This is a genomic window from Rhizorhabdus histidinilytica (assembly GCF_900167915.1).
Classification (GTDB): Bacteria; Pseudomonadota; Alphaproteobacteria; order Sphingomonadales; family Sphingomonadaceae; genus Rhizorhabdus; species Rhizorhabdus histidinilytica.
Map to the genome: position 1 here is coordinate 339,029 of NZ_FUYM01000002.1, position 55,187 is coordinate 394,215.

Consider the following 55,187-nt stretch of genomic DNA (forward strand, 5'->3'; position numbering starts at 1 on the left):
GCACGTCGATCAGGCTTTCCTCGCGGCGCCGGGCGGTGACGACGATCTCGCCCATGTCGCCGGCATCGGATACGTCGGCGGCGGGGGTGTCCGCGGCTTGGGCGAAGCCGGCCTGCGGCAGCGCGACGGTGGTGAGGGCGGTTGCGGCGGCGAGGAGCCGCAGGGCCTTGGTCCTCTGGATCATGATGGTCTCCCTGTTCATTTGCTGTCGTTCAGAAAAGTGCGGACGTCGGCGATGCTGGCGGCGGTGGCCTCCTCCTGCGGGGCGTGGCCGACATCGTCGTAGATGATGAGCTTCGATCCCTTGATCGCGGCGGCGAGCTGGCCGGCCTGGGCGACCGGGATCACCTTGTCGGCGCGGCCCCAGAGGATCAGCGTCGGCGCCGTGATCCGGCCGAGCGGACCCTGCGGATCGGGCAGGGTGAACTGCTCGAGATGGGCGACCAGCGCCGAGCCGTTGCGGGCGATCATGGTCCGCATCAGCGCCAGCCGCTCGGGCGTCAGCCGCTCGGGATGGGCGAAGATCGTCCCGGCCGAGAAGGCGACCGCCGCCGGCTTGGGATCGAGCAGATAGCCGCGCATCACGTCGGGGACGGGCACCGGCTTCTCGGTGACGCCGTTGATCGAATAGGCGGCGCTGTCGACCAGGATCAGGCGATCGACCCGGCGCGGATGGGCGACCGCGAAGTTCCAGGCGACGAGCCCGCCGAAGCTGTTGCCGGCGATCGTCGCACGGGTGACGCCGAGCCGGTCGAGCAGCTTGCCGAGCTGCCGCACCCGCGCCGCCGTGCCGTAATGGCCACGCGGATCGGGGCCGCTCAGCCCGTGGCCGGCGAGGTCGAAGCGGATAACGCGATGGTCGCGGGCGAGGTCGGCGGCCCAGCCGTCCCAGCTCTCCAGGCTGAAGGTGAAGCCGTGGATCAGGACGATCGGCGGCGCGCGGCGCGGGCCTTCCTCGCGCACCCGGAAGCGGATGCCTTCGACCGTCACGAAATGGTCCGCCGCCGCGGGGGATCGGGACGCGGCGGCGGGGGCCTCGGCCGATGCCATCGCGGGGAAGGCGGGCATCGTCGCGGCAAGCAGCAGGGTCGATATCAGGCGATGGCGAACCATCAGGCGTTCCGCTCCCAATCGTGCCGCGCTGCGGCGGCTTCTGTCAGTCTCAAGGATAGGGAGGCCGCTTTCGCTGTCGATGACGGTTCGGATCAGATTCGATGGGACAAATTCGCTCAGTCGGCGCTGCGGCGATAATCCCCGGGCGCGACGCCGTTCCACTGGCGGAAGGCGCGCGCGAAGCTGCGTCCGTCCGAGAAACCGAGCGTTTCGGCGATGTCGGCGATACTGCCGCCGTCCTCCAGCGCCGCCCGCGCGATGCTGTTCAGGTAGCGTGCGCGCAGATCGCGGAAGGCGAGCCCAGCCTCGGCCAGGCGGCGGCGGAGCGAGGCGACGCTCATCCCCAGCGCCGATGCGACCTCGGCCTGGTCGAGCCGCCCGCGCGCGAGCTCGCGCTCCACCCGGCCGACGATGTCGGGTGTGTCCGCCGCGATCGGCCCGATCCGGTCGAGCATGTCGGCGACGCCGCCATAGATGGTGCGCGCCGACAGCACCGGGCTCTGCGCCGGGGTGACGCCGACGCCCTCGAGCGCCGCATCATAGTCGAGCCCGAACAGCCCGGCCGAGGCCTTCACCGGCACGCCGAGGAAGGCGAGGTGGCTGCGGCCGGCGGCGGGACCGCGGGTACGGACCGAACGGAGCGGGATCGGCCCGGCGTCGGGCGCGAGCGACAGCAGCAGGACATGGACGTAGACGAGCAGGCATTCGAGCGAGAGGATGACGAAGGCGTCGTCCGGGTCGAACGCATAGGGAAAGTCGGCGTCGTCGATCGCGTAGCTGATCAGCGGTCCGCGCCGCTGGACCTGGTTGTAGCGATGGCCATGGATGATGTTGTAGCTGTTGGCCAGCACCTCCATCACCTCCGCCATCGTCGCGCAGCCGCGCAGCCGGGCCTGGACCAGCTCCGACGTGCCGACCATCAGCGGGCGCAGCGAGACATGACAGCTCTCGTCGCCGCCGAGCAGCGCCATCTGCTCGCAGATGCGGAAATAGTCCGACAGCCGCAGCGCACCATGCCCCGGTACCGCGAACAGGTCGGTCGGCAGGCCGGCGCGACGCAGGACGTGCGCCGGGGCGAGGCCGGCAGCCTCCATGACGCCGAGCAGCGGGCGGACCGCGTCGACGGTCAGCGACGGCACCGGTTCGTTCGGTGGCGGCGGAGAGATGGCGGGGAGACTCACGCCGGGGAGTCTGTCGCCGCCACGTCAGGCAATCAAGGTCGCGTATCTACGGGGGAGGGTCCCTATGGTCAGGCGACCATCGCCGACTGGAGCGCCTGGACCAGCGTGTTGGGCGAGAAGGGCTTGCGCAGCACGATCGCGCGGTCGCCGAGCACCGCGTCGATCGCGTCGGACTGGGCGAAGCCGGTGGCGAAGACGATCTTGAGATCGGGCCATCGTTCGAGAGCGGCGCGCGCCACTTCTGCCCCGTTCATGCCGGGCATGGCGAAGTCGAGCAGTATCGCCGATGGCATTTCCCGTTCGATCATCGCCAGGGCGCGTTCGCCATTCTCCGCCGTCCGCACAGTGCAGCCGAGTTCGACGAGCATCTCGGCGACCACCTGGCGTACGATCGGCTCGTCGTCGACGACGAGGATGTTCAGGCCCGCGATCGTCGCGGCGTCGGCGGGGGCCGCCTTGCGCGGCGCGGCCTCTTCCTCATCCGCCTCCTCGGCGGCGCGCAGGAAGATCGTCACCGTGCTGCCCCGGCCCGGCTGCGAATCGATCGTGACGGTGCCGCCGCTCTGGCGTGCCATGCCGAACACCATGCTCAGCCCCAGTCCCGATCCGCGGCCGACCGGCTTGGTGGTGAAGAAGGGCTCGAACACGCGCGAGAGCACCTCAGGCGTCATGCCGGTTCCGGTGTCCGCGACGGTGATCCCGACATAGTCGCCGTCGAGCACGTCGTCGCGGCCCTCCAGCCGCTGCCGGCCGAGCGCGATCGTCAACCGTCCGCCGTCGGGCATCGCGTCGCGCGCATTGATCGCGAGGTTGAGCAGCGCGAGTTCGAGCTGGACCGGATCGGCCATCACCGCCTCGGGAACCTCGTCGACATCGAAGTCGAGCGTGATCGCCGGTTCGATCGTCCGCGACAGCAATTCGCGCAATCCGGCGAGGATGTCGGCGATCCGGGTCGGCCGTAGCTCGATCCGCTGGATGCGCGAGAAGGACAGGAGCTGGCTGGTGAGGCGGCGGCCCCGCTCGATCGCCGAGATCGCCGCGCCGCAGAGATGCTGGATGCGCTCGTCGCCGCCGGCCCGGTTGTTGATCAGGTCGAGGCTGCCCGACACGACCTGCAGCAGGTTGTTGAAGTCGTGGGCGATGCCGCCGGTCAGCTGGCCCATCGCCTCCATCTTGCGGGCTTGGACGAGCGCGGCTTCGGTCTTCTCGCGTTCGGCGATCTGGGCGCGCAGCGCCTTGTTGGCCTCGCGCAGGCGGGCGGGCGAGGGCAGCGCGATCGCCTTGGGCAACAGCGGCCACAGCACGATCGCGGTCACCACCGAAGCGGCGGCAGTAATCAGCTTGATCACCGCCTCCAGCGCATAGGCGCCGTTCCACAGGTTCCACAGCCCCACCAGATGGGTCAGGCCGCAGGCGGTGATGAACAGCGCGAATAGCCAGAAAACCCCGCCGAACGCGACGTCGCGCCGCTTGCGGACGAAGGTGATGAGCACCATCGGGATCGACAGATAGGCGAGCGCGATCAAGGCGTCGGCGATCGCCATCGTCCAGACCAGCCAGGGATCCCACAGCAGGCAATAGCCATGCGGGGCATAGCTGCCGCTGATGAATTCCCGGACGGTTTCGAACATCGGCGGCGGCCCCCCTTCGTCGAGTGCTGTCCGCTAGTAGACGATGCGCGGATCGGCCGGAAGCGGGAACGGGTTCGTTCTGAATTCAGGTGGATTTCAACGCTGACATATGCCGTCAGAAATACCGGCTATGAGCCGATCCGTCATGATTCGATCAGGGGAAATGTCGGTGCGTTCGAAGGGGCTGTCCGAAACCGGACTGGTTGCGATTCTGCTTGCCCTGTGCCTGGGGGCGCCGGTTGCCGCGCAGAGCCGGACGGGCGACGAGCAGCTTCAGGACGAAGCCGATTACGAGGATCCCAATTCGATCCTGGTGACCGGGCAGAGTCAGCGGCAGCGCGGCGCCGCGGTCGGCGACATCCCGCCGATCCAGCAATATAACAGCGGCGACATCCGCGCCCTCGGCGTCAACTCGGTCGCCGAGCTGCTCGAGGAACTGGCGCCGCAGACGCGCAGCGGCCAGGGCCGCGGCGGCGAGCAGCCGGTCACCCTGCTCAACGGCCGCCGCATCTCGGGCTTCCGCGAGATCCGCGACATTCCCGCCGAGGCGATCGAACGCGTCGACATCCTGCCCGAGGAGGTCGCGCTCAAATATGGCTACAGCGCCGACCAGCGGGTCGTGAACATCGTCCTGCGCCGCCGCTTCCACGCGATCACCGGCGAGCTCGAAGGCGGCATGGCGACGCGCGGCGGCGGCGAGAGCGGCGAGGCGGAGCTCAACTTCCTGCGCATCCGGCGCGACCAGCGGATCAACCTCAACATCGAATATCAGGGCGCCGCCGCCATCACCGAGGCCGAGCGCAACCTGATCTCACGCGGCGGCGGGCGGGCGTTCGACACCGCCGGCAACATCGCGGGCATCCCGATCGGCGCCGAGATCGACCCGGCGCTGAGCGCGCTGGCGGGCGCCCCGGTGACAATCGCCGGCGTCCCCGCATCGGCCGCGAGCGGCACACCCACACTCGCCGATTTCCTCGACACGGCGAACCGCGCCAACAGCTCCGATGTCGGCCGTTACCGGACGATCCAGCCGAGGAGCCGGACGCTCGACGTCAACGGCGTCTATGCGCGCAACATCCTGGGCAACGTCGCGGCGACGCTCAATGCGACCCTCAACGCCACCGACAGCGATTCGCTGCGCGGCCTGCCGGGGGCCAGCCTGCGCCTCCCCGCCGGCAATCCCTATTCGCCCTTCGGGGAGGATACAACGTTGCTGCGCTATCTGGGCACCAGCCCGCTGACGCAGGGGACCGACGGCGTGACCGGCCATCTCGGCTTCACCCTCGACAAGGACCTGGCGAAGTGGCGGCTGTCGCTGACCGGCAATTACGACCATTCAGTCACGAAGACGCGGACGGTGCGCGGCTATGACGTCGGCGATCTCCAGGCAGCGCTCGACGCCGGGGACCTGTCGGTCAATCCGTTCGGGACGATCCCGCCGACGCTGCTCGACCAGCGGCTGGTCGATCGCGCACGGGCCAGGTCCGACAGCGGCGACGTCCAGCTCGTCGCCAACGGGCCGGTCGCCGAGCTGCCCGCCGGTCCGGTCAGCGCCAGCTTCAAGGCGGGGTTCGGCGCGCTCGGCCTCGACGCGACCTCGACCCGGTCGGGTGTCGCGACGTCGAGCGACCTGTCGCGCACCGACCTCAATGGCCGGGCCAGCCTCGACCTGCCCCTCACCAGCCGCAAGAACGATATCCTCGCCGCGATCGGCGACCTGTCACTCAACGTCAACGCGGCGGTCGACCGCTATTCGGACTTCGGCACGCTGGGCAGCTACGGCTATGGCGCCAATTGGAAGCCGCGCAACGGCATCGGCCTGATCGTCTCGATGACCCAGGATCGCAACCCGCCCTCGGTCCAGCAACTCGGCAATCCCGTGGTGCTGACGCCCGACGTCCGCACCTTCGACTATGTGCGCGGTGTCACCGTCGACATCCCCCAGCTCGGCGGCGGCAATCCGGACCTCGCCGCGGATCGGCGCCGGGTGTTGAAGATCGGCCTCACCCTGAAGCCCTTCAAGGAGGACATCACCCTCACCGCCAACTATGTGAACAGCCGCATCCGCAACGCGATCGCGACCTTCCCCGAGGCGACGGCCGCGATCGAGGCGGCCTTCCCCGACCGCTTCACCCGCGATGCCGACGGCAACCTGCTGCGGATCGACGCTCGACCGATAAACTTCGCGCGGCAGGACCGCAGCGAGCTTCGCTGGGGCTTCACCTTCACCAAGCGGCTCAAGACCTCCGAGCGGGTGATCGAGGCGATGCGCAACAGCGCCTTCGCCCGGCGCATGGCGGAGCAGCGTGCCGCCGCGATCGCGGCGCGCGAGGCGGCCGGGCAGGGTGGGGCACCGCAGGGACCGGGCGACGGCGCCCGCGAAGGCGCGCGCGGTCCGGGAGGGCCGGGCGGCCCCGGCGGACCGGGGGGCTTCCGCGGTGGGCCCGGCGGCCGTGGTCAGGGCGGGCGGCTCCAGCTTTCCGTCTTTCATACCTGGCATCTCAAGGACGAGGTGCTGATCCGCCGCGGCCTGCCGGTGCTCGACCTGCTCAACGGCGACGTGATCGGATCGGGCGGCGGCACCTCGCGCCATGAACTGGAGGCGCAGCTCACCTATGCGAACAACGGCCTCGGCGCGCGGATCACCGGTACCTGGCAGAGCGGGACGACCGTTGACGGCAGCGCCGGATCGCCGACCGGTGACCTGCGCTTCTCACCGGTCGCGAAGGCCAATGCGCGGCTGTTCGTCAACCTCGCGCAGATTCCGGCACTGGTCGACAGCGGCTGGGCGCGTGGCGCGCGCATCTCGCTGAGGATCGACAATATCTTCGATACACGGCCGCGTGTGCGCGACGCGACCGGGGCGACGCCGCTGCGCTACCAGGCCGGCTATCTCGATCCGCTCGGCCGGGTGATCAGGATCGAATTCCGTAAGCTGATCTTCTGAGCGGGGCGTTCGAATAATTAACCATTCAGCGGCATGGCTCGTGCACGAATTCTGCCGTCATGAGGTTGGACCGTGCACGAGCCTTCGCCTATCGCCCCGCGTGCCTTCGTCGACGAGGGCGATGCCGTTGTCGCCGCGCTGGACCTGATCGGGCGGGACGGGATCGAAGCGATCGGCGCGGCGTTCGCGGCGCTCGGCCGGGCGGGTCTCGACCCCGCCGGCGCGGAGGGGCAGCCCGTCCTGATCGAGGCGGTCTTCCATCTGCTCGAACGGCTCGAACGGGACCCGGCCACGCCGCTGGTTCCATCGATCGTCCTTCGGCTCGATCCGATGGTGGCCGCAGCGGCGGCCGAGCTGCTGCTGATCGCCAATTTCCCCCAAGGATCGGGCGATCTCGCCGATCTGGGCGATGGCACCGTGCTGCTGCTCGCGGCGCTGAGGGCGGCGGCCGGCGCGCGCGGAGTGGGGCGCGAGCTGTTGCGCGAGGCGCAGGCCGCTCGCCCGGCGGCGCGGTTCCAGGCGGCGGCGATCCGGCTCCGCTTCCTCCTGCAGGACGACGTCGACACGGTCGTCCAGCTGTTGTTCGAACATGTCCTCGACGGTCTCGACCATCCCGAGATCTGGTCGGCTCTGCCCGTGCTGATCGAGCGTTTCCCGGCGTTGACCGATCGGATCGTGGCGCTGACCGGGGACGAACTGGGCTTCTACACCGAACTGTGGGGCGTGCTCCACGCGCTCTGTGTCGCGGCGGGCGGCGACATCGGTGGCGGTCTCGCGTTGCTCGAGCCGCTCGCGACGGCGCACAGCCAGTCGACGATGGTCCAGGGCGCGATGTTCCATCTCCAGGGGCTGCTCGATCCGGACAATCCGGCCTATGACCTGAGCACCCGCTTCTGCGAGACGCCGTTCGACGTACTCGACGTCCTCGACGGCAAGAGCCATCTCTGTTGCGCGAGCTGGTTGCCCGAATCGGTCGGCGACCTCGCCGATCAGCCGTGGCAGAAGGTGTGGAACTCCGACAGCGCGCAGAGCATCCGCGCCAGCATCCTCGACGGCAGCTTCCGCTTCTGCAACAAGACGGCCTGCCCGAAGATCGTCGACGACCGCCTGCCGACCAAGGCGCGGCTCGCGTCCGAATCCGATCGCTGGCGCGACGTCATCGCCAATTTCCGCACTCGCCTCCCCGAAGGGCCGAAGCGGGTCAACCTGGCCTATGACCAGACCTGCAACCTGTCCTGCCCGAGCTGCCGCACCGGCAAGGTCGCGGCGGATTCGGCGACGCGCGCCCGGTTCGACCGGCTGCAGGAGGAGCAGATCCTCCCGCTGCTGCGGCAGGTGAAGCTGGTCCTGGTCACCGGCTCGGGCGATCCTTTCGCCAGCAAGAATTTCCGTGCCTTGCTCGAACGGCTGGGGCCGGACGACTATCCCGAGCTGCGCTTCCAGGTGATGACCAACGGCATGCTGCTCACCCCGCGCGAGTGGGAACGCTTCCCCGCGCTGCACGGCCGGACCACCTATCTGCGGATCAGCCTCGACGCCGCGACCGGGCCGACCCATGAGCTGCTGCGGCGCGGCGCGCGCTGGCCGGTGATGGAGCGCAACCTCGCCTTCGCCGGCGAGCTGCGGGCGCAGGGGCTGGTCGAACGTCTCGAACTCTCGTTCACGGTCCAGGTCGACAATTATCTGGAGATGGGCGACGCCGTCGACCTGGCGCACCGCTACGGCGCCGACAGCGTCGCCTTCACCCGCATGACCAACTGGGGCACGTTCAGCGCCGACGATTATGCGGCGAAGGCGGTGTTCATGCCGTCGCATCCGCAGCACGCCGACTTCGTGGAGCGGATGCAGGACCCGCGGCTGCGCGATCCAGTCGCGGCGCTCAACGACATGAGCCCGTTCGTCCGGATCGCCTAGCCTTGCTGTCCTAGCGCGCGGGCAGCACCACCGCGCGGCATTCGCCGAAGCCGATCGGTACATACCCCTCGGCGCGGGCGGTCGCGGAAAGCAGGATCTCGTCGCCATCCTGGAGGAAGCTGCGCTCCTCGCCGGTCGGCAGCGTCACCGGCCGGGTACCGCCGCGCGAGATCTCCATCAGGCTGCCGAAGCCGTCGTCGGTCGGGGCCGAGATGGTCCCGGTGCCCAGCAGATCGCCCGGCTGGAGGTTGCAGCCGTTCGAGGCGTGATGAGCGACGATCTGCGCCACCGTCCAGTACATGTTGGACGCCGGGCCCTTGCTCAGCCGGTGCGGCGGTAATCCCTGTTCCCGCATCTTCGCGGTCAACAGCTGGACCTCCAGCTCGACGCCCAGCGCGCCCGCGGCCTGGTCGTCCTCGTCCCAGAGATAGGGAAGGGGCTTCGGATCGCCCTCGGGCCGCGCCGGCTGGGCGATGCGGAACGGCGCGAGCGCTTCCGCCGTCACCACCCAGGGGGAAATGGTCGACTGGAAATTCTTGGCGAGGAACGGCCCGAGCGGCTGATATTCCCAGGCCTGGAAGTCGCGCGCCGACCAGTCGTTGAGCAGGCAGAAGCCAGCGATGTGATCGGCCGCCTCTGCGATCGGGATCGGCTCGCCCAGGTCGTTGCCGCGGCCGATCCAGACGCCCAGTTCCAGCTCATAGTCGAGCCGCGCCGACGGGCCGACCACGGGCGCATCGGCCTCCGGCGGCTTGCGCTGGCCCTTGGGGCGGACCAGCGGCACGCCTGAGGGACGGATCGACGAGGCGCGGCCATGATAGCCGATCGGCACATATTTATAATTGGGGAGCAGCGGATTGTCGGGCCGGAACTGACGGCCGATATTGTTGGCGTGATGGATGCCGACATAGAAGTCGGTATAGTCGCCGATCGCGGCCGGCAGGTGCATCGTCACCGCCGATCGATCGTGCAGATGCGGCTCCAGTGCGGGGCGGTGGTTTTCGTTCGATAGCAGCTCCGACAGCTTGCGGCGCAGCGCCAGCCGCCGTTCGGCGGGCAGCGCGAGCAGCGCGTTCAGCGTTGGCCCGCGCAGCTCGACCGGAAGCAGCCCGGAGATCGCCGACAGGTCGAGCAGCTTGTCGCCGATCGCGACCGCCGGCCGCTTCTCGCCGTCCGCGCCGAGCGAGAAGATGCCGTAGGGCAGGTTCTGGATGGGGAAGTCGGGATGGCCGTCGGCCCCCGGCACCCAGCTTTTGAGGGCCGGGTCATGCGTTGCGTCGATCGTGATCATCTGGGGAGCTTTGCCTTGGTGAAGCCCGACCAGCAATCGTCATAATCGAGCTGGGCGAGGGGGCTTTCGAGCGCGAAGCGGGTCGGGCGGAGCACCGACCGGCTTTCGAACATGAACGCCATGGTGGCGTCGATCTTGTGCGGCTTCAGCTCGGCGGCGATCGCCGTCTCGTAGCTTGACCGATCGGGGCCGTGGCCCGACATGCGGTTGTGGAGCGATCCGCCGCCGGGCGTGAAGCCGCCCGCCTTGGCGTCGTAGGCACCGGTGATCAGGCCCATATATTCGCTCATCACGTTGCGGTGGAACCAGGGGGGCCGGAACGTGTCCTCGGCGACCATCCAGCGCGGCGGGAAGATCACGAAGTCGCAATTGGCGGTACCCGCGACTTCCGACGGCGAGGTCAGCACCGTGAAGATCGACGGATCGGGATGGTCGTAGCTCACCGTGCCGATCGTGTTGAAGCGGCGCAGGTCGTAGCGATAGGGCGCGAGGTTGCCGTGCCAGGCGACGACGTCGAGCGGTGAGTGGTCGATCGTCGTCGACCATAGTGCGCCTTCGAATTTCTGCACCAGCTCGGTGGGTTCGTCGATATCCTCGAACCAGGCGCCCGGCGTCTCGAAATCGCGCGGATTGGCGAGGCCGTTCGATCCGATTGGGCCGAGGTCGGGCAGGCGGAAGGGCGCGCCGTAATTCTCGCAGACATAGCCGCGCGCCGCGTCGCCGGTCAGCTCGACCCGGAAGCGGACGCCGCGCGGGATCACGGCGATGTGGAGCGGCTCGACCTCGACCAGACCCAGCTCGGTGGCGATACGGAGGCCCCCCTGCTCGGGGACGATCAGAAGCTCGCCGTCGGCGTTGAAGAAGACGCGGCGCTCCATCGAGCGGTTGGCTGCGTAGAGATGGACACCCACCCCGCCATTGCCGGCGATGCTGACCAGCCCATCGATGAAGTCGGTCGGCTCGGTCGGCAGTGGCAGCGGGTCCCAGCGCAGCCGGTTGGGATCGGCCGGCGCCTCGTCGAACGGACGATGGCGCAGGCCGGTCGGCCGCGTATAGGCCTTGAACGGTGGATGGTTGGCGGCCGGACGCATCCGGTACAGCCAGCTCCGCTTGTTCTCGGCGCGGGGCGCGGTGAAGGCGCTGCCCGAGAGCTGCTCGGCATAGAGGCCGAAGGGCACGCGCTGTGGCGAGTTGCGCCCCACCGGCAGCGCACCGGGAACCGCCTCGGTGGCGACATGGTTGCCGAAGCCGGGAATGTAGGAACCGGTCATCATGTCCTCCGGCCTTGCGACGGTGGAGCCGCGAGCGGGGTCGACGTCAGCCATCGACCTTCACCACGCCGCGGCGGATCTGGTCGCGCTCGATCGACTCGAACAGCGCCTTGAAATTGCCCTCGCCGAACCCGTCATTGCCCTTGCGCTGGATGATCTCGAAGAAGATCGGGCCGACCATGTTCTCGGTGAAGATCTGCAACAGGATGCCGCCCCCGGTCTCGGGCGCGCCGTCGATCAGGATGCCGCGCTTGCGCATCTCGTCGATGTCGTGGCCATGACCGGGCAGGCGGGCGTCGATTCCTTCATAATAGGTATCGGGGGTCGACTGGAAGCGAATGCCGTTGGCACGGAGCCGGTCGACCGTCTCGAAGATGTTGTCGGTCGCGAGCGCGAGGTGCTGGATGCCCTCGCCCTTATATTCGCGCAGGAACTCCTCGATCTGGCTGTTCTCGTCCTGGCTCTCGTTGAGCGGGATGCGGATCTTGTCGTCGGGCGCGGTCATCGCACGGCTGAGCAGCGCGGTCGCCTGGCCCTCGATGTCGAAATAACGGATCTCGCGGAAGTTGAAGACCTTCTCGTAGAAGCCGGCCCAGTGGTTCATGCGGCCACGCATCACATTGTGGGTCAGATGGTCGAGCGTGTGCAGGCCGACCGAGCGCTGGTCACGCGCCGTGCCGGGTACCGGGCGGAAATCGACGTCGTAGATCTCCTGCGCGCCGTAGCGGTCGACCAGGTAGAGGTTGGAGCCGCCGATCCCCTCGATCGCGGGAATGTTCAGCTCCATCGGGCCGACCGGTCCCTCGACCTGGGTCGCGCCGCGCGCCACCGCCTTTTCCAGCGCCTTGGCGGCGTCATGGACGCGGAACGCCATGGCGTTGGCCGAAGGGCCGTGCGCGGCGCGGAAGTCGGCGGCCTGGCCGCCCTTGTCCATGTTGAGGATGAAGTTGACGTCGCCCTGCTGGTAGCGGCGGACGTTCTTCGACCGGTGGTCGCCGAGATGGGTGAAGCCCATCGCCTCGAACAGCGCCGCGAGCGCCAGCGGATCGGGGCCGGTGAATTCGACGAACTCGAAACCGTCGAGGCCCAGCGGGTTGTGATGCGGTTCGATGGCGGTGTCGGTCATGGCAGCCTCTTGAGATAGTATCATTAGATACCAATACGGGTTTGAACCGATTCGTGTCAAATGATACCAACGCGCCATGTCGCAAAAGGGCCTCATCCTCGACCGCTTCATTCCCTATCGCCTGTCGGTGACGTCGAACGTCGTCAGCGACGTGATCTCGACCGCTTATGAGGCGTTGTTCGGCCTATCGATCCCCGAATGGCGGATCGTCGCGGTGGTGGCGGAGCAGGACGGCATCACCCAGCAGGGCGTCTGCATCGCGACCCGGATGGACAAGGTGACGGTGAGCCGCGCGACGATCGCGCTGGTCGATCGCGGGCTGATCACCCGCGCCCCAAACCGGGCCGACCGGCGCTCGCGGCTGCTGGCGCTGTCGGAGGCGGGGCGGCGGCTTTACGCCGACGTCGCCCCCAAGGCGATCGAGTTCGAGGAGCGCATCTTCTCGATCTTCCCGGCCGACGAGCTCGACCGCTTCATGACGATGCTGCGCGCGATCGAGGAACGGGCGCTGGAGGTCGGTACGCTCTGAGAGCGTTGCGCCTTAGATATGACCCGCTCAGCCCTCCTCAGGGTGAGTGGATAAGGTGATCCCGATTTAAGGCGCGATGCTCTAGATACGAGTAGGGCCCGATGGCGGTGCCACCGGGCCCTTTTCGGCCACTCTCCTGCCGAACCTTCTGTCAGAAGAAGAAGGAGTAGATGATGTCGATGATCTCGCCGGTCTCGATATCGACCAGCACCGCATCGTCATAGTAGCGGACCCAGCGATAGTCGCCATAAGCCGGCGGCAGGCGATAATACCAGGGGTCCGAGATCCAGTAGCTCGATCCGTAGAACCAGGGATCCCAGCGATAGCCCGGATACCAGCGCTGATAGCTGTAGCCCCAGCGCGGCGCCACATAGCGCGGCAGGCGATAGATGGTGCGGTTCCGGTTGCGATAGTCGCGCCAGTCATAGCGGCGATCGGTGCGCCAGTTGCGATCCCAGCGGTCGTTGCCGCGCCGGTCGCGATCGGCCCAGTCGCGACGATCGCGGTCGTTGCGGTTCCAGTTGCGGTCGCGATCGTTGCGGTCCCAGTTCCGGCCGTCCCGGTTCCAGCCCTCGCGGTTCCAGTCGCGGCGGTCGCTGCTCCAGCGCTGGTCGCGAGTGGTGTCGCGATCGCGGTCGCGCGTCCAGTTGCGGTCGCCCCGGTCCGGCCGGTTGGTCTGGTCGGCCCGGTCGTTGCGGCCGTCGCGGTTCCACACGCGCCGGCGATCTTCGATCGTGGCGCCGCCGGTGGCGGTGTCGCGATTGTCGCGGCCCCAGTTGCGCTGCCGGTCGACGGACGGGGGTGCGCCGGGATTCGCGTCGCGCTGGCGGATCGCATCGCCGCCACGGTTGTCGCCGCCGCGATTCCATCCACGGTCGCCGCCAAAGCCGCGCGGTGGCGTCTGGGGCGTCTGGGGCGGCGCGACGCGCTGGGGCGCGACCGGGGCGGGGCGCTCGACCGCGCGATTCGCCTCGCGCGCCTGGCGGAAGGCTTCGCGCCGGGCATCGCCGTTCATCATCGCGCCGCGGTCGCGGCCGCGCTCCTGGGCCTGGGCGACGGTCGGGAGGATGATCGCCGCCCCCAACGCCAGTCCGATCATGGTCCTCGAAAGGTTACGCATCGGAAATACTCTCCACACGGGCGGCATGATGCCACCCTTGTCTCCCTTGTGCGCCCTGTCGACTGAGCGAGGGCTGAACCCCGCTGTCAGCAAGCAGAAAGATTCGGACCTTCAGCCGCCCGGCTTCGTCGCGAGCGCGGGCACGGCGCGAGCAGCGTCGGCCGGGTCGATCCCGGGCGGCGGGGCGGCGGCGATCGTCTCGCTGCCGGCGAGCACCCGGCCAGCGCGCCGAATCGCGCGGCGGACGCGCGGATAGGTGCCGCACCGGCAGATGTTGGTCATCGCCGCGTCGATCTCCTCGTCGCTAGGATCGCGATTCTTGTCGAGCAGCGCCGCTGCCGCCATGATCATGCCCGACTGGCAATAGCCGCATTGGGGCAGGTTCTCAGCGACCCAGGCCTGTTGGACGGGATGGCTGCGGTCGCGCGACAGCGCCTCGATCGTGGTGACGAAGCTGCCCTCGATCGATCCGATCGGGACTTGGCAGGATCGCACCGGCTGGCCGTCGATATGGACCGTGCAGGCGCCGCACAGTCCCGCGCCGCAGCCATATTTGGTGCCGGTGAGGTTGGAGGCGTCGCGCAGCGCCCACAGCAGTGGGGTCGCGGGGTCCATCCGGTAATGCACCGGCTGGCCGTTGACGGTGAACCTTGTCATGCCCCGTCATACCGCGAAGGTGGAACGGGTGCAGCGGAAAAAATTCCTCTAATGCTTGAAGAATCGCGGCTGCATTGGTAGGGGCGGCTCTTCACGGCGCGGAAAGGGTTTTCGCGACGACACGCTTTTTTGCGTTGTAGCTGGAGACACCGTCGGATCGGCGGCGTGGATGGCTCGCTCCGCAAATGATTGGAGAATTGGTTTTTTATGCAGATCATCGTTCGCGACAACAATGTCGATCAGGCTCTCCGCGCGCTCAAGAAGAAGCTGCAGCGCGAGGGCGTCTATCGCGAGATGAAGCTGCGTCGCCACTATGAGAAGCCGTCGGAGAAGCGCGCCCGCGAGCGCGCCGCCGCGATCCGCCGCGCCCGCAAGCTGGAGCGCAAGCGGATGGAGCGTGACGGCGTCCGTTAAGGCGTTCCGGCGTATCCGTGGCCCGGTTTCGCCGGGCCGCCGCAGTTTCATCATGGCCTGAGAAAGCGACACGCCCATGTCCGAAGTAACCGCCGTCCCCCTTCGTCCGATCGCGAAGGGATCGCTGACCAAGCTCTGGCTGGGCATCGCGGCGGTGATCGTCATCGGCATCGGCGCCGCCTATGTCGGCACCTCGCGCCAGGTGGCGATGGCGATGACGCCCGAGGAGTTCCTCGCCGCGAACAAGGGCGGTGACGTCGTCGAGACGCCCTCGGGCCTGCAATATGAGGTGCTGCGCGAAGGCAGCGGCCCCAAGGCGACCGCGAGCGACATCGTCCTGGTCGAATATGAAGGTCGCCTCGCCAATGGCGAGGTGTTCGATTCGAGCGCGCGCCACGGCGGCCCGCAGCCGATGCCGCTCCAGGGCATGATCCCGGGTTGGACCGAAGGGCTCCAGCTGATGAACGCGGGCTCCAAATATCGTTTCTGGATGAAGCCGGACCTCGGCTTCGGCCCGGTCGGCGTCCCCGGCAAGATTCCGGGGGACGCGCTGGTGATCTTCGACGTCACGGTCAAGGAAGTCCTGCCGCCGCAGGGCTTCGGCATGGGCGGCGGTGGCATGCCCCCCGGCCATGGCGGCATGTGACAGCCGAACCGGCATTACCGCATAGGAGAGGAAGGGGTCGCAGCGATGCGGCCCCTTTCTTGTTGGGGCGCCGCCCGCCACACACCACCACCAGCCGTCATGCTGAACTTGTTTCAGCATCCACCGGAAGGCTGGGCCTTTCGCCGCGGTTCCTGCATCGGCGGCCCGCGCCATCTCCCGGCCAACCTGAGCGGCCCGGTGGATGCTGAAACAAGTTCAGCATGACGGCTCTCGACTACAGATACGAAAAAACCGCGCGGCGATCGGCTCGCCGCGCGGTTCCTTCATCGTCCGCGGGGCGTGTGGCTCAGCGCGTTTCCTGCGGGTGGAGGCTGGTGCCGGCGCGGCCGCCGCGCAGCGCGGTGAACCAGGTCAGCGGGTTCAACAGCTTGGTGGTGCCGTCGAGCGAGAAGGTGATGAACTCGGCGCGGCCGCCGATATTCTCGAACGGCACCGGGCCGTCGAGGCCGTTGCGATAGGCGGGGACGCGGCTGTCGGCGGACTGGTCGCGGTTGTCGCCCATCACGAAGATGTGGTCGGCCGGGATGGTGATCGCCGGATAGTCGTCGATCTCGGGCATGTAGCCCAGGTCGATCGTGTCGTAGCTGCGGCCGTTGGGCAGCGTCTCGCGGAAGCGCGGCAGCGCGCAGTAGAGCTTACCGTCCGCGCCGGTCACCCTGAAGCGGGCGACGTCGGGCTGGTCGCACGGCACGTTGGCGTCGACCGCGATCATTGCCGGACTTTCGGGGGTGCGCTTCACCGGCACGCCGTTGATCACCACCACGCCGCCGCGCACCTCCAGCCGGTCGCCCGGCAGGCCGATGACGCGCTTGATGAAATCGGTGTCGGCCTGCGGCGGCTTGAGGATGACGATGTCACCGCGCTCGGGCAGGCGCCCGAACAGCCGGCCGTGGATGAACGGCAGGACGTGGAAGCTGGGCGACACATAGGACCAGCCATAGGGATATTTGGTCACCACCAGCCGATCGCCGGTGATCAGCGTCGGCATCATCGACTCGGAGGGGATGTAGAAGGGTTTGGCGATGAAGCTGTGGAAGCCGAGGACCGCCAGGATCAGCCAGAAGATACCGCGCGCCTCGGCCCACCAGTCGGTCGCCGGCTTCGGGGCCTTCGCCGTCGGGTCGGCCGGCGCGGCGGGCGCGTCACTCGCATTGTCCATATCGTCACTCGGCCGATCGCTCACGCGATCCCCTCCTCACAGCGGGCGCGCATACAGGATCACGAACGCCTGCGCCCAGGGATGATCGTCCGTCATCGTCAAATGTACCTCCACCGCGTGGCCCGGCGGGGTGAGCACGTCAAGCCTTGCCTTGGCTCCGCCGGACAAAACCAGCGTGGGGGCGCCGCTCGGCAGGTTGGCGACGCCGATGTCCTTCATGAACACGCCGGCCCTGAAGCCGGTGCCGACAGCCTTGGAGAAAGCCTCCTTCGCCGCGAATCGCTTCGCATAGGTGGCGGCGCGGGTGAGCACCCGGCGTTCCGCCTTGGCGCGCTCGGTGTCGGTGAACACCCGGTCGACGAAGCGCTCGCCGAACCGGTCGAGCGATTTCTGGATCCGCTCGATGTTGCAGAGGTCGGAGCCGATGCCGATGATCATGCCGGCTCCCCGTTCCTCACCGTGCTTCGTCCATCAGCTGGCGCATGCGGCGGACCACCGGGGCCAGCCCGTCGAAGATCGCCTCGCCGATCAGGAAATGGCCGATGTTGAGCTCGGCGATCTGCGGGATCGCCGCGACCGGGGTGACGTTGTCGAAGGTCAGGCCATGGCCGGCATGCGGCTCGATGCCGTTCTTCGCGGCGAGCGCGGCGGCGTCGGCGATGCGGCGCAGCTCGGTCGCGCGTTCCTCGCCCTCGGCATGGGCGTAGCGGCCGGTGTGGAACTCGACCACCGGCGCGCCCAGCGACATCGCCGCCTCGATCTGACGGGCGCTGGGCTCGATGAACAGGCTGACCCGGATGCCCGCGTCGCTCAGCTTGGCGATCAGCGGCTTGAGGTGATTGTGCTGGCCGGCGGCATCGAGGCCACCCTCGGTCGTCACCTCCTCGCGCCGTTCGGGGACGATGCAGGCGGCGTGGGGGCGGTGGCGGAGCGCGATCGCCAGCATCTCCTCGGTCGCGGCCATCTCCAGGTTGAGCGGCAGGGCGATGCCGCCGATCAGCCTGGCGATATCGTCATCCATGATATGGCGGCGATCTTCGCGCAGATGCGCGGTGATGCCGTCGGCACCGGCCTCGCTGGCTATCTCGGCGGCGCGGATCGGATCGGGATGAAGGCCGCCCCGGGCGTTCCGGATGGTGGCGACATGGTCGATGTTGACCCCGAGGCGCAGCCTGCTCACGCCGCGACGGCCGCGCGGCTGCCCGGCTTCACCGCGGGGATCGCCGCCAACTCGGGCGGCAGGGACTCGGGCTGGTAGGTCGGCACGTCGAGTCGGATCAGCGGATAGAAGGGAACGCCGAGATCGGCGGTGCCGTTCGACCGATCGACCAGCGCCGCAGCGGCGATCACCCGGCCGCCCGCTTCCTCCACCGCCTTGATCGCCTCGCGCGACGACAGGCCGGTGGTGACGACGTCCTCCATCAACAGCACCTTCTGTCCGGGCTCGAGCCGGAAGCCGCGGCGCAGGTGGAAGACGCCTTCAGGCCGCTCGACGAACATCGCGTCGAGGCCGAGCGCGCGGCCCATCTCGTGCCCCGCGATCACGCCGCCCATCGCCGGGGAGACGACCGCACCGAGCTGGATCTTCAGCTTGTCGGGGATCTTGAACGCCAGCGCCTCGGCCAACCGCGCCGCGCGCGCGGGATTCATCAGTACGCGGGCGCACTGGAGATAACGGGAACTGCGCAGCCCCGAGGAGAGGATGAAATGCCCCTCCAGCAGCGCTTCCGCTGCCCGAAATTCGGCGAGTACCTGTTCGTCCGTCATCATCTGGATCCCGATTCACGCTGCCGCTGCGCAGCATCCGCCCAGATAGAGAGAGTATATATTCGCTTCAACCGCTTGCATTCGGCGCCAAGCGGTGCTTGAGGCACAGGCGAGCCGCGCCTATAAGGCGCTCGAATTCGTAGGGCCCGATAACAGGCAGGCGTGGAATCACCGCGCTTCACGGGGGTAAGATGAAGACGTTGAAGACTATCATGATGGCGCTTTCGCTGGCGGCCATTCCGGTGGCGGTCCAGGCTCAGGAAGCTGCTCCGGCTCCTGCGGCGCCCGCCGTGGCGGCCCCGGCTGCCGAAGCCGCGCCGGCCGCGCCCGCGTTCCAGCATCGCGCTCCCGACGCCGATATCGGCCAGCCGATTCCCGGCGGCATCAAGCCCCAGCCGCAGGTGACCAAGGTCGGCCAGGACGCCCAGTGGCTGCACAACAGCCTGCTGATGCCGATCATCACGGTCATCTCGATCTTCGTCCTGATCCTCATCGGCTATGTGGTGATTCGGTTCCGCGCCAAGGCGAATCCGGTCCCGTCGAAGACCTCGCACAACACGCTGATCGAGATCGTCTGGACGCTCGTCCCGGTCCTGATCCTGCTCGTGATCGCGGTCCCGTCGATCCGGCTGCTCGCGCATCAATATGCGCAGCCCAAGCCCGACCTGACGATCAAGGTGATCGGCAACCAGTGGTACTGGACCTACCAATATCCCGACAACGGCGATTTCGAGCTGGTCTCGAACATGCTGCCCGACGCCGAGGCCAAGAAGCGCGGCGAGCCCCGCCTGCTGGCGGTCGACGAGCGGGTGGTCGTTCCGGTGGATGCGGTGGTCAAGGTCATCGTCACCTCGAACGACGTGATCCACAGCTGGGCGGTTCCCGCCTTCTGGACCAAGATGGACGCCGTCCCCGGCCGCCTGAACGAGACCTGGTTCAAGGCCGAGCGTGAAGGCCTCTATTACGGCCAGTGCTCGGAACTGTGCGGCGCGCGCCATGGCTTCATGCCGATCGCGGTCGAGGTCGTCTCGAAGGACAAGTTTGCCGAGTGGGTGCACTCGAAGGGCGGCAAGATGCCGGGCGAGGACGCCGCCGCCGCCGCACCGTCCGCCGCGCCCGAGGCTGCGACTCCCGCTCCGGCGGCCGACGCGGCCGTGCCCGGCACCGCCGCACCGGCCGCGCCCGCTACGTCCCAGCCTGCGACCGCGCAGAACTAAGGCCCGAGATCATGAGTGACATCACCGCAACCGCTTCGCACTTCCAGGCGCATGAGGACCATGGCCATCATGATGCCGACCACAAGCCGGCCTTCTTCCAGCGCTGGTTCATGTCGACGAACCACAAGGACATCGGCACCCTCTACCTGATCTTCGCGATCGTCGCCGGCATCATCGGCGGTGCTATCTCCGGCCTGATGCGCGCCGAGCTCGCGGAGCCCGGCATCCAGTATCTCCAGGTCTGGACGAAGCTGATGGGCGGCGCGCCCGATTTCGATACCGCGCTGCACATGTGGAACGTGCTCATCACCGCACACGGTCTGATCATGGTGTTCTTCATGGTCATGCCCGCGATCATCGGCGGTTTCGGCAACTGGTTCGTGCCGATCATGATCGGCGCGCCGGACATGGCCTTCCCTCGGATGAACAACATCAGCTTCTGGCTGCTCATCCCGGCCTTCTCGCTGCTGCTCGGCTCGGCCTTCTTCTCGGGCGGCACCGGCCATGGCGCCGGCACCGGCTGGACCGTCTATGCGCCGCTGTCGACCAGTGGCTCGGCGGGTGCCTCGGTCGACATGGCGATCCTGTCGCTCCACCTCGCGGGCGCCTCGTCGATCCTCGGCGCGGTCAACTTCATCACGACCATCTTCAACATGCGCGCGCCGGGCATGACCCTGCACAAGATGCCGCTGTTCGTCTGGTCGGTCCTCGTCACCGCCTTCCTGCTGCTGCTGTCGCTGCCGGTCCTCGCCGCCGCGATCACCATGCTGCTTACCGACCGCAACTTCGGCACGACCTTCTATGACGCGTCGGGCGGTGGCGATCCGGTGCTCTATCAGCACCTCTTCTGGTTCTTCGGCCACCCCGAAGTGTACATCATGATCCTGCCGGGCTTCGGCATCATCAGCCAGATCGTGTCGACCTTCTCGAAGAAGCCGGTGTTCGGCTATCTCGGCATGGCCTACGCCATGGTCGCGATCGGTGTCGTCGGCTTCGTCGTGTGGGCGCACCACATGTTCACCACCGGCATGTCGGTGGACACCAAGATGTACTTCACCGCCGCGACGATGGTGATCGCGGTCCCCACCGGCATCAAGATCTTCTCGTGGATCGCGACGATGTGGGGCGGCTCGATCACCTTCAAGACGCCGATGCTCTGGGCGATCGGCTTCATCTTCCTGTTCACGGTCGGTGGCGTCACCGGCGTCGTGCTCGCCAACGGCGGCGTCGACAACTACATGCACGACACCTACTATGTCGTCGCGCACTTCCACTATGTGCTCTCGCTGGGTGCGGTGTTCTCGCTGTTCGCTGCCTTCTACTACTGGTTCGGCAAGATGACCGGCCGGATGTACAACGAGTTCCTGGGCCAGGTGCACTTCTGGTTGTTCTTCGTCGGCGTGAACGTCCTGTTCTTCCCGATGCACTTCCTGGGCCTCGACGGCATGCCGCGGCGTATCCCGGACTATCCGGACGCCTTCCAGCACTGGAACTCGATCGCCACCCATGGCTACGAGATCATGGCCTTCTCGATGATCTTCTTCTTCATCAACGTCTTCTGGTCGATGTTCGCGGGCAAGAAGGCGGAAGGCAACTATTGGGGCGAAGGTGCCACCACGCTCGAATGGACCCTGTCGAGCCCGCCGCCGTACCACCAGTTCGAGCAGCTTCCGCATATCGGTGACGACCACAGTCACTGATCGACGGTAGTAGGATGGAAATGAGCCGCCGCTTCGACGACTCGTCCGAGCGGCGGTTTCATTAGGAACGTGAATCGATTGTCATGGCGAGCAAGGCTTATCCCGTTGCAACGGCCGCCGCGGCCGACTGGCGCGACTTCCTCGCGCTGACCAAGCCGCGCGTGCTGACCCTGGTGGTGTTCACCGGGCTGTGCGGACTGCTGGCGGCGCCCCAGTCGATCCACCCGGTGCTCGGTTTCACCGCCGTGTTGTGCATCGCGCTCGGCGCGGGCGCTGCCGGCGCTCTCAACCAGTGGTACGAAGCCGATCTCGATGCGATGATGGCGCGAACGGCGAACCGTCCACTGCCTGCCGGGCGGATGGAGCGGCAGTCGGCGCTCCACTTCGGCGTCGGCCTCGGCATCTTCTCGGTGTTGTTGATGGGCCTCGCCCTCAACCTGCTCGCGGCGGCGATCCTCGCCGTCTCGATCCTCTTCTACGTGGTCGTCTACACCGTCTGGCTGAAGCGCCGGACGCCGCAGAACATCGTCATCGGCGGCGCCGCCGGCGCCTTCCCGGCGCTGATCGGCTGGGCCGCTGCGACTGGCCGGGTCGAGACCCTGCCGGTGCTGCTGTTCGCGCTCGTCTTCCTGTGGACGCCGCCGCATTTCTGGGCGCTCGCCCTGTTCATCAATTCCGACTATGCCCGGGCCGGCGTGCCGATGTTGCCTGCCGTCGCCGGCCAGCGCGCCACCCGTATCCAGATCCTGCTCTACACCGTCCCGATGGTTGCTGCCGCGGTGGCGCCCTGGGCGATGGGCCTGACCGGCGCGATCTACGGTATCGGTGCAAGCCTGCTGTCGGCGGTGTTCCTGCTGCTGGCGGCGCAGGTCGGCTTCAGCCGCGAGACCGACCCGGCCAGAATGAAGGCCGAGCGCCGCCTGTTCGGTTTCTCGATCCTCTATCTGTTCCTCATTTTCGGCCTCGTCGTCGCCGACAAGGTGCTGGCATGAACTACACCCCTGACGAACAGGACGAGATTCGCCGCCGTCAGAAGTCGCGCGCACTCGTCACCGCGCTGATCCTCGGCGCCTTCGTCATCCTGTTCTACGCCATCTCGATCGCGAAGATGCTATGAGCCACGCGCTTCCTCCGCAGCAGGACCGCAACCTGCGGGTCGGGTTGATCGCGGCCGCGGTCGCGCTCGCGATGCTGGGCCTCGGTTATGCCGCAGTGCCGCTCTATCGGATGTTCTGCCAGGTGACCGGCTTCGGCGGCACGACGATGCGCAGCGAAACCGGCATCGCCCCGGGCGCGGTGGTCGGCAAGCTGATCAATGTGCGGTTCGACGCCAACGTCGCCCCGTCGCTGCCGTGGAGCTTCGCGCCCGAAAAGCGGGTGGCCCGTGTCGCGATCGGCGCGCGGAACATGGCCTTCTTCACCGCGACCAACCTGAGCGACCATCCGATCACCGGAACGGCGAGCTTCAACGTCACGCCCGAACTGGCCGGCGCCTATTTCACCAAGATCCAGTGCTTCTGCTTCACCAGCCAGACGCTGAAGCCCGGCGAGACGATTCGCATGCCGGTGATCTATTATGTCGACCCCGCGATCCTGAAGGATAAGGAAGCGGGCAAGTTCAACGAAATCACTCTGTCCTACACCTTCTTCCCCGACAAATCCGCTGTGGATTCCGAACGGGCGGGCGGTTAAGGGACTTCCCATCAGACCATCAGGGGCACGGAAAATGGCCGGAGCTAAGAGCCACGATTATCATATCCTACCGCCGAGCATCTGGCCGTTCATCGGTTCGATGTCGGCGCTGGTCATGGCGTCGGGCGGCATCATGTGGATGCACAAGGCCGCTTTTGGCGGCTATGTGTTCTTCGCCGGCCTGATCGGCGTCCTGTTCACCATGTTCTCCTGGTGGTCGGACGTGATCCGCGAGGCGCATGCCGGCGATCATACCCCGGTCGTGCAGCTCCACCTGCGCTACGGCATGATCCTGTTCATCGCCTCAGAAGTCATGTTCTTCGTGGGCTGGTTCTGGGCATGGTTCGACTTCTCGCTCTTCCCGGTCGCGCTCGAGCTCAAGGACGGCGCCACCTCGATCATCGAGGGCCCGAACAGCATCACCCACGCCGCGGGCATCTGGCCGCCCAAGGGCCTGGAGGTGATCGACGCTTTCCACCTGCCGCTGCTCAACACGCTGCTGCTGCTCTGCTCGGGCACCACGGTCACCTGGGCGCACCATGCGCTGCTGCACGGCGACCGCGACGGGCTGAAGAAGGGCCTGTGGCTGACGATCATCCTCGGCGCGGTGTTCACCAGCGTCCAGGCCTATGAATATATGCATGCGCCGTTCCCCTTTAAGGGCATCAACTATGGTGCCGCCTTCTTCATGGCGACCGGCTTCCACGGCTTCCACGTGCTGATCGGCACGATCTTCCTGATCGTCTGCCTTATCCGCGCCTATAAGGGCCACTTCACCCCGCAGCAGCATTTCGGCTTCGAGGCCGCCGCGTGGTACTGGCACTTCGTCGACGTCGTCTGGCTGTTCCTGTTCGTCGTCGTCTACGTCTGGGGTGGCTGGGGCGCTCCCGTCCACGGCTGACGCCGACGGCCATGACCGCATAGGGGCGCGGCGGCGGGGGAGACCTGCCGCCGCGCCTTTTTCATTTTCGACCGGGAAGGATTGCCGATGCCCGAACCGTCCGCGCCGCCCCCGCCGGCTCCCTTCGACGCCGCGCTGCGCGGTCTTTGCCCGCGATGCGGCGCGCCGGGCCTGTTCGCCGGCTTCCTGCGCTTCGCCGATCGCTGCGCCGGCTGCGGGCTCGATTACCGGGCCTTCAACGTCGGGGACGGTGCCGCGGCTTTCCTCATCCTGATCGTCGGCGGCCTGGTCAGCCTGCTCGCGATCTTGGTCGAGCTCAAATGGTCGCCGCCGCTGATCGTCCATCTGCTGCTCTGGCTGCCGCTCACCGTCGGGCTGACAGTGCTGCTGCTGCGCCTCGCCAAGGGATTGCTCCTCGCGCTCGAATATAAGAACGCCGCGCGCGAGGGCCGGATCGTAAAGCCCGACTGATGCGCCGCTTGCCCTTGCTGCCGACGCTGATCGTCGCGCTCGCCATCGCCGCGATGGTGGCGCTCGGCATCTGGCAGATTCGCCGCGCGCATTGGAAGGACGGGCTGCTCGCAAGCTATCGGGCGTCGCGCAACGCGCCCGATCTCTACGGAGTGCCGCCCGGCGCCGATCCCGACGCGATCGCCTTCCGCCATGCCCATGTCCTCTGCCGGGTGACGACGAAGGAGACGCTGCTCGGCGGAACCGACGCCTCGGGCCGCACGGGTTTCCGCACCATCGTCGGCTGCGCGCTGATCGACGGCCGGGTGATCATGGCCGATCTCGGCTGGAGGGCGATCGACGCCCGGCCGGTGCTGCCGGCGGTCGGCACGCGGATCGAGGGCAGGGGGCTGCTGATCCCCGACGAGGTGCTCGCCCGCCGGGTGCTGGGCAAGACGGCCGGTGCGGTGCCGCTGCTGCTGGTGCTCGATGGCGGCGTCCAGGGCCTGTCGCCGAGCGTCCCGCCGTCGATCGAGACAATCCCCAACAACCACATCAGCTATGCGGTGCAGTGGTTCCTGTTCGCGGGCGTCGCGCTCGTGATCTACGCGCTGGCGCTCTACCGCCGATCGATGCCGAACCGCAGGCGCTGACTTATCCGGCCGCGATCACCCGGTCGCGCTGATCGGCGCGGCCGCAGGACAGGACGAAGGGATGGTCGGCCTGCCCGGCCTGGAAGGCGGCCTTCGAATCCCAGCCGTGCCAGCCAATCGCGAGCAGCGACTGGATCACCGCGCCGCCCAGCGTCTCGCCAGGGCCGAGAACGATCAGGCAGTCGGGCGCGAACTCGCGCACCGCGACCCGGATCGCGCCGGTGAAGTCGTAGCTGCGCGTCACCTGATACCCGAATGTATAGTCCCACAGCGCGTCGAGGTCGCTGGCCTGCGGCCGCCAGACATGGCCGCGCCCGTCGATCAGAGGGACTGCGGGCGACCGGAACCAATCGACGGGCAGGCTGCGCCGCGCCTCCTGGGCGATCGGTTCCAGCAGCGGCGTATGGAAGGCGGCGTGGTTCTGCAGCCGCATTGGAAAGCTGCCTGGCCCGGCGGGGAGGCTTTCGCCCAGCGTGCGCAACGCGGCGTCGCTGCCGGCGAAGACGATCATCCCGCCCAGCTCGATCGAGACATGGAGGTCGGGGATCGCGTCGACCAGGTCGAGGAACTGCTCGCGCCGCCCCGGGATCGGCCGCCAGTCCTCGTCGAGCAGGGTGTGGACGACCTGCCCGCCAACGCCCTCCGCATGCATGCGGGTGCCCATCGCGTTGACGACCTCGAAGCCGTGCGTCGCGTCGAGCGCCCCGCCGCAGGCGAGCGTGGTGTACCAGCCCATCGAATTGCCGGTGACCGCGACGATGTCGAAGCGGTCGCGGTCGATCGCCAGACAGTCGGCATAGGAACAGGCGAAGATCAGGCCCGAGGCGTTGTCGCCATGGCCATGGACCGCCGATGCGTAGCTGGCCGCGCCGTCGAGTTCGGACAGGGTCGGCTGCCCCAGCTCGGTGCGGCGGCGGTCGAATCCCTCGATCAGCGCCCGTCGCCCCGCGTGGAAGCGGTGGAGATAGCCGAGCTCCGCCTTGTTGTAGGTGCCCCGGCCGGGGCAGACGACGACCGCTTTCCTTTTAGTCACGAACGGCCTCCAGCGCGGCGGCCAATATCGAATCGCGGCTCGGCAGGGTCAGGGTGGCGGCGCGGGCGAGTGGGATGAAGCTGTCCTCGGCGGCGATCCGGCTGACCGGCAGGCCGGGCGCCTTCTCCGCAAACATCGCCATCAGCGCCTCGCTCTGCGATCCGGTGATCCGGCATTCGTCGACGATCAGCACGCGGCGGGCGTCGCCGACCGCGCGGAGGATCGCGTCGGGATCGAGCGGGGCGAGCCAGCGCAGGTCGATCACCCGCGCATCGATGCCATATTCGTCGGCCAGCAGCTTCTGCGCCTGGCGCGACAGATAATAGCCATTGGCATAGCTGACGATCGCCAGGTCGGTGCCGTCGCCATGGCGGCCGACCTCGCCGATCCGGATCGGCGTGTCGCGGCCCGGCGCCTCGTAGACGCTGGTCCACAGGCCGTCGCCCTCGGCATGGAGATCGCGGGTCATGTAGAGCGCGATCGGCTCGACGAACACGACGACCCGTCGTTCCTCGATCGCCAGCCGCACGCATTCGCGCAGCATCGCTACCGCGTCGCGCCCATTGGAGGGGCAAGCGAGGACGATGCCGGGAATGTCGCGGAAGACCGCCAGGCTGTTGTCGTTGTGGAAATGGCCGCCGAAGCCCTTCTGATAGCCGAGTCCGGCGATCCGCACGATCATCGGGTTGGCATATTGGCCGTTCGAGAAGAAGGGCAGGGTCGCCGCCTCGCCGCGCAACTGGTCCTCGGCATTGTGGACATAGGCGAGGAACTGGATTTCGGTGATCGCTAGCAGGTCGTTGTGCGCGAAGCCGATACCGAGGCCGAGGATGCTCTGCTCGTCGAGGAGGGTGTTGATCACTCGCGCCGGGCCGAAGCGCTGGTGGAGCTTGGCGGTGACGTTGTAGACGCCGCCCTTCGGACCCACGTCCTCGCCCGCGACGACGATCTGCGGCCATTGCAGCATCGCGTCGGCGAGTGCCCAGCTCAGCAGCCGCGCCATATGCTGCGGCTTGTCCATCTGCGCCGCGTCGCCGCCGAAGGTCTCGGCCCGCTGCTCGGGCGAGGGCAGGTTGGTCACGGCGACGGCGCGGCGTGGCGGCAGCAGGCTTGCCATCACCTGCGCCGGTGTAGTCAGCTTGGGGCGGCGGATCGCCTCCTCGGCCGCGCGCGCGATCGTCTCCTCGGTCTCTTCGTAGATGTCGAGGATCTGGTCGGGCCGCAGGATGCCGAGGTCGGCGAGCAGCGCCGCGCCGTGGAGCAGCGGATCGCGCGCGTCGCTCTCGGCGATCTCGGTGCGCGACAGATAGGTCGATTGCACGTCCGATCCGGCATGGCCGTAGAGCCGGGTGCAGCCCATGTGGAGGAACACTGGCTTGCGCCGCTCGCGGGCGATCGCCGCCGCCGCGCGCGCGGTGCGCAGCGTGTCGAGCAGATCGAGCCCGTCGCACGCGAGATAGGCGAGTGCGGGGCGGCTGCGGAACGAAGCCGCGATCCAGCCTGACGGCGTGCGGGTGGAGATGCCGATGCCGTTGTCCTCGCAGGCGAAGATGATCGGCATCGGGATGCCCTGATAGGCGGCCCAGCCGGCGGTGTTGATCGCCCCTTGCGCGGTCGAATGGTTCGCCGACGCGTCGCCGAAGCTGCACAGCACGATCGAATCGGGGGCGAGCGGCCTGTCCTCCAGCCCGATCCGCGCGGCGATGCCGATGCTGAACGCGGCGCCCACCGCCTTGGGCAGGTGCGAGGCGATCGTGCTGGTCTGCGGCGGGATGGCGAGCGCCTTCGATCCGAGCACCTTGTGCCGCCCGCCCGAGATCGGGTCCTCCGCCGAGGCGGCGAAGCTCAGCAGCATGTCCCAGACCGGGGTCTGACCGGGGACCTGCTTCGATCGGTGGATCTGGAAGGCGGCGTCGCGATAGTGGAGGAAGGCCATGTCGCCGGGCCGCAACGCGGCGGCGAGCGCGGCATTGCCCTCATGGCCCGAGCTGCCGATTGTATAGAAGCCTTCGCCCCGCGCCTGCAGCTTGCGCGAGATGCGATCGAGCTGCCGACTCACCACCTGCGAGTGGAAAAGGTCCACCAACGCCGGTGCGGTGATGCCGGCATCGGCCAGCCCCAGCCGGGATCGCCGCGCGGGCAGGTCGCCCGATCGCAGCGCGGCGCGGAAATTCTCGTGGATCGTCTCAGCCGCGTCCATGGCGGCATCCCCATGCGGCCGACGCGACGTCGGCATCCTGCTGGCTCATCCGGGCCTTCGCTCTCTTCGTGGCCCGCAACGCGGCGGGGCCTTATCGTTTCACTGCCGCCTTCATGGCACAAATATCGGCGGCAGGCGAAGCCCGCGCGAGACTGGTCGCTATCGACGCCCCGGCCGCATTCCGCCGCAGCGGGCGCATAGTCGCGGCAGTTGGCGCATATCGCCGCCTTCGCCGCCAGCGATAGCCTGCTTCCCGATATCACAAGGGGAATGGGGTAGGATGATCCGATCGATCGGCATCGTTGGCTGTGGGCTCGCCGGTCTCGTCACGGCCAAGACGCTGAAGCAGTTCGGCTTCGACGTCCTTCTCTTCGAAAAGGAGGCAGACATCGGCGGCGTGTGGTCGGCCTCGCGCCGCTATCCCGGCCTGACGACGCAGAATCCGCGCGAGACCTATGCGTTCGCCGACTTCCCGATGCCGGCATCCTATCCGGAATGGCCGACCGGAGCGCAGGTGCAGGCCTATCTCGAATCCTATGTCGATCATTTCGGACTGCGCGACGCCATCCGGCTGAACAGCGAAGTGCTGTCGGCCCGGCCGGTCGCGGACGGATGGGCGCTCGTCACCCGCGATGCCGCGTCCGGCGCGACGAGCGACCGGCAAGTCGATTACCTGATCGTCTGCAACGGCATCTTCTCGATACCCGCCATTCCTCCGTTCGAGGGCGCGGACGCGTTCGTCGAGGCGGGCGGGCATATCCTGCACACCAGCCAGTTCACCGACGTCGGGCTGGCGCGCGGCCGGAACGTGATCGTGGTCGGCTATGGCAAGTCCTCCTGCGATGCCGCGGTCGCCATCTCGGGCGTGGCCGCCACCACCACGGTCGTCGCGCGCCACCTGATCTGGAAGATCCCGAAGAAGCTGGCGAAGCTGGTCAACTTCAAGCACCTGTTCCTCAACAGGCTGGGCGAGGGGCTGTTCCCCTACATCCGGATCAGGGGGTTCGAGAAATTCCTGCATGGGCCGGGCAGGCCGCTGCGGAACCTGATGATGAGGACGGTGCAGTTCGTCATCAGCCGCCAGCTCGGATTGAAGAAGATCGGTCTCGAACCGCCCGGCAAGCTCGAAACGATCGCGCGATCGACCGTCAGCCTGGTCACCGACGGCTTCTACGAGAAGATCGCGGCGGGCGAGATCGGCTTCCACAAGGCCGAGATCGCTTCGCTGCGCCCCGGCGAAGCGCGCCTCACCGATGGGACGACCATTCCTGCGGGCGTCATCGTCTGCGGGACGGGATGGCATCAGCGGTGCGATTTCCTCGCGCCCGACGTGCTGGCGAAGGTCACCGACAGCCAGGGCAATTTCCGCCTCTATCGTTCGATGCTGCCGGTCGGCGTCCCCCGGCTCGCGTTCAACGGATATAATTCCTCCTTCTTCAGCCAGCTGAACGCGGAGATCGGCGCCTTCTGGATCGCCGACATGCTCCGCGGCGGCGTGACGCTGCCCGACGATGCTGCGCAGAACGCCTATGTCGACGAACGGCTGGCGTGGATGGAGGCGCGCACCGACGGCAAGCATTCGAAGGGGACCAACATCATCCCCTTCTCCGTCCACCATATCGACGAACTGCTGCGGGAAATCGACCTGGAGCTGCCGGTCACGACGCGGATCAAGCATTGGTTCGTTGCGATCGATGCCGCCGACTATGCCGGATTGCTGCCGCGGCTGCTGAAGCGCCACGGCTTTTCCGGCGCATCGTCCACCATGGCCCGAGGGAGGAAATATGGCTCGGCTTGACGGAAAAGTCGCGATCGTCACCGGAGGCGCCGCCTCGATCGGCGCGGCGATCGTGCGCAAGCTGCACGCGGAAGGCGCGAAGGTGGCGGTCGCCGCGCGCAGCGCCGGCAAGGGGGATGCGCTGGCGGCCGAACTGGGTGACGGCGCGCTGTTCGTGCCCACCGACATCACCGACGACGCGGCGCTCGCAAGGCTCGTCGCGCGAACGGTCGACGCCTTCGGTCGGCTCGACATCGTCGTCAACAATGCCTGTTCCTATGGCGACGACGGCCCGGCCACGACGCGCGCCACATGGCTCGACACGCTCAACGTCAATGCGGTGTCGGCTGCCATCCTCGGCGAGACCGCCCGGCCCCATCTGAAGGCGGCGCGCGGCAACATCGTCAACATCGGCTCGATCTCGGGCCGGTTCGCGCATGTCGGCCGCTGGGCCTATCCCGTGTCCAAGGCGGCGCTCGCCCATCTGACGCGCGCGCAGGCAATGGATTATGCGGAGGACGGCATCCGGGTGAACATGGTCACGCTGGGGCACATCTGGTCCGATCCGTTCGACGGCCTGACCGGCGGCGATCGAGCCCATGCCGACGATGTCGCGCGCGATCTCAACCTGATCGGCCGCGTCGCCGATGCGGGCGAGGTGGCGAACGTCATCGCCTTCGTCGCCTCCGACGCGGCAAGCTACATGACCGGCAGCGAGACCTCGGTCGACGGCGGCTACGGGATGATGGGGCCCGAGCGCCGGGTGCCGTTGATGCCGCTATTGTCGGGCCAGGCCTGATGCGCGCCTGGAAGGTTGAGCGCGAGTGGCTGATGGCATAGCCTCTCCTGTCCCGCGGGCTGCCCGCGCCTCTCTTCCGGATGTCGGTCACGGCATCGGAGGTGGGCGGCGCTGCCGAAGCGGGCGCGCGGAGAATGCTATGCAAATGGCAGGGGAATTGAGGCGGCATGCGATCCTGAGCACCACGGATCTCGATCATGCCCGTCACGCCGTCGGCAGGATCTTCTGCCCCCATCGCCTTACGCCGGGCTCCGAGCTGGGAGAGGGCGTGGTTCGCTTCCACCATGCGCCGGTTCGCGCGCTCTCCGTCAACTGGGTCGATTATGGCCGGGACGTCGTGATCGACCCGGTGCCGTTCGAGAAATTCTACCTGTTGCAGATCCTCCGCTCGGGCAGTGCGGAGATCGGCTGCAACGGCCGGCGCTTCGCCCTGGCGGCCGGCGAGGCCAGCCTGCTCAATCCCGACGACGAGGTCAGCATGCGCTGGTCGGGGCATTGCCATAAGCTGATCGTCAGGGTCGAGCGCGCCGCGCTCGAGCGCTTCGCCGAGGACTGGTTCGGCTGCTATCTTCCCGGACCCCTGAATTTCGAGAACCGTCCGGGCTGGGAAACGCCCGAGCTCGCGGTCGCGCGCGGCCTGGTCGAGCTCATCGTGCAGGATTTCGAGAGCGGCGCCACGACGCTCGGCCATGCGAAGGCCCACCGGCATTTCGAGGAGGCGTTGTTCACCGCCTTGCTGATGAGTCGCCGGCATTCGCTGTCGGGCCACATGCAGGCTGGCGCGTCGGTGGTGCCGCGCGCAGTCAAGCGGGCCGAGGACTATATCGTGGCGCACGCGGCCGAGGATATCGGCATCGCCGATCTCGTTGCCGCGAGCGAGGTGTCGAACCGCACGCTGTTCGAAAGCTTCCGCCGCTTCCGCGGCGTCACGCCGATGCAGTATCTCCGGCGCTACCGGCTCGATCGCGTGCGCGAGGAACTGCTCGATCCCGATTCCGACGTGTCGGTGACGGACGTGGCGATGCGCTGGAACTTCGATCAGCTCGGGCGCTTCTCGTCCTACTACGCCTCGGTCTTCGGGGAAAAGCCGTCGCAGACCCTCAGGCGGGGACGCTCGTCCTGAGGGGCGATATCGCCGGGAAGGAATGGCGGAGAGGGTGGGATTCGAACCCACGGTACGGTTGCCCGCACAACGGTTTTCGAGACCGCCCCGATCGACCACTCCGGCACCTCTCCGCAGAGATGGAACGAATGGCCGTGGAGCCATCCGTCAGTCGATAGGGGCGGGGCCTTAGCGGACGGATTCGCGTTTGCCAAGCGTTGGCTTGCAAGTAACGGCGACTTCCCTACATTGGTCCCGTGATCCAGAAGAGCGTTTCCATCCCGGCGATGTCCGGCGCCCTGCACCAGGGAATCCTGTCGCCCAGCGTTTCGCATGCCCGTTTCGCGATTGGCGACGTCGTGCGCCACCGGCTGTTCGAGTTCCGCGGTGTCGTGTTCGACGTGGACCCGGTCTTCGCCAACAGCGAGGAATGGTATCAGGCGATTCCCGAGGACATGCGTCCGGCGAAGGACCAGCCCTTCTACCATTTGTTCGCGGAGAATAACGACAGCAGCTATATCGCCTATGTCAGCCAGCAGAATCTGGTGCATGACGAAAGCGACGAGCTGGTCGACCATCCGGCGATCGCGGGCTTGTTCGACAGCTATGCGGATGGCCGCTACCGGCTGCGCCGCGAGCATCGCCAATAGGCGGCGGGGCGATTCGCCGCCGGGCCTTTTCCGTCGGCGGATGATTCGCTCCGCGGCCGATATTTTCGGCCTCGGCCCCCGTCCATAAAGGTTGACTTTCAGGCGTCGTGCCTATAGCGAGCCGCTTTCCCGCGTGGGGCTGACGGCCACGAGCCGTCGCGTTTGCGCTAACAGTTTGAAGAAGTGATGAGGGCCATGTTCGCTATCGTGCGCACGGGCGGCAAGCAGTATCGCGTTGCCGCGGGAGACAAGATCGTCGTCGAGAAGCTTCCCGGTGAAGCCGGCTCGACCGTGTCGCTGGGCGACGTCCTGCTGGCCGGCGAAGGCGCCGAGCTGAAGGATGTGAAGGGCCTGACCGTTTCGGCCGAGATCGTCGCGCAGGCGAAGGGCGAGAAGGTCATCGTCTTCAAGAAGCGCCGCCGCCACAATTATCGTCGCCGGAACGGCCATCGCCAGCAGCACACGATCCTGAAGATCCTGTCGATCGGTGGCGAAGCCAAGGCGAAGAAGGCCCCGGCCAAGGCCAAGGCGGATACGCCGGCGGCCGCCGAAGCCTGATCGAAGAGCCAACGGAGTAGTTTGAGATGGCACATAAGAAAGCAGGCGGCTCTTCGCGCAACGGTCGCGATTCGGCCGGTCGCCGCCTCGGCGTGAAGAAGTTCGGTGGCGAGCTCGTCATTGGCGGCAACATCATCATCCGCCAGCGCGGCACCAAGGTCTATCCGGGCCGCAATGTCGGCATCGGCAAGGATCACACGCTGTTCGCGCTGACCGACGGCCGCGTCGCGTTCCACAGCGGCAAGCTTGGCCGCAAATATGTCAGCGTCGATACGCTGGCCGAAGCCGCCGAGTAACATCGGGCGAGCCCATATTCGGGTCGCCCAGAGGGCGACCCGATGGTCCGGCACGCCGGACCGATGAGGGAGAGGGTCGCAACCTCTCCCTTTTTCGTGTCTCCCTCCGGAAATTGTCGCTGCCCTGTAACCTTATCAGTTCACAGGCGTTTTCGGGGCGGCGGAGAGGAGATATCTGCATGTTCGCGCGTACCCAGCGGCTTTTGTTGCGTCCCGGCTGGAAGGAAGATGCGCCCGCGCTCGCCGCGGCGATCAATGATTTTTCGGTGGTCGGCAAGCTCGCCCGCGCCCCCTGGCCCTATCGGCTGGAGGATGCCGAGGCGTTCCTTGCAGCCGACCGCGGCCCATTGCCCGATTTCCTGATCTTCGCCCGCACCCATGGCGCGCCGCGCCTGGTGGGTGGGATCGGCCTGTCCGCATGCGACGACGGCGTCGAGCTTGGCTACTGGATCGCCCGTCCCTATTGGGGTCTCGGTTTCGCGACCGAGGCTGGCCGAGCGGTGGTCGACCTTGCCGATCGCGGGGTGCGGCTGCCGCAACTCATCGCCGGCCATTTCGCCGACAACCCCTCCTCGGCACGGGTCCTGCAGAAGCTCGGCTTCGTCGCCGCCGGTACGGTCAGCAACCGCACGTGCCGCGCGCGCAACTCGGTCGAACGCTGCATCGACTATGTCCGGCCGGCTTTTGCGCCGGGCCGCGGGGTTCCGGCGCTCCGGACCGGCTATGATCGCGAGGAGGCGATCGCGGCATAACGGCGCCCGCCGTCCTCTTTGCGATCCAGGACAAGTGCGGCTACTATCGCGCACAGAAAAATCTGCGCGGTGGGGCATGTCCGCGATGCTATCGCCGCGTCCAACGGGTCGGGGGACGGGTCGCCGTGCGGTTGCGCCGGCCCCCGGTTCGGCCATCGATGGTCAGGACCTCCAGATGCCGCATACACGTTCGCGCCTGTCGACCGATGAAATGCGGAGGCTCGCGCTTGAAGCTGCGCGCAGCATCCTGATTGACGAAGGCCCGCAGGCCGTGACGCTGATGGCGGTCGCCAAGCGGATCAACCGCACCCATGCCAATATCCTCCACCATTTCGGCTCGGCCGGCGAACTGCGCCGCGCGATGGCCGAGATGATGGTCGGCCGGGTCGCGGCCGAGATCGGGGCGAAGGTCGTCCGCGTGCGCGAGACCGAAGGCGACCTGCGTGAGATCGTCGACATCACCTTCGACGCCTTCGAGAAGCAGGGCATGGCGGCGCTGATGTCATGGATGATCCTGTCCGGCGAGCATGAGGGACTCGCCCCCATCCTCGATGCGGTTCACAACCTCGTCGAGGAACTGGGGGAGTATCGCGGTGCACCGCTGCGGCAGATCACGCAGATGCTCGTGCTCACCGCATTGGGGGAGGGGATGATCGGCGGCCCGATCGCCGACGCCCTCGAAGTCCCGCGCGAAACGGCGCGCGAGACCCTGGCCGCCCAGCTCCGGATCATGCGCGGCTGGTGATCGGATAAGCTGGGAGGGTTCTTTTCGCCGCCATTTCGTATAAAGGCGCGCGATGCATTTTCTCGATCAGGCCAAGATTTTCATACGCTCGGGCGCGGGCGGACCGGGAGCCGTCAGCTTCCGGCGGGAGAAATTCATCGAATATGGCGGCCCCGACGGCGGCAATGGCGGCAAGGGGGGCGACATCATCTTCGAGGCGGTGCCCGGCCTCAACACGCTGATCGACTTCCGCTATACCCAGCATTTCAAGGCGCAGCGCGGCCATGGCGGCGCCGGATCGAACCGTACCGGCGCCGGTGGCGAGGACCTGGTGATCAAGGTTCCGGTCGGCACCCAGATCCTGTCGGAGGACAAGGAACAGGTGCTGGCCGACTTCACCGTGCCGGGCCAGCGCCAGGTCTTCCTGCGGGGTGGCGACGGCGGCCGGGGCAATGCCAGCTACAAAACCTCGACCAACCGCGCGCCGCGCCAGCACGGCACCGGCTGGCCGGCCGAGGAGATGTGGGTCTGGCTGCGGCTCAAGCTGCTCGCCGATTGCGGGCTGGTGGGGCTGCCCAACGCCGGCAAGTCGACCTTCATCAACGCCGTCTCCAACGCCAAGGCGAAAGTCGGCGCCTATCCCTTCACGACGATCCGGCCGCAGCTCGGCGTGGCGACCCACAAGGGGCGCGAGTTCGTCGTCGCCGATATTCCTGGTCTGATCGAGGGTGCGGCCGAGGGGGCCGGCATCGGTGACCGCTTCCTGGGCCATATCGAACGCTGCCGGGTGCTGCTGCACCTGGTCGATGCGAGCGGCGACGATCCCGTCGGCGCCTATGAGATCGTCCAGGGCGAGCTCGACGCCTATGGTGCGGGGCTGGCCGACAAGCCGCAGGTGCTGGCGCTCAACAAGATCGACGCGGTCGATGCCAAGACGCTCGACAAGCTGGCGAAGAAGCTGGCGAAGCTCAGCGGTGGCGAAGTGATGCGCCTGTCGGGAGCGAGCGGCGAGGGATTGCCGCCGGTGCTCGACAGGATCATCGAGATATTGGGCCCGGCGCCCGAGACGACCGCGGCCAACGAGAATGACGAGCCATGGTCGCCGATCTGACGCCGGCCGCTTCCCGCTTCACCCCCGCCGCCTGCCCCCGCCTGGTCGTCAAGATCGGCTCGGCGCTGCTCGTCGATCCCGACGGGAGGGTGCGGCGCGATTGGCTGCGGGGCGTCGTCGCCGATATTGCCGCGCGGCACCGCGCGGGGCAGCGGATCGCGGTCGTCTCTTCGGGCGCGATCGCCCTCGGCGCGCGGCGGCTTGCGCTGCCCAAGGGCGGACGCGCCAGCCTGGAGGATGCGCAGGCTGCGGCCGCAACCGGCCAGATCGCGCTATCGCATTGCTGGGCCGAGCTGCTCCATGCCGAGGGGCTCACCGCGGCGCAGATCCTCGTCACGCTCGACGATCTCGAGGATCGCCGCCGCTATCTGAACGCCGCCTCGACGCTTCATCGGCTGCTCGGCCTGGGCGTGGTACCGGTGATCAACGAGAATGATTCGGTCGCTACGGCGGAGATTCGCTTCGGCGACAACGACCGGCTCGCCGCCCGCATCGGCCAGGCTGCCGACGCGGGCGGGGTGATCCTGCTGTCCGACATCGACGGGCTCTACACCGCCAACCCGCATCGCGACCCGACCGCGCGGCTGGTGCCCGAGGTGGCACGCATCGACGCGCGCATCCGTGCGATGGCCGATGCCGATTCGGCCTCGGGCATGGGATCGGGCGGGATGATCTCCAAGCTGGAGGCGGCGCGCATCGCGCAACGCTCGGGCGCCCATCTCGCGATCATCACCGGCAAGCGCGATCATCCGCTTGCGGCGTTCGACGCCGACCATCGCGGCACCGTCTTCCTGGGCGAGAAGATCGGCACCGCGCGCAAGGCCTGGCTGGCCGGGCGGCTTACCGCCAAGGGCCGGATCGAGGTCGACGACGGCGCGGTCGGCGCGCTCGCGCAGGGGCGCAGCCTGCTCGCCGCCGGCGCGGTCCGGGTCGAGGGGCGCTTCGCGCGCGGCGACGTGGTCGACATCGTCGGGCCTGACGGCCAGGTGATCGCGCGCGGCCTGATCGAATATGACACGGTCGACGCGGCGAAGATCGTCGGCCGGCGCAGCAATGCGCACGAGCAGATCCTCGGCTATGCACCGCGTTCGGCGCTGGTCCATCGCGATCATATGGTCCTGTTGTGATCCTCGCCATCACCGGCGGCACGGGCTTCCTCGGCGGTCATGTCCTGCGCATCGCCGCCGAGCGCGGGCACAGCCTTCGCGCGCTGGCCCGTCGTCCCCAGCTCCCGCGCCCTCATGTCGAATGGGTGGCCGGAACGCTCGATGATCACCGGAGCCTGGCCGAACTGTGCGAGGGGACGGATGCCGTCCTCCACATCGCGGGCGCGATCAACGCACCGGATCTGGCGGGCTTCGTCGCCGCCAACGTCACCGGCACCGCATCGCTGCTGACGGCCGCCGAAGCGGCCGAGGTCGCGCGATTCATCCACGTCTCGTCGCTGTCGGCGCGCGAGCCCGACCTGTCGAACTACGGCTGGTCGAAGGCCGCGTCGGAAGCGCTCGTCGCCCAGTCACCGCTCGACTGGACGATCGTTCGCCCTCCCGCCATCTACGGCCCCGGCGACCGCGAGATGTTGGAACTGTTCCGGATCGCGCGGGCGAAGGGCGTGCTGCCGCTACCGCCGAAAGGGCGGCTGTCGCTGATCGAGGCCGGGGACATGGCCCGGCTGCTGCTCGACCTGGCTGAAGCGCCCGCCGCGGTCGGACGAACCTACGAGCCCGATGACGGAGCCGAGAACGGCTATAGCCATCGCGAATTCGGTAAGCTCATCGGCGCGGCGGTCGGACGTCCGGGCGTGCTGGCGCTGCCGGTGCCCGGCTTCGCGCTGCGGCTCGCGGCGACCGCCGAACGCTTCCGCCTCGGCGACAAGGCGAAGCTTACGCCCGACCGGGTCCGCTATTTCTGTCATCCCGACTGGGTCGTGACGCAGCGGCCGCCGGCCGAGATCTGGGAACCCCGGGTGGGTGGCGCCGAGGGGCTGAAGGCCACCGCCGACTGGTACCGCGCGCAGGGCTGGCTGTAGGGGAACGGCGGGCTCAGCCGATCCCCATGGTGAAGTGGAGCACGAAGGCGATGAAGCTGAGCACCAGCCCGGTGACCATCACCCGATAGGCATAGCCGAGCAGCCGGTACTTCTTGCGCGCCAGCACCCGGCCGTTCTGGTAGATGTCATGGGCGAAGGCCTCGAACACCGCTTCGTGGGTCTGCACCGTCTTGAGCATCATCGCGACGAATTCCTCTTCGCTCAGCTGGCTGAACGAACCGAAGAACAGCAGGTTCGCGGGTCCGTCGGGGCGGGGCGCGGCCTTGGTCGACGGCAGCACCGCCATCACCGCGAGCAAAGCCGCCAGGAAGGCCGCCGCACCCAGGATCAGCAGCGCGACCGCGGGCCCGGTCCCGGCCTTGGCCTGACCGATCGTCACGGTGAAGATGACGAAGGTCGTGCCCATCAGCAGATTGGCCTTCTGGTCGGCCATCTGGCTGAGCTGATACTGTATCTGTTGCGTGGTGCGGAGCAGATGAATGAAATCCGGCGCGTAAACGCGCGGGCCGTTGGGATTGACGGGATCTGTCGACACATAGCCCCCTGGAGCGACATCCGATCGTCGCGTTTATGCATCGCGAACCGGCGGCTGCCAAGCGCCGCCGTTTGCTTGCCCCGATGCCGCCGCAATCGCTTGTCATGCGCGGCCCAACGACCTTAAGGACATGGCATGAGCAGCAGAGAAGACATCTTCACCCGCGTCGCCGAGCAGATCGAGCCGTTCAACAAGAAGGGCATCGACCTGGCCGAGACGACGACCTTCGCCGGCGATCTCGAATGGGACAGCCTGACGGTCATGGATTTCGTCGCGGCGGTGGAGGATGAGTTCGACATCATCATCACGATGAACATGCAGGCCGAGATCGAGACTGTCGGCCAGCTCGTCGATGCCGTCGCCAAGTTGCGGGGCTGACCCGGTGGCCGATCTCCTTTCCAAGTTCGACCCGCTGATCGCCGAGCGCGAGGCGCTGCTCGCCACCGGGGTGCGCGATCCTTACGCCATCGTGATGGACAAGGTGCTGTCGCCGACCGAGGCGATGATCAACGGCAAGAAGACGATCCTGCTCGGCACCTATAATTACATGGGGATGACCTTCGATCCGGACGTCATCGCCGCGGGCAAGCAGGCGCTCGACGAATTCGGCTCGGGCACCACCGGCAGCCGCGTGCTCAATGGCACCTATCAGGGCCACAAGGCGTGCGAGGATGCGCTCAAGGCCTTCTACGGCACCGATCACGCGATCGTCTTCTCGACCGGCTACCAGGCCAATCTCGGGATGATCTCGACCCTGGCCGGCAAGGGCGACTACATCATCCTCGACGCCGACAGCCACGCTTCGATCTATGACGGCTGCTGGCTCGGCGACGCGGAGATCGTGCGGTTCCGACACAATTCGGTCGAGGACCTCGACAAGCGGCTCGGCCGCCTGCCGGCCGAGGCGGGCAAGCTCGTCGTCCTCGAAGGCGTCTATTCGATGATGGGCGACATCGCCCCGCTCAAGGAGATGGTCGCCGTCTCGAAGAAGCACGGCGCGATGATCCTCGTCGACGAGGCGCATGGCATGGGCTTCTTCGGCGAACATGGCCGCGGCGTGTTCGAGGAGGCCGGGGTCGAAGCCGATGTCGACTTCGTCGTCGGCACCTTCTCCAAGTCGGTCGGCACGGTCGGCGGCTTCTGCGTCTCCAACCATCCGAAGTTCGAGGTGCTGCGCCTCGTCTGCCGACCCTATGTCTTCACCGCCTCGCTGCCGCCATCGGTGGTCGCGACCGCGGCGACTTCGATCCGCAAGCTGATGCACGCGGGCGACAAGCGCGCGCATCTGTGGAAGAATTCGCGCCGCCTGCACCAGGGCCTGCGCGACATGGGCTACAAGCTCGGCACCGAGACCGCCCAGTCGGCGATCATCGCGGTGATCCTGACCGACATGGCCCAGGCGGTCACGCTCTGGCAGGGCCTGCTCGAAGCGGGGCTCTATGTGAACACTGCCCGTCCGCCCGCGACGCCGGCGGGCATGTTCCTGCTGCGCTGCTCGCTGTGCGCCGAACATAGCGACGAACAGGTCGAGCAGATCCTGGGCATGTTCGAAAGCGCGGGACGCGCCACGGGGGTAATCCCCTGAGCTTTCCAACGCTTCGTCGGATTGGCGGCTTTGCCCATCGCTGCGGCTGCGGTACAATGCGGCCATGGCGACGTTCTCTCCCGACGCCTTGAGACGGGGTCTGTCCCCGGCGACGCAGCGTGCGCTCGCGGCAGCGGTCCTCGCCCTCACGGCGCTGGGCCTGCTCGTCGCCGTCGTCATGATGGTGGCGCAATCGAACGCCGCGCGCGACGATGCGCTGCGGCGCGAGCAGCACAGCTACGATATCATGGTGCTGACCCGGTCGCTTGATGCGTCGCTCGCGCGTTCGGAAGCCGCGCTCGGCCGCTATGTGGTGAACGGCGATCGCAAGGTCGGCACCATCTATTACGACGAATGGCGCCGGGCGATGAGCCAGCTCCGCCAGCTCGACAAGCTGGTCGGTGAACAGGCCGATCAGGTCAAGCTGGTCCGCCAGCTCGAACGGCTGGCGAACGAACGCGACAAGGAACTGACCGCGGCGGCGTCTTTCGCCAATGTCGGGAAGGGCTGGTACGCGATCGGCATGTTCAACAAGGCTGGCGAATCCCCCAATGTCGCCGCCATATCCGCGACCCTCGAAAGCATCGCCGCCAATGAACGGGCGCGGCTCGGCGTGCGGTCCGAGGCGACCTTCTTCTCGGCCGAACGGGCCAACGGCTTCGCGACGCTGCTCTCGGTGCTCGGCCTCGTCCTGATGGGCCTTGCCATCCTGCTAGGCTGGCTGGCTGCTGCCGCAGCGGCGCAGCGCGCCCATGCCGCCGAACAGGCCGAAGCCGAGGCCGACCGCGCCTCGCAGCTGGAAGCCGCCGTCGCCGAACGCACGCGCGAACTGCGCGAGGCCAACGATCGGCTGCGCGAGGAGAGCGAGACACGGGTGCGCGCCGAGGCGCAGCTCGCCCAGGCGCAGAAGATGGAAGCCGTCGGCCAGCTCACCGGCGGCATCGCGCACGATTTCAACAATATGCTGGCGGTGGTGGTCGGCGGGCTCGATCTCGCCCGGCGCAAGATCGCGCAGCGCCCGGCCGAGGCGGGCGTCCATCTCGACGGCGCGATGGAAGGCGCCGACCGCGCGGCGGCGCTCACCCGCCGCCTGCTGTCCTTCGCCCGCGCCGAACCGCTGCTGCCCGACGCGGTGCTGCCGGCCAAGCTGGTCGCGGGCATGAACGTCCTGCTCGACCGGACGCTCGGCGAGCGCGTCACCGTCCATGTCGACACGGCGGGCGCGCACTGGCCGATCTGGGCCGACGCGCACCAGCTCGAAAATGCGATCCTCAACCTCGCCGTCAACGCCCGCGACGCGATGGAGGGGGCGGGGCGGCTCGACATCTCGGTGGCCGACATCACGGTTGCGGCCGGCGATCCAGCCGACGTCAAGCCGGGCGACTATGTCCGGATCAGCGTCGCCGACACCGGCTGCGGCATGTCCCCGCAGGTGCTGGCCCGCGCCTTCGAACCCTTCTTCACGACCAAGCCGGTCGGCAAGGGCACCGGCCTCGGCCTTAGCCAGATCTTCGGCTTCGTGCGCCAGTCGCACGGCGACGTCCGCGTCGATTCGGAAGTGGGCAAGGGCACGACCATCTCGCTCTACCTGCCGCGCTATCATGGCGTGGCGGCGGAACGGAACGACGCCGTCGCCGACCGGACCGCGCGGCCCAAGGTCGGGGCGCTGTCGATCCTGCTGGTCGAGGACGATCCTCGAGTCCAGGCATCGACCCGCGCCGGGCTGACCGAGCTCGGCCACATCGTCCGCGCCTGCGCCTCGGGCGAGGAAGCGCTGGCGATGCTGTCGGAGGACGGCGGCGTCGACCTCGTCCTGACCGACGTTATGATGCCGGGGATGACGGGCCCCGAACTGGTCGGCAGCATCGGCCGCGACTATCCCGACATCGCCGTGCTGTTCGTCACCGGCTATGTCGGCGAAGCCGGGCAGAGCGACGACTTCGCGGGCTATGAGGTGCTCCGCAAGCCCTTCACCATCGCGGCGCTCGGCAACGCCGTCGCCCGCGCGATCGACCGCCGCGGCAAGCCGCCGACGTCGCAAGCGGCTTAGCGTCGGTTAGACGTCACCCAGCGAAGGCCGTGGTGACGCTGAAGAAATCTTCCTACTTCACCGCGCCCTTCGCCAGCAGGCGGGGGAGGAGGGCGATGGCGCCGAGGATCGGCCAGCGGCGCTGCCACGGCTTGATCTCGATCGCGGCGCCGGCGTGGCGGTTGATCTTCCAGGCGAGGTAATCGATCCCGCCGGCATAGGTGGTGGTGGCCTTGGCCAGCCGGGCGAGGGTCAGCGCCTTGCCTTCGCGCCGCCGCCGGGCCCAGAGCCTCTCTCCCGCGCGGCGTTCGGCGGTGGTGAGCGGGCGGGCGAAGACGACCTCGTCCCCCTCGATCGCCGCATCGATCGCGGCGGCGGCGAGGGCCGGAAGGGTGAAGCGGCGATAGCGATCGGGATCGGCATCGACCACCGAACCGGCGCGGCCCTTGCGCTCGGCGCGCAGCTCTGCGCCATAGGTCAGCGCGAAGGCCTCGCCCCACAGCCGGTCGATGGTGATGCGGTCGGCGATCATCGGGCGGGCGGCGGCCAGCAGGGCGGGGGCGGCGAGGCTCGTCGCGACGATGCTCGCCTCGCGCGCCGCCGCGTCGGCGGCCCAGACGAGCCGCGACGGCTGGGCGAAGCGCGCCCAGACCGACACGTTGCGCGTCGCCGAAGAGGCGAGACGGGCGAAGTCGGCCTCGCTCAGCACCGCATATTTGGCGACCAGCCCGTCATGCTCGAACGGGAAGACGTTGGGCGGCAGCAGGCGATTGGCGAAGGCGAACCAGCCCTTGCCGAAGGCGTCCGCATAGTCCGAGACGATCAGGTAGAAATCGAGCATCAGCCCGTCGAGATTGGCTTCGCGCAGGCAGGACCCGTAGAACAGCACGGCGCGCGCGGCCGCCGGATACTGTACGGCGATCGCTTCGGCCATAGCGGCGACGCGCCGGTCGACCGGTTCGGCCAGCTCCGCCGCCACCAGCGCTTCGAGGTCCATGCCGCTGCCCGGTTCAGGCGGCGAGGCGCAGGAAGGGCACCGGCGGCGTGGTCTTCAGGATGATCGGTTTGCCCGCGTCGGCCTGGAATATCTCGCCGTCGAGGATCACGCTGGAGCGCTCGCCCTCGATCTTGATCTCGTCGCCGCGCTCGAAATGGACACCGTCCATATTGCCGCGGCCAACCCGGCCGAAGATGCCCGCGAACAGCGCGCGCAGCAGCGGCATGGGGCGCTGCTCGACCACCATCATCTGCAGCGATCCCGAGGCTGCGCTGTTGCCCGTGCTGCTGCCCAGCAGCAGCTTGTGCAGCGTCGTGACGATCAGCAGCGAGAAACGGCCCTGCAACTGGCCGTGCCGCATCATCGACACCTTCATGGGGCGGGCGGCGGGCGGCAGGAAGGCGGTACGGATGCCGAGGATCAGCGTGACCAGCACCGCGATCGCGGTCAGGAAATGGCTGATACCGTTGGGCAGGCCGAGCGGATAGATCTTGTTGCGGCAATAGAGGATCGTGTCGGCGAGGCCGGCGCCGCCGAGGAACATGCCCAGCACCGGGCGGGTGCCGTCGGCGCCGTCGGACAGGGCGATCAGCTCGCGCACCACGACATGGTCGTCGATGCCGTTGCGGGCGATCTCCATCACCCGCTCGAGCGCCGCGATCGGATCGCCGACGGCGCCCAGGTCGAGCGCGATCAGGTTGGTCTTGCCGTTGGGCAGCACCGCCACCGGCGGCGGCGACCCGTCGAAATGGTCGCCAAGATAGAGTTCGGTCAGCGCGGCCTGCACCGTGCCGTCGCCGCCATTGACCACCAGCACCTTCGGATTGACCCGGGCGATGGTGCGCAGCGCCTCGCCGATCTGCTCGACCGACTCGACTTCATAATGGAAGATGTCGCTGTGCGAGGCACAGAAGCTCCGCATCCGCGGCAGCATCGACAGATTGCCCGTCGAGCGCGGATTGGACAGGAGCGCGACCGCCGCCATCGTCAGCGCGCCGCCATCGCGAGCGGACCGAACGAGCCGCCCTGGACATAGTTGAGGACGACCGGCACCCGAGTGACGCCATGGACGGTCACCTGCACCTTGTCGGGATTGGGCTTGCGCCGGAAGATCACGTCCATCAGCGACAGCTTCGGATTGCCCGACATGCCGCCGCCGTCGTTCATGCCGGTCTTGCCCGATCCGTCGATGTCATGGCGGACCGAGACGGCATAGTTGCCGTTGGCCGGGACGGGGACGCAGATGTCGGCCGCGCCCGAAGCCGGAACCGGCACGTCAACCCGGCGCAGCCAGGTGCCCTTTTCGAAATAACGGGTCGGATTGCCGCCATAGGACTGGACCCGGAGCATGCCGGTACGCTTCTTGAAGCCTTCGACATGGACCAGCATCGCAGGGCCGCCGCCCTCGCACGCGGTCGCGTCGGGACCGAGCATAGCTGCCCCTGCCGCGGCCGGCAGAGCCGCCACAAGCGAGAGTCCAACCATCCCAGCCACAAGTTTCGACATGACCTCACTACTCCTGGAAGCTATAGCCATCCGCGAACGCATGGCCGGCACACCGCCCCCATGAGTCGGAAGGTGGGCTGCGATTGCGGCCAGAACATGGTCACGGGGCGTCGAAAAATTGAGATTTGACACGCTGACCGACCGCTATGTCGCCCGACTCATCGCCACGCCGCTGCTCGCGACGCTGGTGATCGCCGCGATGTTGCTGACCCTCGACAAGATGCTGCGGCTGTTCGACTTCGTCGTGTCGGAGGGCGGGCCGGTCAGCGTCGTATGGCGGATGCTCGCCAATCTGATCCCGGAATATATGTCGCTGGGCATTCCGATTGGGCTGATGCTCGGCTGCCTGCTCGCTTTTCGCAGGCTGGCGCTGTCGTCCGAGCTAGACGTGTTCCGCGCGGTGGGGATGAGCTACGGCCGGTTGCTTCGGGTACCCTATTATTATGCGGTCGCGCTCGCCCTCCTCAATCTTGCCATAGTCGGCTTCATCCAGCCTTATTCCCGCTACGCCTATGAAGGGCTGCGCTTCGAGCTGCGCTCCGGTGCGCTCGGCGCCTCGATCAAGGTCGGCGAGTTCACCAAGCTCGGCAAGCGGATGACGATTCGGGTCGAAAGCAGCCGCGAGGGCGGACGCGAGCTGTCGGGTATCTTCGTGATGACCGAATCGAAGGACGGCAAGAGCCTGGCGGTGACCGCCGAGCACGGCCAGTTCCTGGCCACCGACGATCCCGACACGATCATCCTGCGGCTCCAGAAGGGCGTGCTCGTCCATGACGCGCCTCAGTTCAAGGAACCGCGCGTGCTCCAGTTCGTCGGTCACGACCTGCCGATCGATCTGCCGAAGATGGAGGCGTTCCGCCAGCGCGGCGGTCGCGACCTCGAAATGACGATGCCCGAGCTGGTGGTGACGGCGCACCGGGCGACCACGCCGGCCAAGCAGCGCGCCCAGTTCCGGTCCGAATTCCACTTCCGGCTGGTCGAGGTGGCGACGATGTTCCTGCTGCCGATGCTCGCGCTCGCGCTGGCGGTGCCGCCCAAGCGATCCTCATCGGCGCTCGGCGTGTTCCTGTCGATCGTGATGATCGTGACCCAGCACAAGATCAACGAATATGCGGCATCGGTCGCGGCGCTCGGCCGGATCGATCCGCTGATCGCGCTGTGGGTGCCGTTCCTCGCCTTCGCCGCGCTGGTGTGGTGGATGTACCGCACCATCGCCCATGTGCCGGGCGGACAGCCGATCGGCGCGCTCGAACGCGGCGCCGACAAGGCGGTCAAGTCGGTCGTGCGCTGGATCCGCTTCGGCCGGAAGGAGGCGGCATGAACATCTCCTTCTTCGCGTCGCGGACCATGACCTTCTACATGGCCCGGATGTTCCTGGTGCGCTTCGCGGCGGTGCTGGCGGCGCTGGTGATCGTGCTGATGGCGCTCGACCTGCTCGGGGAATCGGGGGACATCCTCGCCTATCCGGGCAATGGCGACGCGCAGCTCTGGCTCTACGTCACGCTGCGCACGCCGCAGATCATCGCGCGTTTCCTGCCCTTCGCGGCGCTGCTCGCGACCCTGATCACCTTCGTCACGCTGAACCAGAACAGCGAGATCATCTCGATGAAGGCAGCGGGCATCTCGGCGCACCAGATCCTGGCGCCGCTGGTGGTGGCCAGCCTCGGCGTCGGCATCGTCTCCTTCACCTTCAACGAACGGGTGGTGGCGCGCGCGACCGCGACGCTGACCGCCTGGCAGGACGCCGATTACGGCCCGATCCCGCGCGATCGCGGCATCGTTCCCAATGTCTGGGTGCGCGACGGCGACGATCTGATCCACGCCGCGGCGGTGCGCGGGCGGGGAAGGCAGGCGCGGCTCGACAGCGTCACCATCTACGATCGCGACGGCGGCCGGCTGATTTCGATCATCGAGGGCGCTCGCGCCGTCCAGGCCGGCGGCGGCTGGCGGGTCGCCGGCGCCAGCCGGTTCGACGTGGCCAAGGGGGTGACCGTTCGGCTCGCCAGCTTCGATTTCGCGAAGGGGGTGACGGCGGACCGCTTCACTCTTGCGAACGTCGATCCGGCGTCGAAGTCGATCGTCCAGCTCCGCACGGCGATCGCCGATCTCGACGCGGCGGGCCGGCCGACCGGGCCGCTGCGCGCGGGACTGTGGCACAAGCTGTCGGGGCCGCTGTCGGCGGTGCTGATGCCGTTGCTGGCCGCCGTCGCCGCCTTCGGCCTTGCCCGGTCGGGCCACCTGTTCGTCCGCGCAGTGATCGGCATGGCGCTCGGCTTCGCCTATTTCGTCGCCGATAATTTCGCGCTGGCGATGGGCAATCTCGGCGCCTATCCGCCCTTCCTGGCCGCCTGGGCGCCGTTCCTCCTGTTCCTGCTGATCGGCGAAACGGTGCTGATTCGGACCGAAGAATAGCTTTTTCGACGCCATGCGGTCGTAAAAGCGCCGCATTGCCAATTCAGATCGCAATCCCATATGGGCCCCGGTCAGGGGCGGTTTTCGAATTCGAGGTTTGCGTGAAGCTGTCGGCCATCAAGCCCGCCTTCTGGGCCAAGGAACATCATCTCGACCGCATGACGCTGCGGGAGCTGTGGATCGCCTATTTCCAATATCCGGCGATCATCGGCTATCTGCTGTGCGCCGCGATCGCGATCGGGTTGTACTTCCGTTACCCGGCGCCGGTGCTGCCGACGGCGGCGGCGGTGATCGTCTCGGTCTTCGTCTATCCGCTCGTCTGGTACTGCCTGCACCGCTGGGTGCTGCATAGCCGGTGGATGTTCAAGGTGCCCTTCCTGGCGTCGACCTGGAAGCGCATCCACTATGATCATCATCAGGACCCCAACCGGCTCGAGATATTGTTCGGCGCGCTCCACACCACGCTGCCGACGATCGCGCTCGCGACCGCCCCGATCGGCTATCTGATCGGCGGCACCGGCGCCGCGCTGGCCGCCTTCGCGACCGGGCTGATCACGACCTGCATCTACGAATTCTTCCACTGTATCCAGCACCTCGCCTACAAGCCGAAGCGCAAGTGGGTGATGGAGATGAAGGCACGCCACATGGCCCATCATTTCCATGACGAGCGCGGCAATTACGGCATCACCAACTATTTCTGGGACAAGCTCTTCCGCACCTATTACGAGCGGATCGACAAGGACAAGAAGAGCGAGACGGTGTTCAACCTCGGCTACACGCCCGAGGTGGCGGAGCGCTATCCCTGGGTGGCGCGCCTGTCCGGCGGGGTCGCGACCGGCCATCCGAGCCAGCGCATCCCGCACTGATGTCGCTCGTCATCCGTCCCGTTGCCGGAAAGGCGGACCGCAAGCGCTTCGTCGAGCTGGCCTATACCCTCAACGCGAAGGACCCGAACTGGGTGCCGCCGCTCCGGGTCGAGGCGCTTGAGCTGATCACGCCGGGCAAGAACCCCTTCTACGAGCATGCCGAGCAGCAGCTGTTCCTGGCGGAGCGGGGCGGCAAGCCGGTCGGGCGCATCTCGGCGCATTTCGACCGGCTGTGGCATGCGATGCCGGCCGAGCAGGGCGGCGGACCCGGCATCGGCAATTGGGGTCTGCTAGAGGCGGTCGACCGGGAGGTTGCGACCGCGCTGATCGCGCAGGCCGAGCAATGGCTGCGCGACAAGGGCATGACCAGCGTCATGGCGCCGCTGAGCTGCTCGATCTGGGAGGAGCCGGGCCTGCTCGTCCAGGGACACGATCATCCGCCGACGGTGATGATGGGACATGATAATCCGGCCTATCAGGGCTGGATCGAGCCCCTCGGCTATAAGGGGATCAAGGATCTCCTGACCTACGATCTCGACATCACCCAGGATTTCCCCCCGCTCGTCCAGCGGATCGTAAGCTCGGGCGAGCGCAATGCGCGCATCCGCATCCGCAAGGTCGACAAGAGCCGCTTCGACGAGGAAGCCCAACTGATCCTGTCGATCCTCAACGATGCTTGGTCGGACAATTGGGGGTTCGTGCCGATTACCCCGGCCGAGATCGCCTATACCGGCAAGAAGCTGAAGCCGATCGTGTTCGAGGACCTGATCCGCGTCGCGGAGGTGGACGGCGAACCGGTCGCCTTCATGATGACCTGGCCCGATCTCAACGAGCTGATGGCCGATCTCGACGGGCGGCTCTTCCCCTTCAACTGGGCCAGGCTGCTGTGGCGGCTGCGCAAGCCGCAGGTGAAGACGATGCGCGTGCCGCTGATGGGCGTCGTCAAGAAGCTGCAGGCCACCCGTCTCGCCAGCCAGCTCGCCTTCATGATGATCGAGTACATCCGCCGCGATTCGGTCGCAAACTATGGCGCGACGCGCGGCGAGATCGGCTGGATCCTCGAGGACAATCAGGGAATGCGCTCGATCGCCGAGACGATCGACAGCCGGGTCAACAAGACCTACCGGATCTATTCGAAGGATCTTTGAGGGTCGCCGCGCGCGCGCGGCCGTCATTTACGCGAACCGGATCGGAGGGACCATGCCTCTTCATAGCTGGTGGCTTTTCGTCTGCGCGACCTTCGTGATCTCGGCGATGCCGGGGCCGAACATGCTCCATGTGATGACGCAGAGCATGCGCCACGGCTTCCGGCGAGCGTTCTTCACCATGGCGGGCTGCCTGCTCGCGCTGCTCGGCCTGTTCGGCCTGTCGGCGATGGGGATGAGCGCGCTGATCGCGGCGGTGCCGCAGCTCCTGACCGTGATCAAGGTGGTCGGCGCGGCCTATCTGATCTGGATCGGTATCAAGGCTTGGCGCGACGACATTCCGCCGATCGACATCGACGCCGGCGCCGCCCAGTTGAACGGCCGTACCGCAGGCGAATTGTTCCGGGCGGGCGTGCTGATCAGCCTCAGCAACCCCAAGGCCCTGATCTTCGCCGCGGCCTTCTTCCCCCAGTTCGTCAGCCCGGCGCTGCCGAAGGCGCCGCAGTTCGCGATCCTGCTCGCCACCTTCGTGGTGATCGAAGGCGGCTGGTATCTGACTTATGCGACCGGCGGCCGGACGCTGGCGCGCTATCTGCGCCGCGCCGAATGGCAGCGCCAGGTCAGCCGTATGAGCGGCGCGCTGTTCGTCCTGTTCGGCCTGTCGCTGCTGGCGTGGCGCGAACGATGAGGAGAGCGAAGTGACCATAGACGATATCGACGACAAGCATGCCGCTACGGCCTTCCGCCGGCTGGTCCGCCACCTCCAGCACCGCGACGATGCGCAGAACGTCGACCTGATGGGGCTGGCCGGCTTCTGCCGCAATTGCCTGTCCGACTGGCTCGCCGAGGCGGCGGGCGGTGCGATCGACAAGGATGCGGCGCGCGAGGCGATCTACGCCATGCCCTATTCGGAATGGAAGGCGAAGCAGCCGCCCGCTACCGCCGAGCAGCTCGCCCGGATGGATGCGAGCGTGGCGAAGAACAAGGCCGGCTGATCCGCGAGCTTTTACCTGACCCGCTCCTCAGGAGGAGCGGCGGTGGGGGCGCTCAACGAAACGCACGATGTTCTAGCGCAAGGTGATCCAGGTCGGCGCGTGGTCGCTGGCCTTCTCCAGCGCGCGGGTATCCTTGTCGACCCCGGCATCGGTCAACCGGTCGGCGGCGGCCGGGCTCAGCATCAGATGGTCGATGCGGAAGCCGGCGTCGCGCTGCCAGGCGCCGGCCTGATAGTCCCAGAAGGTGTAGACCGGTCCATGCGGATGAATGGTCCGCACCGCATCGGTCCAGCCTGCGTTGCACAGGCGCCGGAAGGCAGCGCGGCTCTCGGGCTGGGTGAGCGCGTCGCTCGCCATCGCACGTTCGGAGAAGACGTCGTCGGTCGACGGGGTCGGGATGACGTTGTAGTCGCCCGCCAGCACCACCGGCATCTCGCCCGCCCACAGTTCGGCGGCATGGTCGATCAGCCGGTCGAACCAGGCGAGCTTGTAGTCGAACTTCGGCCCCGGCACCGGATTGCCGTTGGGCAGATAGATCGAGGCCACGATCACCCCGTTCACCTCGGCCTCGATATAGCGGCTGTGGCTGGGATCGGGGTCGTCCGGCAGGCCCTTGCGCCGCTCGACCGGCTGTGTCCCCTTGGCGAGGATCGCGACGCCGTTGAAGCCCTTCTGCCCGTGCCAGATCGCGCCGTAGCCTGCGGCCTCGATCTCGGCGATCGGGAAGGTCTCGTCGGAGGTCTTGATCTCCTGCAGGCAGGCGACGTCGGGTGCCTTCTGCTCGAGCCATTCGACGAGGCGGGGGAGACGGGCCTTGATCCCGTTGATGTTGAAGGTCGCGATCTTCATGCGGCGGGGATAGCGCGGTCGGAGGGCAGCGTCACCCGTAGAACTGCACGTCATTCCGGCCGGGATCTCGGGAGAGAGGAGAAGAGGTCGAGGCAGGGCCTCCCAAGATTCCGGCCTCCGCCGGAATGACGGTCGCCGTCAGACCGAAAAGCTGGAACCGCAGCCGCAGCCGGAGGCGGCGTTGGGATTGGTGACCCGGAAGGCCGCACCGCCCAGCGATTCGACATAGTCGACCGCGCCGCCGCGCACGAGGTCGAGGCTCATCGGATCGACCACCAGCGTCACGCCATCGCGGGTGGCGACGGTGTCGTCCTCGGCCGGGGCGTCGGCCAACTCGAATTTGTATTGGAAGCCGGCACAGCCGCCGCCGTCGATCGCGAGCCGCAATATGGCCGGCTTGCCGGTCTTGCTGGCGATCAGGGCGACCCGCGCCGCAGCGGACGGGGTCAGGTCGATGTCGGGCGTTGCGTCCATGCCATCAAGATAGGAATGAAAAGGGCTACCGGCAATCGCCGGCGGCCGATTCTCTTGCCGCCGGGAAGAAGATCAGTTCTCGGGACCGCCCTGGGCGATGTCCGAAGTCTGCTCGTTGACGGCCATGATGTAGTTGGCCGACTGCAGGAACGGCACCGGGTTGACCGCGCGGCCGTCGATGCGGACCTCGTAATGGAGGTGGTTGCCGGTCGAACGGCCGGTCGAGCCGACATAGCCGATCAGATCGCCGCGCTTGATCCGCTGGCCGGGATGGGCGGCGATGCGCGACATGTGGCCGTAGCGGGTCGAGATGCCTTTGCCATGCTCGATCTCGACCATGTTGCCATAGCCGCCGAACCATTCGGCGCGATCGACCATGCCGTCGGCGGTCGCATAGATCGGGGTGCCGCTGGGCGAGGCGAGGTCGATGCCGGCATGCATCGCAGCCGACCCGGCGAACGGGTCGGAGCGGACGCCGAAGGCGCTCGAGAAGGTGAATTTGGCGATCGGCAGGATCGACGGGATCGAGATCGCACCGGTGTTCGCGACGTTGACCGTGTCCAGCTTCTTCCACGACTGGAAGATCGCCTGGAACTGCGCGGCGGCCTGCGCGTTGGGGGAAAGATCGCCGTCCTGTGCCAGGGCAGGCGTAGCCGACGCCGACAGCAGCAGCGCTGCGGCGAACGCTTTCGCGCGGATCATCGGGGTCGAGCAGGTGAACAGGCGCCGAAGCGTCGGAAGAACAGTACCAAGGAAGAGCATAATTCCCCCGACATCGGAACATTTGCCCGAACCGGATCACCCGGCCGGACCCTGTTGTGCCGACGTCAGGAAATGCCCCCCCTCACGCGACGGATGGTTTGTGAGAAAGATCACAGGGGGCGGCAACCCCGGCCATCATCTCTTTCGTTAAACCGGCTCTGTCGCGCGCCGAGTCGTTGAACGGAGGCTTAACCGCGCCGCGGAAGTGTAACCGGACCATCGATTGCCAACTCCGCGCGCAATCGATTCGCGCTGCGTCGCACAAGAATCGAAACCAGCCGACCCCGGCCGCAACATGATCGACCTCGTCGTCGGCGATGCGGCGCATGACGCTGGCCGATCGCTCGTCGCCGGCGGCTTCGAAACGGCTTATCAATGAAGGGGTTACGTCCAGGCCCCGCGCTTCGAGAACCATCGGCACCACGGCCAGCCGGGCAAGCGGATCATGCGCCGTCTCGGCCGCCGCCTCCCATAGCCCGTCATGCGCGGGGAGGTCTCCATAGCGTGCGCCATAGGCCTTCAGCCGCCTTTCGATCAGCGCGAAGTGCATCGCTTCCTCGGCGCCGACCGCGATCCATTCGTCGACGAAGCGTTGCGGGAAATGCCCGCCGAACCGGCCCACCAGATCGAAGGCCAGGTCGATCGCGACATATTCGATATGGGCGAGCGCATGGAGCATCGCGATCCGGGCGCGGGGCGAGCCGGCGCGTCCGCGCTTGGGCATGCGCGACGGCGGCAGCAGCGGCGGGCGATCGGTGCGGGCCGGGCAGTCGGGCATCGCCGTGGCGAAGCCCCATGGAATCCGGCCGAGCCGCCAGTCGCGAGCGGCCCGGCGCGCCGCCTTCACCTTGGCGATCGGTTCAGGTTCGTCGAGCACGGCCCGGCAGACGGCCGAGATGTCGGGGAGCATCAGAGTGAATCCAACAAGGTGGCGGTACCAACCCCGGCAAGCGGACCGGCTTCGTCGAAAGCCTCATGGAGCGCGAGGATCGAGCGGACGTGCCGCCGTGCCACGGCGAGGCGGTCGTCGCCATAGCCGCCGCCGAGCACGCTGGCCAGCGGGATGCCGCGCCGCCGCGCCTGCCGCATCACGAAGCGGTCGCGGTCGCCCAGCCCCTCGTCGCTGAGCGCGAGTCGGCCGAGCCGGTCGTCCCGATGCGGGTCGACCCCGGCCTGGTAAAGGATCAGGTCGGGCGCGAAGATGTCGATTGCGGCGGGCAGGTGCGCCGCCAGCGCCGCCAGATAATCGGCGTCGCCGGTCGCGTCGGGCAGCCCCAGGTCGAACGAGGACCGGGCCTTGCGCGCTGGGAAGTTGCGCTCGCTGTGGATCGAGAAGGTGAAGATGTCGGGACGGCCGGCGGTCAGCACCGCTGTCCCGTCGCCCTGGTGGACGTCGAGGTCGACGATCATGATTCGCGCGGCGTCGCGCTCGGCGATCAGTCGGTTGGCGGCGATGGCGAGGTCGTTGAACACGCAATAGCCGGCGCCGCTGTCCGCCATCGCATGGTGGCTGCCGCCCGCGCCGTTGGCGGCATAGCCGTGCCGCAGCGCCAGCTTCGCCGCCAACCAGGTGCCGCCGGGGGCGAGGAAGGCGCGCCGCGCCACCCGCTCGGTAACCGGGAAGCCGATCCGCCGCGCCTTGTCCGGCGGCACCCGGCAGGCGGCGACCTCGGCCACATAGTCGGGATCGTGGACAGCCTCGATCCAGTCTCGCGGCATCGCTTCGGGCTGGTGGAGGTGTGGAGCGGCCCCGCTCTCGGTCAGCGCATGCATCACCAGTCCATATTTGTCGAAGCTGAAGCTGCTTCCCGGCGAGGCCGGCGAGACATAATGAGGGTGGTGAACGACATGCAGCATCTTGCCTCATTATCCGATTTTGCCGATGGAAAGCCATGAACGAGGAATTTGTCCGCCCCGACGTCCGCGCCTTTCTCGACGACATCAACAATCGCGCCGGCCCCAAGACCTATGAGGTCGACCCGCCGGCCGCGCGCGAGATGTCGGCCCGGCTGCGCGTCTTCGCGGATGTCGACAGCCCGCCGATCACGACCCGCGAGGATCTGTTCATCGCGACCCACGACGGCCGGTCGATCCCCGCACGATTCTACGATCCGCGCCCTGAGCGCGACGAAGGGCCGCTGGTCGTCTTCTTCCACGGCGGCGGCTTCGTGCTCGGCGACATCGAGCTGTACGACGCGGCGGCGGCGGACATCGCCATCGGGCTCGACCTGCCGGTGTTGTCGATCGACTATCGGCTTGCCCCCGAGCATCCCTGGCCTGCGGGCCCGGACGATTGCGAGGACGCGACCCGGTGGGTCGCCGAGCAGGGCATGCTGTTCGGACGCCGCTTCAACGCACTGGCGCTGTGTGGCGACAGCGGCGGCGGCACGCTGTCGATCGTCACCGCGATGGCGCTGCGCAACCACCCCGCCGCGCTGCCGGTGATCGCGATCTGGCCGCTTTATCCCGCGGTCGACCTGCGCAAGCGCTATCCGTCGACCGAGCGGCTGGGCGAGGGCTATATGCTCAACCTCGACACGCTGCGCTGGTTCAACGGCCATTATGCACCCGACTTCAACC

Annotated in this window: 58 protein-coding genes and 1 tRNA gene (2 of these 59 running past the window's edge); 34 read left to right on the forward strand and 25 right to left on the reverse strand. The window is 67.4% G+C overall.

Translation table 11 applies throughout. The annotated features are described in order from the left end of the window. The 4 genes from B5X82_RS05315 to B5X82_RS05330 all read right to left on the reverse strand — a co-directional run. A protein-coding gene (locus B5X82_RS05315) for a TonB-dependent receptor (protein WP_079647070.1) crosses the window boundary here: on the reverse strand, positions 1 to 184 show its start. 2,048 nt of this gene lie to the left of the window's left edge; only the first 184 of its 2,232 coding nucleotides appear in the window; it begins with the start codon at positions 182 to 184; its stop codon lies beyond the left edge, outside the window. A 14-nt stretch (positions 185 to 198) separates the two neighbouring features. Beyond that, on the reverse strand, positions 199 to 1,113 hold the full coding sequence (locus B5X82_RS05320) for an alpha/beta fold hydrolase (RefSeq protein WP_079647071.1): 915 nt from the start codon (positions 1,111 to 1,113) through the stop codon (positions 199 to 201). 116 nt (positions 1,114 to 1,229) lie between these two features. Then, entirely contained in the window at positions 1,230 to 2,294 is a 1,065-nt protein-coding gene (locus tag B5X82_RS05325; RefSeq protein ID WP_223811021.1) for a helix-turn-helix transcriptional regulator, read from the reverse strand. Positions 2,295 to 2,362: 68 nt separating this feature from the next. Beyond that, a complete protein-coding gene (locus B5X82_RS05330) occupies positions 2,363 to 3,925 on the reverse strand; it encodes an ATP-binding protein (RefSeq protein ID WP_079647072.1) in 1,563 nt (520 codons plus the stop codon). Positions 3,926 to 4,088: 163 nt separating this feature from the next. Between B5X82_RS05330 and B5X82_RS05335 the strand changes: the two genes are divergently transcribed. After that, complete coding sequence (locus B5X82_RS05335) at positions 4,089 to 6,872, forward strand: porin family protein (protein ID WP_079647073.1); 2,784 nt, start codon at positions 4,089 to 4,091, stop codon at positions 6,870 to 6,872. 72 nt (positions 6,873 to 6,944) lie between these two features. Continuing rightward, positions 6,945 to 8,786, forward strand: coding sequence for a radical SAM protein (locus tag B5X82_RS05340; protein ID WP_079647074.1), 1,842 nt, complete (start codon positions 6,945 to 6,947; stop codon positions 8,784 to 8,786). A gap of 10 nt (positions 8,787 to 8,796) precedes the next feature. On the opposite strand, the gene fahA is transcribed toward B5X82_RS05340, so the two are convergent. From fahA to hppD, 3 genes are read right to left on the reverse strand one after another with little or no spacing between them, the layout of a single operon-like run. Beyond that, positions 8,797 to 10,077, reverse strand: a complete 1,281-nt coding sequence (gene fahA / locus B5X82_RS05345) for a fumarylacetoacetase (protein WP_079647075.1) — start codon at positions 10,075 to 10,077, stop codon at positions 8,797 to 8,799. Continuing rightward, positions 10,074 to 11,351: a homogentisate 1,2-dioxygenase gene (gene hmgA / locus B5X82_RS05350; protein WP_176152484.1), complete on the reverse strand. Its 1,278-nt coding sequence runs from the start codon at positions 11,349 to 11,351 to the stop codon at positions 10,074 to 10,076. Before hmgA ends, fahA begins: the two co-directional genes overlap by 4 nt. Before the next feature lie 43 nt (positions 11,352 to 11,394). After that, positions 11,395 to 12,474 (reverse strand): 4-hydroxyphenylpyruvate dioxygenase, encoded by a 1,080-nt coding sequence (gene hppD / locus B5X82_RS05355; protein ID WP_209046194.1) that lies wholly within the window; start codon positions 12,472 to 12,474, stop codon positions 11,395 to 11,397. Between the two features lie 76 nt (positions 12,475 to 12,550). Between hppD and B5X82_RS05360 the strand changes: the two genes are divergently transcribed. Continuing rightward, positions 12,551 to 13,003, forward strand: a complete 453-nt coding sequence (locus B5X82_RS05360) for a MarR family winged helix-turn-helix transcriptional regulator (protein WP_079647078.1) — start codon at positions 12,551 to 12,553, stop codon at positions 13,001 to 13,003. A 151-nt stretch (positions 13,004 to 13,154) separates the two neighbouring features. Here B5X82_RS05360 and B5X82_RS05365 read toward each other — a convergent pair whose 3' ends face one another. Then, complete coding sequence (locus B5X82_RS05365) at positions 13,155 to 14,123, reverse strand: RcnB family protein (protein ID WP_235862601.1); 969 nt, start codon at positions 14,121 to 14,123, stop codon at positions 13,155 to 13,157. 111 nt (positions 14,124 to 14,234) lie between these two features. Next, positions 14,235 to 14,780: a (2Fe-2S)-binding protein gene (locus tag B5X82_RS05370; protein ID WP_079647080.1), complete on the reverse strand. Its 546-nt coding sequence runs from the start codon at positions 14,778 to 14,780 to the stop codon at positions 14,235 to 14,237. A gap of 207 nt (positions 14,781 to 14,987) precedes the next feature. On the opposite strand from B5X82_RS05370, the gene rpsU reads away from it, so the two are divergent. Together rpsU and B5X82_RS05380 are read left to right on the forward strand one after the other, a co-directional pair. Then, on the forward strand, positions 14,988 to 15,194 hold the full coding sequence (gene rpsU / locus B5X82_RS05375; RefSeq protein WP_029548939.1) for a 30S ribosomal protein S21: 207 nt from the start codon (positions 14,988 to 14,990) through the stop codon (positions 15,192 to 15,194). Positions 15,195 to 15,270: 76 nt separating this feature from the next. Then, complete coding sequence (locus B5X82_RS05380; RefSeq protein WP_079647081.1) at positions 15,271 to 15,840, forward strand: FKBP-type peptidyl-prolyl cis-trans isomerase; 570 nt, start codon at positions 15,271 to 15,273, stop codon at positions 15,838 to 15,840. A gap of 307 nt (positions 15,841 to 16,147) precedes the next feature. On the opposite strand, the gene lepB is transcribed toward B5X82_RS05380, so the two are convergent. Genes lepB through pyrE form a run of 4 tightly spaced genes read right to left on the reverse strand, consistent with a single transcriptional unit; the run spans position 16,148 to position 18,787 of the window. Beyond that, on the reverse strand, positions 16,148 to 17,020 hold the full coding sequence (gene lepB, locus B5X82_RS05385) for a signal peptidase I (RefSeq protein ID WP_079647082.1): 873 nt from the start codon (positions 17,018 to 17,020) through the stop codon (positions 16,148 to 16,150). A gap of 36 nt (positions 17,021 to 17,056) precedes the next feature. Next, positions 17,057 to 17,458, reverse strand: coding sequence for a holo-ACP synthase (acpS, locus tag B5X82_RS05390; protein ID WP_079647083.1), 402 nt, complete (start codon positions 17,456 to 17,458; stop codon positions 17,057 to 17,059). A 16-nt stretch (positions 17,459 to 17,474) separates the two neighbouring features. Beyond that, positions 17,475 to 18,200: a pyridoxine 5'-phosphate synthase gene (locus B5X82_RS05395; RefSeq protein WP_079647084.1), complete on the reverse strand. Its 726-nt coding sequence runs from the start codon at positions 18,198 to 18,200 to the stop codon at positions 17,475 to 17,477. Beyond that, positions 18,197 to 18,787, reverse strand: a complete 591-nt coding sequence (gene pyrE / locus B5X82_RS05400; RefSeq protein ID WP_079647337.1) for an orotate phosphoribosyltransferase — start codon at positions 18,785 to 18,787, stop codon at positions 18,197 to 18,199. The genes B5X82_RS05395 and pyrE overlap by 4 nt, the downstream gene beginning before the upstream one ends. 191 nt (positions 18,788 to 18,978) lie before the next feature. Between pyrE and coxB the strand changes: the two genes are divergently transcribed. From coxB to B5X82_RS05435, 8 genes are all read left to right on the forward strand, one after another. Beyond that, positions 18,979 to 20,004 (forward strand): cytochrome c oxidase subunit II, encoded by a 1,026-nt coding sequence (gene coxB / locus B5X82_RS05405; RefSeq protein ID WP_079647085.1) that lies wholly within the window; start codon positions 18,979 to 18,981, stop codon positions 20,002 to 20,004. An 11-nt stretch (positions 20,005 to 20,015) separates the two neighbouring features. Further along, positions 20,016 to 21,704, forward strand: a complete 1,689-nt coding sequence (gene ctaD, locus B5X82_RS05410) for a cytochrome c oxidase subunit I (protein WP_079647086.1) — start codon at positions 20,016 to 20,018, stop codon at positions 21,702 to 21,704. A gap of 83 nt (positions 21,705 to 21,787) precedes the next feature. Beyond that, on the forward strand, positions 21,788 to 22,696 hold the full coding sequence (locus B5X82_RS05415) for a heme o synthase (protein WP_079647087.1): 909 nt from the start codon (positions 21,788 to 21,790) through the stop codon (positions 22,694 to 22,696). Next, entirely contained in the window at positions 22,693 to 22,821 is a 129-nt protein-coding gene (locus B5X82_RS27200) for a hypothetical protein (protein ID WP_268878208.1), read from the forward strand. The genes B5X82_RS05415 and B5X82_RS27200 overlap by 4 nt, the downstream gene beginning before the upstream one ends. Further along, entirely contained in the window at positions 22,818 to 23,396 is a 579-nt protein-coding gene (locus tag B5X82_RS05420) for a cytochrome c oxidase assembly protein (RefSeq protein WP_079647088.1), read from the forward strand. The genes B5X82_RS27200 and B5X82_RS05420 overlap by 4 nt, the downstream gene beginning before the upstream one ends. Positions 23,397 to 23,430: 34 nt before the next feature. Then, positions 23,431 to 24,297 (forward strand): cytochrome c oxidase subunit 3, encoded by an 867-nt coding sequence (locus tag B5X82_RS05425; RefSeq protein ID WP_079647089.1) that lies wholly within the window; start codon positions 23,431 to 23,433, stop codon positions 24,295 to 24,297. An 87-nt stretch (positions 24,298 to 24,384) separates the two neighbouring features. Next, positions 24,385 to 24,768 carry a DUF983 domain-containing protein gene (locus tag B5X82_RS05430; protein WP_079647090.1) on the forward strand — a complete coding sequence of 128 codons (384 nt, stop codon included), beginning with the start codon at positions 24,385 to 24,387 and terminating at the stop codon, positions 24,766 to 24,768. Continuing rightward, positions 24,768 to 25,400, forward strand: a complete 633-nt coding sequence (locus B5X82_RS05435; protein ID WP_079647091.1) for an SURF1 family protein — start codon at positions 24,768 to 24,770, stop codon at positions 25,398 to 25,400. The genes B5X82_RS05430 and B5X82_RS05435 overlap by 1 nt, the downstream gene beginning before the upstream one ends. 1 nt (position 25,401) lies before the next feature. On the opposite strand, the gene B5X82_RS05440 is transcribed toward B5X82_RS05435, so the two are convergent. Both B5X82_RS05440 and B5X82_RS05445 read right to left on the reverse strand, forming a co-directional pair. Continuing rightward, positions 25,402 to 26,433, reverse strand: a complete 1,032-nt coding sequence (locus B5X82_RS05440; RefSeq protein WP_079647092.1) for an ACP S-malonyltransferase — start codon at positions 26,431 to 26,433, stop codon at positions 25,402 to 25,404. Next, positions 26,426 to 28,633, reverse strand: a complete 2,208-nt coding sequence (locus tag B5X82_RS05445; RefSeq protein ID WP_079647093.1) for a thiamine pyrophosphate-dependent enzyme — start codon at positions 28,631 to 28,633, stop codon at positions 26,426 to 26,428. Before B5X82_RS05445 ends, B5X82_RS05440 begins: the two co-directional genes overlap by 8 nt. 280 nt (positions 28,634 to 28,913) lie before the next feature. Between B5X82_RS05445 and B5X82_RS05450 the strand changes: the two genes are divergently transcribed. The 3 genes from B5X82_RS05450 to B5X82_RS05460 all read left to right on the forward strand — a co-directional run bounded on the left by B5X82_RS05450 (position 28,914) and on the right by B5X82_RS05460 (position 32,332). Further along, complete coding sequence (locus B5X82_RS05450; protein WP_079647094.1) at positions 28,914 to 30,431, forward strand: flavin-containing monooxygenase; 1,518 nt, start codon at positions 28,914 to 28,916, stop codon at positions 30,429 to 30,431. Next, a complete protein-coding gene (locus B5X82_RS05455) occupies positions 30,418 to 31,209 on the forward strand; it encodes an SDR family oxidoreductase (protein WP_079647095.1) in 792 nt (263 codons plus the stop codon). Before B5X82_RS05450 ends, B5X82_RS05455 begins: the two co-directional genes overlap by 14 nt. Before the next feature lie 145 nt (positions 31,210 to 31,354). Continuing rightward, positions 31,355 to 32,332, forward strand: coding sequence for an AraC family transcriptional regulator (locus tag B5X82_RS05460; protein WP_235862602.1), 978 nt, complete (start codon positions 31,355 to 31,357; stop codon positions 32,330 to 32,332). A 23-nt stretch (positions 32,333 to 32,355) separates the two neighbouring features. On the opposite strand, the gene B5X82_RS05465 is transcribed toward B5X82_RS05460, so the two are convergent. Next, positions 32,356 to 32,445 (reverse strand) — tRNA-Ser (locus B5X82_RS05465). 153 nt (positions 32,446 to 32,598) lie between these two features. Between B5X82_RS05465 and hspQ the strand changes: the two genes are divergently transcribed. From hspQ to B5X82_RS05505, 8 genes are all read left to right on the forward strand, one after another. Further along, positions 32,599 to 32,961 carry a heat shock protein HspQ gene (gene hspQ, locus B5X82_RS05470; protein ID WP_079647097.1) on the forward strand — a complete coding sequence of 121 codons (363 nt, stop codon included), beginning with the start codon at positions 32,599 to 32,601 and terminating at the stop codon, positions 32,959 to 32,961. Positions 32,962 to 33,156: 195 nt separating this feature from the next. Then, on the forward strand, positions 33,157 to 33,519 hold the full coding sequence (gene rplU, locus B5X82_RS05475; RefSeq protein WP_079647098.1) for a 50S ribosomal protein L21: 363 nt from the start codon (positions 33,157 to 33,159) through the stop codon (positions 33,517 to 33,519). 26 nt (positions 33,520 to 33,545) lie between these two features. Next, positions 33,546 to 33,815, forward strand: a complete 270-nt coding sequence (rpmA, locus tag B5X82_RS05480) for a 50S ribosomal protein L27 (RefSeq protein WP_012050076.1) — start codon at positions 33,546 to 33,548, stop codon at positions 33,813 to 33,815. Positions 33,816 to 33,994: 179 nt separating this feature from the next. After that, positions 33,995 to 34,567: a GNAT family N-acetyltransferase gene (locus B5X82_RS05485; protein ID WP_079647099.1), complete on the forward strand. Its 573-nt coding sequence runs from the start codon at positions 33,995 to 33,997 to the stop codon at positions 34,565 to 34,567. Between the two features lie 175 nt (positions 34,568 to 34,742). Next, a complete protein-coding gene (locus B5X82_RS05490; RefSeq protein ID WP_079647100.1) occupies positions 34,743 to 35,312 on the forward strand; it encodes a TetR/AcrR family transcriptional regulator in 570 nt (189 codons plus the stop codon). A 52-nt stretch (positions 35,313 to 35,364) separates the two neighbouring features. Continuing rightward, complete coding sequence (obgE, locus tag B5X82_RS05495; RefSeq protein ID WP_079647101.1) at positions 35,365 to 36,402, forward strand: GTPase ObgE; 1,038 nt, start codon at positions 35,365 to 35,367, stop codon at positions 36,400 to 36,402. After that, complete coding sequence (proB, locus tag B5X82_RS05500; protein WP_079647102.1) at positions 36,387 to 37,529, forward strand: glutamate 5-kinase; 1,143 nt, start codon at positions 36,387 to 36,389, stop codon at positions 37,527 to 37,529. The genes obgE and proB overlap by 16 nt, the downstream gene beginning before the upstream one ends. Continuing rightward, positions 37,526 to 38,431, forward strand: a complete 906-nt coding sequence (locus tag B5X82_RS05505) for an NAD-dependent epimerase/dehydratase family protein (RefSeq protein ID WP_079647103.1) — start codon at positions 37,526 to 37,528, stop codon at positions 38,429 to 38,431. Before proB ends, B5X82_RS05505 begins: the two co-directional genes overlap by 4 nt. A gap of 13 nt (positions 38,432 to 38,444) precedes the next feature. On the opposite strand, the gene B5X82_RS05510 is transcribed toward B5X82_RS05505, so the two are convergent. Continuing rightward, on the reverse strand, positions 38,445 to 38,987 hold the full coding sequence (locus tag B5X82_RS05510) for a Pycsar system effector family protein (RefSeq protein ID WP_079647104.1): 543 nt from the start codon (positions 38,985 to 38,987) through the stop codon (positions 38,445 to 38,447). Between the two features lie 135 nt (positions 38,988 to 39,122). On the opposite strand from B5X82_RS05510, the gene B5X82_RS05515 reads away from it, so the two are divergent. From B5X82_RS05515 to B5X82_RS05525, 3 genes are all read left to right on the forward strand, one after another. After that, positions 39,123 to 39,365 (forward strand): acyl carrier protein, encoded by a 243-nt coding sequence (locus tag B5X82_RS05515; protein ID WP_047166461.1) that lies wholly within the window; start codon positions 39,123 to 39,125, stop codon positions 39,363 to 39,365. Continuing rightward, positions 39,340 to 40,572 carry a serine palmitoyltransferase gene (gene spt, locus B5X82_RS05520; RefSeq protein WP_079647105.1) on the forward strand — a complete coding sequence of 411 codons (1,233 nt, stop codon included), beginning with the start codon at positions 39,340 to 39,342 and terminating at the stop codon, positions 40,570 to 40,572. The genes B5X82_RS05515 and spt overlap by 26 nt, the downstream gene beginning before the upstream one ends. Positions 40,573 to 40,636: 64 nt before the next feature. Continuing rightward, positions 40,637 to 42,622, forward strand: coding sequence for an ATP-binding protein (locus tag B5X82_RS05525; protein WP_079647106.1), 1,986 nt, complete (start codon positions 40,637 to 40,639; stop codon positions 42,620 to 42,622). 52 nt (positions 42,623 to 42,674) lie between these two features. Here the strand turns inward: B5X82_RS05525 and B5X82_RS05530 are convergent, their stop codons facing one another. The 3 genes from B5X82_RS05530 to B5X82_RS05540 are packed head-to-tail and all read right to left on the reverse strand — an operon-like array spanning position 42,675 to position 45,032. Then, positions 42,675 to 43,598, reverse strand: a complete 924-nt coding sequence (locus B5X82_RS05530) for a hypothetical protein (RefSeq protein ID WP_079647107.1) — start codon at positions 43,596 to 43,598, stop codon at positions 42,675 to 42,677. Between the two features lie 13 nt (positions 43,599 to 43,611). Beyond that, positions 43,612 to 44,583 (reverse strand): diacylglycerol/lipid kinase family protein, encoded by a 972-nt coding sequence (locus B5X82_RS05535; protein WP_079647108.1) that lies wholly within the window; start codon positions 44,581 to 44,583, stop codon positions 43,612 to 43,614. Between the two features lie 2 nt (positions 44,584 to 44,585). Beyond that, on the reverse strand, positions 44,586 to 45,032 hold the full coding sequence (locus tag B5X82_RS05540; protein ID WP_223811017.1) for a DUF2141 domain-containing protein: 447 nt from the start codon (positions 45,030 to 45,032) through the stop codon (positions 44,586 to 44,588). A 190-nt stretch (positions 45,033 to 45,222) separates the two neighbouring features. Here B5X82_RS05540 and lptF point away from each other — a divergent pair, with 190 nt between their 5' ends. From lptF to B5X82_RS05570, 6 genes are read left to right on the forward strand one after another with little or no spacing between them, the layout of a single operon-like run. Then, positions 45,223 to 46,425, forward strand: a complete 1,203-nt coding sequence (gene lptF / locus B5X82_RS05545) for an LPS export ABC transporter permease LptF (RefSeq protein ID WP_079647110.1) — start codon at positions 45,223 to 45,225, stop codon at positions 46,423 to 46,425. Then, entirely contained in the window at positions 46,422 to 47,516 is a 1,095-nt protein-coding gene (gene lptG, locus B5X82_RS05550; protein WP_079647111.1) for an LPS export ABC transporter permease LptG, read from the forward strand. The genes lptF and lptG overlap by 4 nt, the downstream gene beginning before the upstream one ends. Positions 47,517 to 47,551: 35 nt before the next feature. Next, positions 47,552 to 48,382 carry a sterol desaturase family protein gene (locus B5X82_RS05555; protein WP_079647112.1) on the forward strand — a complete coding sequence of 277 codons (831 nt, stop codon included), beginning with the start codon at positions 47,552 to 47,554 and terminating at the stop codon, positions 48,380 to 48,382. Beyond that, the gene (locus B5X82_RS05560) at positions 48,382 to 49,530 is read left to right on the forward strand and encodes an N-acetyltransferase (RefSeq protein WP_079647113.1); all 1,149 of its coding nucleotides are present in this window, start codon (positions 48,382 to 48,384) and stop codon (positions 49,528 to 49,530) included. The genes B5X82_RS05555 and B5X82_RS05560 overlap by 1 nt, the downstream gene beginning before the upstream one ends. Before the next feature lie 52 nt (positions 49,531 to 49,582). After that, positions 49,583 to 50,215, forward strand: a complete 633-nt coding sequence (locus B5X82_RS05565; protein ID WP_079647114.1) for a LysE family translocator — start codon at positions 49,583 to 49,585, stop codon at positions 50,213 to 50,215. A 10-nt stretch (positions 50,216 to 50,225) separates the two neighbouring features. Continuing rightward, positions 50,226 to 50,522, forward strand: coding sequence for a DUF1244 domain-containing protein (locus B5X82_RS05570; protein WP_079647115.1), 297 nt, complete (start codon positions 50,226 to 50,228; stop codon positions 50,520 to 50,522). Between the two features lie 72 nt (positions 50,523 to 50,594). Here B5X82_RS05570 and xth read toward each other — a convergent pair whose 3' ends face one another. The 5 genes from xth to B5X82_RS05595 all read right to left on the reverse strand — a co-directional run bounded on the left by xth (position 50,595) and on the right by B5X82_RS05595 (position 54,464). Further along, positions 50,595 to 51,371, reverse strand: a complete 777-nt coding sequence (gene xth, locus B5X82_RS05575; protein WP_079647116.1) for an exodeoxyribonuclease III — start codon at positions 51,369 to 51,371, stop codon at positions 50,595 to 50,597. A gap of 138 nt (positions 51,372 to 51,509) precedes the next feature. Continuing rightward, a complete protein-coding gene (gene erpA / locus B5X82_RS05580; protein ID WP_079647117.1) occupies positions 51,510 to 51,845 on the reverse strand; it encodes an iron-sulfur cluster insertion protein ErpA in 336 nt (111 codons plus the stop codon). Between the two features lie 72 nt (positions 51,846 to 51,917). Further along, entirely contained in the window at positions 51,918 to 52,547 is a 630-nt protein-coding gene (locus tag B5X82_RS05585) for a M23 family metallopeptidase (protein ID WP_223811016.1), read from the reverse strand. Between the two features lie 142 nt (positions 52,548 to 52,689). Continuing rightward, positions 52,690 to 53,517: a ferritin-like domain-containing protein gene (locus B5X82_RS05590; RefSeq protein ID WP_079647119.1), complete on the reverse strand. Its 828-nt coding sequence runs from the start codon at positions 53,515 to 53,517 to the stop codon at positions 52,690 to 52,692. Continuing rightward, complete coding sequence (locus tag B5X82_RS05595; protein WP_079647120.1) at positions 53,517 to 54,464, reverse strand: histone deacetylase family protein; 948 nt, start codon at positions 54,462 to 54,464, stop codon at positions 53,517 to 53,519. The genes B5X82_RS05590 and B5X82_RS05595 overlap by 1 nt, the downstream gene beginning before the upstream one ends. 35 nt (positions 54,465 to 54,499) lie before the next feature. Here B5X82_RS05595 and B5X82_RS05600 point away from each other — a divergent pair, with 35 nt between their 5' ends. Then, positions 54,500 to 55,187, forward strand: the 5' portion of a protein-coding gene (locus tag B5X82_RS05600) for an alpha/beta hydrolase (RefSeq protein WP_079647121.1). The gene runs 263 nt beyond the window's last position; only the first 688 of its 951 coding nucleotides appear in the window; the start codon lies at positions 54,500 to 54,502; the stop codon falls past the right edge of the window.

Bases quoted from the DNA above. Each gene is read 5' to 3' on its own strand.
- B5X82_RS05490 (WP_079647100.1), top strand. From the start codon at position 34,743: ATGCCGCATACACGTTCGCGCCTGTCGACCGATGAAATGCGGAGGCTC.
- hppD (WP_209046194.1), bottom strand. From the start codon at position 12,474: ATGACCGACACCGCCATCGAACCGCATCACAACCCGCTGGGCCTCGAC.
- lptG (WP_079647111.1), top strand. From the start codon at position 46,422: ATGAACATCTCCTTCTTCGCGTCGCGGACCATGACCTTCTACATGGCC.
- B5X82_RS05485 (WP_079647099.1), top strand. From the start codon at position 33,995: ATGTTCGCGCGTACCCAGCGGCTTTTGTTGCGTCCCGGCTGGAAGGAA.
- B5X82_RS05420 (WP_079647088.1), top strand. From the start codon at position 22,818: ATGAGCCACGCGCTTCCTCCGCAGCAGGACCGCAACCTGCGGGTCGGG.
- B5X82_RS05540 (WP_223811017.1), bottom strand. From the start codon at position 45,032: ATGCTCGGTCCCGACGCGACCGCGTGCGAGGGCGGCGGCCCTGCGATG.
- B5X82_RS05460 (WP_235862602.1), top strand. From the start codon at position 31,355: ATGGCAGGGGAATTGAGGCGGCATGCGATCCTGAGCACCACGGATCTC.
- B5X82_RS05455 (WP_079647095.1), top strand. From the start codon at position 30,418: ATGGCTCGGCTTGACGGAAAAGTCGCGATCGTCACCGGAGGCGCCGCC.
- B5X82_RS05360 (WP_079647078.1), top strand. From the start codon at position 12,551: ATGTCGCAAAAGGGCCTCATCCTCGACCGCTTCATTCCCTATCGCCTG.
- B5X82_RS05320 (WP_079647071.1), bottom strand. From the start codon at position 1,113: ATGGTTCGCCATCGCCTGATATCGACCCTGCTGCTTGCCGCGACGATG.
- coxB (WP_079647085.1), top strand. From the start codon at position 18,979: ATGAAGACGTTGAAGACTATCATGATGGCGCTTTCGCTGGCGGCCATT.
- lepB (WP_079647082.1), bottom strand. From the start codon at position 17,020: ATGGACAATGCGAGTGACGCGCCCGCCGCGCCGGCCGACCCGACGGCG.
- B5X82_RS05370 (WP_079647080.1), bottom strand. From the start codon at position 14,780: ATGACAAGGTTCACCGTCAACGGCCAGCCGGTGCATTACCGGATGGAC.
- rplU (WP_079647098.1), top strand. From the start codon at position 33,157: ATGTTCGCTATCGTGCGCACGGGCGGCAAGCAGTATCGCGTTGCCGCG.
- B5X82_RS05435 (WP_079647091.1), top strand. From the start codon at position 24,768: ATGCGCCGCTTGCCCTTGCTGCCGACGCTGATCGTCGCGCTCGCCATC.
- B5X82_RS05445 (WP_079647093.1), bottom strand. From the start codon at position 28,633: ATGGACGCGGCTGAGACGATCCACGAGAATTTCCGCGCCGCGCTGCGA.
- B5X82_RS05560 (WP_079647113.1), top strand. From the start codon at position 48,382: ATGTCGCTCGTCATCCGTCCCGTTGCCGGAAAGGCGGACCGCAAGCGC.
- fahA (WP_079647075.1), bottom strand. From the start codon at position 10,077: ATGATCACGATCGACGCAACGCATGACCCGGCCCTCAAAAGCTGGGTG.
- hmgA (WP_176152484.1), bottom strand. From the start codon at position 11,351: ATGATGACCGGTTCCTACATTCCCGGCTTCGGCAACCATGTCGCCACC.
- B5X82_RS05450 (WP_079647094.1), top strand. From the start codon at position 28,914: ATGATCCGATCGATCGGCATCGTTGGCTGTGGGCTCGCCGGTCTCGTC.
- xth (WP_079647116.1), bottom strand. From the start codon at position 51,371: ATGAAGATCGCGACCTTCAACATCAACGGGATCAAGGCCCGTCTCCCC.
- B5X82_RS05335 (WP_079647073.1), top strand. From the start codon at position 4,089: ATGTCGGTGCGTTCGAAGGGGCTGTCCGAAACCGGACTGGTTGCGATT.
- hspQ (WP_079647097.1), top strand. From the start codon at position 32,599: ATGTCCGGCGCCCTGCACCAGGGAATCCTGTCGCCCAGCGTTTCGCAT.
- B5X82_RS05590 (WP_079647119.1), bottom strand. From the start codon at position 53,517: ATGCTCCCCGACATCTCGGCCGTCTGCCGGGCCGTGCTCGACGAACCT.
- ctaD (WP_079647086.1), top strand. From the start codon at position 20,016: ATGAGTGACATCACCGCAACCGCTTCGCACTTCCAGGCGCATGAGGAC.
- B5X82_RS05380 (WP_079647081.1), top strand. From the start codon at position 15,271: ATGTCCGAAGTAACCGCCGTCCCCCTTCGTCCGATCGCGAAGGGATCG.
- B5X82_RS05585 (WP_223811016.1), bottom strand. From the start codon at position 52,547: ATGATCCGCGCGAAAGCGTTCGCCGCAGCGCTGCTGCTGTCGGCGTCG.
- rpmA (WP_012050076.1), top strand. From the start codon at position 33,546: ATGGCACATAAGAAAGCAGGCGGCTCTTCGCGCAACGGTCGCGATTCG.
- obgE (WP_079647101.1), top strand. From the start codon at position 35,365: ATGCATTTTCTCGATCAGGCCAAGATTTTCATACGCTCGGGCGCGGGC.
- B5X82_RS05415 (WP_079647087.1), top strand. From the start codon at position 21,788: ATGGCGAGCAAGGCTTATCCCGTTGCAACGGCCGCCGCGGCCGACTGG.
- erpA (WP_079647117.1), bottom strand. From the start codon at position 51,845: ATGGACGCAACGCCCGACATCGACCTGACCCCGTCCGCTGCGGCGCGG.
- B5X82_RS05365 (WP_235862601.1), bottom strand. From the start codon at position 14,123: ATGCGTAACCTTTCGAGGACCATGATCGGACTGGCGTTGGGGGCGGCG.
- B5X82_RS05595 (WP_079647120.1), bottom strand. From the start codon at position 54,464: ATGCTGCATGTCGTTCACCACCCTCATTATGTCTCGCCGGCCTCGCCG.
- B5X82_RS05330 (WP_079647072.1), bottom strand. From the start codon at position 3,925: ATGTTCGAAACCGTCCGGGAATTCATCAGCGGCAGCTATGCCCCGCAT.
- B5X82_RS05515 (WP_047166461.1), top strand. From the start codon at position 39,123: ATGAGCAGCAGAGAAGACATCTTCACCCGCGTCGCCGAGCAGATCGAG.
- pyrE (WP_079647337.1), bottom strand. From the start codon at position 18,787: ATGACGGACGAACAGGTACTCGCCGAATTTCGGGCAGCGGAAGCGCTG.
- B5X82_RS27200 (WP_268878208.1), top strand. From the start codon at position 22,693: ATGAACTACACCCCTGACGAACAGGACGAGATTCGCCGCCGTCAGAAG.
- B5X82_RS05530 (WP_079647107.1), bottom strand. From the start codon at position 43,598: ATGGACCTCGAAGCGCTGGTGGCGGCGGAGCTGGCCGAACCGGTCGAC.
- spt (WP_079647105.1), top strand. From the start codon at position 39,340: ATGCCGTCGCCAAGTTGCGGGGCTGACCCGGTGGCCGATCTCCTTTCC.
- acpS (WP_079647083.1), bottom strand. From the start codon at position 17,458: ATGATCATCGGCATCGGCTCCGACCTCTGCAACATCGAGCGGATCCAG.
- rpsU (WP_029548939.1), top strand. From the start codon at position 14,988: ATGCAGATCATCGTTCGCGACAACAATGTCGATCAGGCTCTCCGCGCG.
- B5X82_RS05535 (WP_079647108.1), bottom strand. From the start codon at position 44,583: ATGGCGGCGGTCGCGCTCCTGTCCAATCCGCGCTCGACGGGCAATCTG.
- proB (WP_079647102.1), top strand. From the start codon at position 36,387: ATGGTCGCCGATCTGACGCCGGCCGCTTCCCGCTTCACCCCCGCCGCC.
- B5X82_RS05565 (WP_079647114.1), top strand. From the start codon at position 49,583: ATGCCTCTTCATAGCTGGTGGCTTTTCGTCTGCGCGACCTTCGTGATC.
- B5X82_RS05425 (WP_079647089.1), top strand. From the start codon at position 23,431: ATGGCCGGAGCTAAGAGCCACGATTATCATATCCTACCGCCGAGCATC.
- B5X82_RS05525 (WP_079647106.1), top strand. From the start codon at position 40,637: ATGGCGACGTTCTCTCCCGACGCCTTGAGACGGGGTCTGTCCCCGGCG.
- B5X82_RS05430 (WP_079647090.1), top strand. From the start codon at position 24,385: ATGCCCGAACCGTCCGCGCCGCCCCCGCCGGCTCCCTTCGACGCCGCG.